Here is a 57671-nt window from a genome sequence, read left to right as displayed (position 1 = left end):
AGTCAGAGGTAAGCAATGAAGTTCGCATTGGCCAGCTACGGCACTCGAGGCGATATCGAGCCTTCTGTTGTCATTGGCCGTGAATTGCAACGCAGAGGACATGACGTATGCATCGCAGTCCCACCCGACCTGGTTGACTTTGCGGAATCGGCTGGGCTTACCGCGGTGTCCTACGGAGCGGAGACGCAGGCCTGGATGGACGCCTTCCGGAACTTCTCTACAACCCTCTTCAGCAAGTTCTGGCGAATTCGGGACATATCGCGCTGGGGGCTCGAAATTAAGAAGGTCACCAACCAGTCTTGGGCGCACATGAACAAGACACTGCAGTCACTTGCGGATGGGGCCGACCTAGTGCTCGCCGGACAGACCTATCAGGAGATCGCCGCCAATGTGGCGGAATACCAAGGTATTCCATTAGTCACCGTGCATCACGTCCCGATGCGTCCCAACGGACAGGTTGTGGCAGTTTTGCCGCCACCGGCTTCTCGCTTCGCGGTGCGGGTGTTTGACTGGCTGACTTGGCGCCTGAGCAAAAAGCTCGAGGACGCGCAGCGCGCCGAACTCGGCCTGCCGAAGACAACGTCGTCGTCACCGCGACGGATCGCCGCATTGGGAGCATTGGAACTTCAGGCCTATGACGAGGTTGCATTTCCGGGGCTGGCAGCTGAGTGGACGAAATTTCGGCATGAACGGCCCTTCGTGGGCGCACTGACGATGAATTTGGCCACGAGCGCCGACGAGGAGGCCGCATCATGGATCTCTGAAGGGACACCGCCGATTTTCTTCGGCTTCGGCAGCATGCCGGTGGAATCTCCGGCCGACACGGTCGAGATGATCGGCGAGGCCTGCGCGCAGCTGGGAGAGCGGGCACTGATTTGCGCCGGCTGGAACGACTTCGACGACGTCCCGCATTTTGATCACGTCAAGGTCGTCGCCGCGGTGAATTACGCGTCCATTTTTCCCACCTGTCGCGCGGCCGTTCACCACGGCGGCTCGGGTACCACGGCCGCAAGTCTGCGCGCCGGAATTCCGACGCTGATTCTTTCGGTGGATGGCAATCAGATCATCTGGGGAGCGCAGGTGAAGCGCCGCCTAAAGGTAGGCACGCACCGCCGTCTGTCACTCACCACCCGGGACTCTCTCGTCGTAGACCTTCAGAAGATTTTGGCGCCCGAGTACGCAATCCGAGCTCGCGCACTTGCCGCCCGGATGACTACGCCGGCCCAAAGCGCCGCTAAGGCCGCAGATCTCGTCGAAAGTGCTGCCAGCAGGGCAGATACGAGCGGATGAGCGGTCTGGTGTCGCGCCAAAATCGAATCAGGCTGTTGCGGTGATGAACGGAATGATCGAGGGCGTGGGACTAACGACGCCGAGGCTCTACGAGCGGGATGATTCATCAGATGGACTGGCGTACCTTACTGGTAGCCCGCCATATTCAGTCTGTGCGTATTCCTACGTTCCAACGGGCGTAAGGCCCAGGGTCATTCGGTGGGTTCATCTGAGGGTTCGATCGTCGACCAGGGCCATTAAGCTCCGCGTGGCATCCGCGGCCTGGCGTATGTCCACCGCACGCCGCAGGACGCGATAGCCGCTTCAACTCGGCGTCACAACGATGTCGGCGTTGCCCTCGGCGGTGCCGGCGATCGCACCGCGAACAAAAGTGGCAAGCGCGCGGGCGGGAAGGCTTGAGGCCAGAGTGCTGTTTGCCGCCCGCTGTAGCGCGAGCCCATGAGACAACGCGATCTGGGAAACGCCGAATTCGTAAGGGGTGAGCTCGGATTCGATTCCCAACCGATCAAAATGAGCTGCGATAAGTCGCCCGAGCCGTTGCCGGTAGGACTCATATATCGCGGCGAACTCGGCAGCCTTGACGCCGCCGCGCATCGCGTACAGCTGAAATTCCGTGCTCAACAAGCACCAGCTGCCATCGTCGCCGAGCACCTGGTAGCGGTGCTCGATCGCCGGAGCGAGGTCGGTGGCGTGTTCGATGCGGTCGAGCGCCCGACTCAGCGTGTCGATTTCGGCGTCGAGGTGATGGCGAAGTAGTTCGACGAACACCTGGTCCTTCGACTCGAAGTTCGAGTAGAACGCCCCACGGGAGAACCCCGCTTCCTCGGCGATGACGTCGATCGGTGCGGCTTCAAATCCCACACGAGAGAAGACGCGACCAGCGGCGTCGATGAGGCGTTGGCGGGTCAAGGCTCGTTGCTCAGCGCGCGTAAGTCGGGCCACGGCTTCCTCCTTTCGCTGGCCGCACACGTTGCAGCGTACGGGAAACTTGACACATGAGTGACACGACCGCATGCTAATACAACACTGTATTTGAATGGACTTGTGCATGTAAGTGCGCTGATTACCAGAAGGGGATCTAGTGGAGATTTCATATGGCGTTGCGGGGGCAGTATCCCGCGCCGTCCACCAGACGGACCTCGCCACCATCCCCGAGGACAGCTCCTTCGCGGGCGGCGCATGACCAACAATGGCGATCCTGCTTTCCCCGGCGTCCCGGGCGCTCGCGAGTGGATTCAGGGATCGGAGACGTTCATCAGCCGCCGCGGGCATCGCATCGCGTTCCGGCGCCACGGGCAGGGTCCCGCAGTGTTGCTATTGCATGGCTTTCCCACCTGGTCTTATGACTACGCGGCGGTGGCAACCGACCTTTGCCGTGATCATGACGTGATCACACTGGACTTCCTTGGATACGGCGCATCTGACAAGCCGAACCCCTATGACTACTCGGTCGCGGAATCCGCCGACCTGATCGAAGACTTGCTCGCGCACCTGATGGTGGACGCGGTTCGTCTGGTCGTTCACGACTATGGAGGCATCGTCGGCCAGGAACTCGTGGACCGCAGCTTGGCCAACGGTCTCGGTTTCTCGATTGAGTCGGTGGTGGTGCTCAACTGCGGCATCGTCTACAGTGCGTACCGGCCGACTCGTTTGCAGAAGCTGTTGATTTTGCCGGTCATCGGAAAATTGCTGGCTGGACGTATTACCCCGGAGCGGGCGCGCTCGGGACTCGACGCCGTGCGGGCCACCAAACTCACCGACACCGAGTTCGACGACCTGTGGACCGGAATGTCCTACCGCGACGGTCACAAACTCGCCCACCTGCACATCAAGTACAACGCCGAACGGGCCCAACATCACCGCAGATGGGAAAGCGCTCTGGCCAATTGGCGCGGCCCCGTACGACTGGTCTGGGGACTGGAGGACCCGGTGTCGGGTCGTCACGTTCTGGAGAAGGCGACCGTCCTGCTGCCGCGGGCCGAAGTGACGGAACTACCCGGCACCGGCCATTTCCCGCAACACGAAGCGCCACAGGCGGTCGCCGCGGCGATACGGGCGCGGTGATCACCGCGGAGACGCACCGGAGCTGCAGCGACCATTCGTCCCGGGTATGGAGGTCGGTTCGGGTGACGTGTAATAGCCGGTAATCCGTGTCAATTCTTATCCTCACGGCACACAGGTTGCGTTGAGAATCAACAAGGTTCGAGATTACTGGCAACCCGCCATGTTAGATCCCGACAAGTAAAGCGAAGCAAATCACCGATTCACTGAGCCGGGGCCATTATTATCTGCACGCGAAAGTTACTCGGGAGCAGTATGATTCGATGCTCATCGCGAGTGGAGACAGGCGCGCACGGTCGTGACATGGCTCGAGGCTAGCGAGCCGAGTTCCGAGGATGTTGCGCGCTGATTGCGCTGTCCCGCAGAGTTATTGCGGCCGATTCATCGCCCGCAGCGGGTTCGCAACCGCAGATAGGCCCCGGGGGTGAGGCCGTAACGCTGGCGGCGCACCGTCGTGAACCGTGCGGTGCTGGCATAACCGCACATCGACGCGACCGCCGACACGGTATGGTGCTTGGACGCCAGGATCTCCCGCGGCGCACTCCAGGACGGCGATGGCCCCGACCCGAGGACAATCAGCAGCAAGGGCACATGACCGCGTACCACCAGCCGATACAGATACATCGCGGCTATCAACGAGCCGCCAACTATCAGCAGTGGGCGGCCGGTGACGAAACCGACCAGCTGATCCAGCTAATGACAGACCATCAACCGCACACCACCGCAACAATCTCACAAACTCAGCCGCGCCACCCGACCATCTCGATCAGCGAATCGTCCCGCTCAGCGCCCGGTGTCCGCCAGCGACGTACTGGTGTATGAAAAGCTCAAGAGAAAGGTCGGCATGACCGTCCGGCAGTGGCGTCCGTTCCGCATCGTCGGCGAGAACGCCCAGGTCTACCTGCTGGCTAATGCGGCGGCGTACGGCTCGTTTATGGTCGGCTTCTGCCTCGGTCTGTTCTTCCCGCAACTGAGCCAAGCCCAGCACACGCGGTTACAGCAAGACGGCACAGCCGATCTGGTCCAATCGCTGATCACACATCCCTGGCTGTTCGCACTGGCGATTCTCGCGGTGAACACTCTGAAGATGGGTGCACTAACCATCGTTATGCCGTCCATGATCGTGCCGTTCGCCGGCATCGTGCTGTTCGCCTACTGGGCGTTTACGACGGGACTGACGCTCGTCCCGCTGAACGACATCGGTTGGGTGGCTCTCATACCGCACTCGTTGACGCTGATCGTCGAGTTCCAGGCCTACGTGCTGCTGCTGTTGGGTGCCTATCTGCTCGGCAAGTCCTGGGTCGTCCCACGGACCGTCGAAGCCGTAAACCGCCGGCAAGGCTACCTACGCGGGCTGCAGGACCTCGGCTGGCTGGCGCTGCCGGCCCTGGCCTTACTCGTCGTCGGCGCGGTCTACGAGGCATTCTCGTTGCGCTACTTCGTGCACCCGCTGGCCGAGAAGCTTTTGTAGCGGTAATACCTTGGCGCTATGGACACGGTGACGATTCGCGATCTGCGAAACAACGGGGAGAAGTCCTGCACCGCGTCGCGCACGCATCAAAGCGATTGGCCCACACGAAAATTTAACCGAACGGGATGGTCGAGGTGCTCAACTGATTCACCATGAGATTACGGCTGAAATACTGCTCGGGCTCGCTGAGCTCGAGCACACCGAGCGGGGCTGGCTGCCGCACAGACTCCCCGCTCGTGCGCGTGCGCAGAGTGACGACCCACAGCTACTCGGAGCCGAATCGCAGCCGTCCGGAGTGCGGGTGGCATTCCGGACGGCTGCATCCGCGATCGAGCTCGACCTGCACCGGACGCGGGTCGTATTGACCGGCGTCCCGGAGCGGCCCGACGGCACCGTTGATCTCGTCATCGACGATCGGCTGACAGTACAGGCGCCAACGTCTGAGGGCGACACGGTGCGTATTGACCCGGCGAACGGCGAGAGCAGACGGGAATCGGGTCGGACCGCGACCATCCGTTTCGACGGGCTGGGTCTTCGCGCGAAAGACATCGAGATCTGGTTGCCGCACTACGAGAGGATCGAGCTGGTCGCGCTGCGCACCGACGCATCGGTCAAACCGTTGTCCAGCTCCCGAAAACGCTGGGTGCACTATGGCAGTTCGATCAGCCAGGGCTCGAATGCCGCGAGCCCGAGTACCACGTGGCCGGCGATCGCTGCAGCGCTGGCCGGTGTGGAGCTGATGAACCTCGGACTCTCCGGTAGCGCGCTACTCGATCCGTTCGTCGCCAGGGCCATTCGCGACCAATCCGCCGACGTCATATCCGTGAAACTGGGCATCAATCTCGTCAATGCTGACCTGATGCGGCAGCGGGCCTTTGGACCTGCCGTGCACGGATTCCTGGACACCATTCGCGACGGCCATCCCCGGACGCCGCTCATCGTCGTTGGCCCGCTCTACTGCCCAATCCACGAAATCACTCCGGGCCCCGGCGCTTTCGATGCCGACGCGCTCGCACATGGCAAGGTTCGGTTCATTGCGACGGGCAATCCCACTGAGGCAACGCGATTGGACGGCTTGGGCCGACTGACCCTCAGCTATATCCGTGACCAACTTACCGACATCGTCGCGCGAAGACGTGACAATGACTCGTTCATCCACTATGTCAACGGTCTGACGCTTTACGGACCGGCCGACGAAGCAACCCATCCACTACCTGATCAGCTCCACCCGGACGCGACCACACATCGGCTGATCGGGGAGCGGTTCGCCGCGTCGACTCTTACCCCGGTGCTACGGCCGGCTTCAACCGACATCCGGGATGGCTGATCAGACTTGATGCCATCATTAGCCAAGGGTGGCTGTCGCCATACCTGTATCCGATGGGGAAGCAAGGGAACGTCAGCTGAGCGCAGCGCTCGAGTGAAACATGGAACGCGGACCTCGGGTCGGGGGAAGCCATGATTCAACAGATGCAAACGGCGTACTTTACTGGTAACCCGCCGTATTCGTTTCGGCCATATTCGTCTCTACGTGCATTTGCGGGATCAAGGCGCGACAGGCGCCTGGAGGGTGCAGGGGAGTGTCTGTGGTCCGCGGATGGCTGGGTTGTCTCGCCACGTGGGGTTCCCGCAGAGTGCGGGTCGCCGTGCTAAGCAGGTGTTGGCCCGCGTAGTGTCCGTCGGGAAAGCGGGCGAGCTGGCGGCGGGGGGCCCGGTGCACAGTCTCGCCGGCAAGCAAACGGACTGGCGAAGTGCAGATCGTTGACTTCACCATCCTGGTACGGGTACCCGGCCATCTCGCCGCAGTGCGCGTTTGCACCGAGGCAGAGTCTGGTGAAGCCGCTCACTATGCGTCCCAGGTCGGGGGAGTGGTTGTGCCGCTTCCGCTTCCACCACCCGACGGCAGCGCCGCCGGCCCGAACTGTGCGCTGGACTCTGCTGTGCCGTCAGAGGTCGTGGTCTGCCATCTCGATGATCCCGATCACGATCGCGATGTTGCGCTATGCCGTAGACGTCGACGGCGGGATGGCCGGTGAACCCGAGGACATCGTTCTGAAAGACCGCGTCCTACAACTACTTGGCATCGTGTGGGTCGCGGCCATTTGCACCGCCATCGCCTTCGCGTGAGTGGCACCGATCGAGACAGCTTAGAGACCTTGGCCGACTTGGTGAGGCGACCAAGCCAGACCCATCACGGACCGCAGGTGATAGAGCCCCCCGTCGCTGACCCGAAGTACATGGCGGACGAGAGATGTTGGTTTACAACGCCGTCGAGGTATGCCCGAACGAACGTTCTTCGCGGCATCCCCGATTCTGGTCTTGTAGTGGTCAGCTCGGCGACGCCAGTCGGCAACCACACGCAAACCATGGCCAGTGCAAGCCCGTAGTCCGCGGGTGAAGTGCGCTTCTCGCGTGCCGACCTGACTGCCCCAAGGCCCAGCTATCAGGCGTGCCGCAGCACCCAGCGGAGGAGAGGGGCCTTGGTCCGCCGGGGGCCACGTCGCCCGCGTGACTGCTTAATCGCGGAGGATAACCGAGTGGCCGGGCCCCGTTCATTGGTCCAAGGCAAAGGAGAGTTATCACCGGGTTACGGCGGTGAGCCTAGCGGGTTCTTGCGTGACTACCTACGGCCCCGCAGGTCATGGCGTGTCGGGTTCCGGAGGGTCTGGGCGGCTCAGATTCTGTTTCACGTGATGCCGGGTGCCTGGCGTCATAGATCCTGCTCTGCCGTGTCCGACACGGGTCTGGTCAGTACGGCGTGGTGGCCAGGGCGGTGATCCCGCCTTCGGCGAAGCGTAGGAGTGCCTGGTGGCGTTCGTCGGTGTCGCTGGTGTGCATGCGGCCGTCGGTGAGGCTGTCTAGGCGCAGGTTGTTGGAGTAGGTATGCAGGGTGGCTGCCAGTAGGTGCAGGTAGGCGTCGTGGATGGCCGCCTCGCCGGTAGCCGGGAACAGGGCCTGTAGCGCGGCGATGAAGTCGGCGGCGATGGCGTTGAAGTCCTCGACGATGAAGCGTCCGATGGGGTGTGCGGAGTTGGCGAGTTGGGCGATGAAGCGGAAGTAGTTGTCCCACCCCGGATCACCGGCTCGTTGGCGCATGGGTTCGGTGAATGCGTCGATGACGGCGCGCAGGCGCTGTGCTCGGGGCCCGCGTGCGGGAAGTGCCGCCAGCCGGGTGCGGCGGTCGTCGTTGAGGGGTTGGATGCGGCGCAGCACAACCGCGCGGAAGAGGGCCTCCTTGCCGCCGAATTGGTCGCTGACGGCGGCGAGCCGGGTGCCGGCGTGGTCGGTGATGTCGCGGACGCTGACACCGAAGTAGCCGCGGTCCGCGAAGAGTTCTTCGGCGCTGTTGAGCAGCCGATCACGTAGCTTCTCGCGGTTGGCTTCACGCGAGGCAGGTGGGGGCGGGTCGGCTGCTGCGGGGCTGGTCATAATTCGATTCCCTGCGACGGCGTGGTGATGGTGTGTTCGATGTCGCCGATGCCGTCGATGGCCAGTTCCAGGGCGTCTCCGGGGCCCAGCCAGTGCCCGGTTTCCATGCCGCTGCCGCCGGGAAGCGTGCCGGTGGCGAACAGTTCACCGGGATAAAGGTGTTCACTGCGGGAGGCGTGCGCCAGGACCTCACCCAGACTGTGCTGCATGCCGGCGCTGGACACCGTCGACACGACAGAACCGTTGATCGACACCGTTCCACGCAACGCGTCGATGCGGGGCAGGATTTCATCGGCGGTGACGGCGACCTCTGACAACGAGCTGGCGAAGTGCTTGGCCTTCTGCGGACCGAACCCGCTGTCCATTTCGGCCCGCTGCACGTCGCGGGCACTCCAGTCGTTGAGAACGACGAACGCGCCGATGGCGTCGAGCGCCTCGGCGGGGGTGGCATTGAACAGGCCCCGCGCCAGAACGAAACCGATCTCCAGTTCGTAATCGAGCGCCTGACTATAGGAGGGTGCCGCGACCGGCGTGCCCGAGGGGATAAACGTCATCGCGTTCGACATGTAGTACATCGGCTGGGCGTAGAACAGCGGCTTCGGTTTCAACAGGGGGAACGGGCGCCGAATGAGCGCTTCGACGGTCTCGACGAGTCGGTACTGGCCCGGATGGAAGCGCCGCAGCAGGCCTTGGCTGGCGTTCAGGACATGCTGCTCGTAGAGCATGAAGTCTCGAAACGACACCGGCTGCAAAGGCAACAACACCGAGCTGTGCTGCAGGTGTTCATCAACACGGGCGACCTCCCAATCACGGTCAAAAACCCGACCACCCAACGGGGTCCAGTCGGTGCTCGCCTGCCAGGAGCCGTCGGCGTCGCAGGTCTGCAGCTGCAGACCTGCGGCGGTGCGCACACGCCTGAGCTTCACCAGGAATCCATCCTCACATCGGGCCGGAACAGTCGTTCCACTGTATCGCAGAACGATGCTATCGTCGGAACAATCGTTCCGCATTGGGTGAGGAGGTCGGCATGCAGGAAGTCGCTGACGACGTGTTCTGCGTGGCGGGCACCGCGGTCAACTGGGTGCTGCTGCGCGACGGCGCGGAACTCACCCTCATCGATGCGGGCTGGTCGGGAGACATCGGGCGGGTAGAGGACTCGATCCGGGCGCTGGGCCGGCATCCGATGGACGTTCAGGCGATCTTGCTGACCCACGCCCATCTGGACCACATGGGCGCGATCAACCACTTCCACCAGCGTTACGGCACCCCGGTGTTCATGAGCAGAGCCGAAGTGGGCCATGCCCGCGACGGGCACCTCGAACAAGCAACGCCTGCTGACATCATCAAACGCTGCTACCGGCCTTCGGCGCTGCGCTGGACCGCACGCATCATGGCTGCCGGCGCGCTGAAACCCGTGCAGCTGCCACATGCGCAGCCTTATCCCGGCGCGGGGGCACTCGATCTACCCGGCGCCCCGGTGCCGGTCGCTTGCGCGGGACATACCTCCGGTCACAGTGCCTTCCACCTGCCCGACAAGGGTGTCCTGGTCACCGGGGACGCGTTGGTCACCGGTCATCCATTGTCACCGGTCAGCGGCCCACAGTTGTTGGCGCCGTTCTTCGCCCACGCCCCCGCCGAGGCTGAGGCCGCTCTGCAGACCCTGGCCGGCGTGGATGCCGATATCCTCGTTCCCGGCCACGGGGCTCCCTGGCGCGGAACCCCGTCCGCCGCCGCCGAACAAGCCCGCCGCAACGCTGGCACGACGAACCGACTCTGACGCGACCGCCCCAGCACCGCACTCTGAAGGGACCCCCGATGACCGAGGCCAGTCTGCCGCAGAAGCTTTTCGTGACGGCGTGCGCGGTCACCCGAACCACCGATGTGGCGGCCCGCTGGACGGGCGCCGCGCCGTTTCTGCCGGCGCTGTTCGTGCTGCGCTACGCCAACATGGGCGGGCTCGACCACACTGTGTTCGCTGCACAGATCCGCGGCGCCCGGTCCTTCCGTGACGACCGCTGGTGTGGTTACTGGAACCGCATCGCCGAGGACCACGCCCGGCGCGCCTCCGACGTGCTGCGCAGCCTGGCCGGCACCGACTCCGCCGCCGTGCCCGACCTCACCGACCCGAGTCCTGCGACCGCCGGAGAGAACGTCGACGGGCTGACCGAATGGATCGCCCCCGCGGCGGTACTCTTCGCCGACCACGGACCACAGCCGGACGTCCGCGCGCTCACCGCCCTCGTCGACGAGCACGCACCTGCTGGTGATCGCGAGCGAATCGTGTTGGCTTTCAGTGCGATTGACGCGTGGGTGAAGGCCATCACTTACTACCAGGTCAGCGCTTTCCCCGGCCACGACCCTCATCGGATGCGGGCGTATTGGCGTTCACGGCACCTCTTCGACGCTCTGATCGGCGCGGTGGTGCCCACATTGGGTCTGACCGTCGAACACGTCGACATCCCGCTCGCCGACGGGGACACCGTCGGCGGGTACCTCGTCCTGCCGCCCGGGTCGGGGCCGCATCCGGTGGTGCTGACGACCAACGGTCTAGAGGGCACCGTCCAGGAACTCGCGATCCCACAGCTGCGCTACCGCGACTCGCGCATGGCGATGTTCCTGATGGAGATGCCCGGCAGCTACGCCTACACCCATCCGATGCAGCCCGAGTCGGAAGCGGTCTACCACCGGGTCATTGAGCACCTCGCCGCTGACGGGCGCCTCGACGCCGATGGCATCGCGATGGTGGGGGTCAGCTTCGGCGGCTACTGGACCGCACGCCTGGCCGCTACCAACCACCGGCTGGCGTGCGCGATCGCGTGCGGGGCCCCGACGCACGGGTCCTTCCACGGTGGCGCACTGGGTACCCCGCAGATCATCCTGCACGCCCTGGCCAAGACTGTCGGCGCGGCCCACCCGATCGACCTGGTGCGCAAGCTCGCAGCGCTATCCATCCGAGATCTCTACTCGCGCATCGTGATTCCGCTGTTGGTGATCAACGGGGATCACGACACCCTGATGAGCACCCAGGACAGCAGCGACCTCGCCCACGCCGCCGCCAACGCCACCCTGCTGCTCTATCCCGACGACGACCACTGCGCGATGGGCCACTACCGCCAATGGCTGGACTACTCCCAACAGTGGCTTCTCGACCACCTCCCGGTCATCGCGAACTAAGGCGAACCGCGTCACCGAGGAAAGGACTCACTCGTGCTGAACTGCCCATATCGTCTCGCATCCCGAGTTTGAAGCTCTGCTCTCGGCGTGACGGTGAGACGGGGCCCTCAGCGGTGGGTGCACCCAGCGGCGTAGCGGGCCGGTGGTTGGTAGCCCAATGATGAGTGTCGTCGGTGGTGGTTGTAGTCGTGTTTCCAGTCGGCGATGACGACGCGGGCCTGGGCCAGCGACCAGAAGCTGTTGATGTTGAGGCATTCGTCGCGCAGCCGGGAGTTGAACGATTCGACGTAGCCGTTGCGCCAGGGCTCGCCGGGCGGGATGAAGTGCATCGCGACCCGATCTGAAGCCCAGTCGGTCATTGCGCTGCAGGCTAATTCGGGTCCGTTGTCGCATCGCAAGACGGTTGGATAGGTGCCGCGTTGAATGGCCACACGGTCCAGTTCCTCGATCAGGTGATCGCCGGTAATACTGCGCTCCACCATGCCGCCGAGGCATTCGCGGGTGTGTTCGTCGATCATCGACACGATCTTGATCGGACGCCCGTCGGTGGTGACGTCGAACTGGAAGTCCACCGCCCACACCCGGTCGGGCGCATCAGCGAGTACGGTCGGCGGGGCGGTGGAAGTGCCGTGACGTTTGCGTTTGCGCCGCTGCGGAACCCGCAGACCCTCCTCACGCCAAAGACGTTGAATCTTTTTGTGATTCACCACCCAGCCCTCTCCGCGGGCTTCGTGGTAGGCCGGCCGGAAACCACGCCGGGGATACTTCTTGGCGTAGGCCCGTAGCCAGTCCCGCAGGGCTGCGTCGGGATCCTCTGGCGTCGCCGCGGCGGGTGGGTGGCGTTGGGTGGCGCGGTGTTGCCCGCTAACGCGGCAGGCGAACCGCTCGCTGACGCCCAGCACGCGCTGGAGGTGACGAACGGCCGCCCGCCGGCGTTCCGGGCCTAGAAGTTTCCCTTGGCGATCTCCCGCAGCGCGTCCTTCTCCAGCTCGGCATCGGCCAACAACCGCTTGAGGGCGGCGTTCTCGCGTTCCAGATCCTTGAGACGTTTGGCGTCCTCGGCCTTCAGGCCACCAAACTGGTTGCGCCAGCGATGATCGGTGGCCTCGGCGACACCCAGCTCGCGGCACACCGCTGCTGTGTCCTTGCCCTTAGCCAACAGCCGATCGGCCGCGGTCAGCTTGCGCACAATCTGCTCGGGATTGTGCCGTTTCCTCGTCGCCATGATCTTCTCGAGCCTTCCTGCCCACAACGTGGGCCGCAAGACTCTCATAAGCCATGGATCAACCGATCGGGGTCACACCACCCGGTGGGATCGCGCGCTGGTAACGCCGTATTAGTCGCTATTGGGTTCATGAGGCACGCGATCGGGCCCGAGTGTTCATGTCCATACGACTGTTACGGAGGGACCTCAAGGCTTTAGCCATCGCCAACCCGCGGACGGATGGCACAGCAGTGTGGGGAGCACGACGAGCGGACCGGCCTGCGCGTGCACTATGCCGCCCGAGTTGGTGCTGACTGATCAGGGCCCACACGATGACGGGGTCAGCGTCGATGCGACAGTCAGCGGGTGTCGCACACAGCAAGTACGTTCCACCAGCCCGGAACGCCTTTGAGTTCGTGACGCCCGCGCTCATTGAATGTGATGCCCGAGCCAAGCACCAGGGGCGGGATGGCTTCGGAAACTAAGATCTCTTCCGGTCGGGCGAGCGCCATAATCCGCGCGGCGATGTGCACAGCGATGCCATGCACATCATGTCCTGCGATCGCCGCCTCGCCGGTATGCAGGCCGGTGCGTATGGTCAAGCCGACTTCTCGCAGCGCTGCTCGAAGTGCTCGGGCACATGAGATTGCCCGAGCCGGCGCGTCGAAGGTTGCGAAAACACCGTCGCCCGTGAACTTGATGATCGATCCTCTGGCGATTTTGACGTAGGTCTCGACGATGCGGTTATGTTCGCGCAGCGCTGCGCTCCATGCTTCGTCACCAAATTTTGCTGCCAGCGTCGTCGAGTCGACGATGTCGGTGAACAGCACTGTTAGGAGTACGCGATCGCTGGTGAAAACCGCCCTTTTCCCAGTGACGAATGCTTCGATCTCTGTGAGCGCAGCATTGGTCTCGCCCGCGAACCATATGTGGTCTTCACCGTCCAGGATCGTCAAATGTGCATTGGCGATTCGCTCAGCAAGATACCGTCCATGATCGATCCGAACGTGGCGATCACCTTTGCGATGCAGCAGAAGCGTTTTGGTTTGAATCTTTTCGAGCGCTGGTCGTATGTCACTTCGCATGTAGAGCTCATAGATTCGGCCGAAGTAGCCGGGCCCACCGGCAAGGCGCTCACTTCGTGACCACCATCGGCGCCTCGGTCCGTCGTCAATCCACGTTGGCGCTAACAGATCTGCGAGGGCGCCAGTCCCAAAAGCCGCGGCAGCGGCCTTGACGTATTCGCCGAGAGTTGACTCGGGCATACCGTACGGATAATCACATGCCCGGCTGAAACGGGCGAATGCGCTCCATAGGATCAAGGAGCGGATTCGGGCCGGATGGTTCGCGGCCATCAGCATTGCGGGAAGGGCAGATTCGGCAGTCGCGAACACGGATGTGCTTCGACTGTGGGCCGCATTGAGCACTGCGATGAGGCCGTCGGTCCAGGAGTGCATCGCGGGCAAATCTGTGGTCGGCATTGCATCGGAACTGCCGACGCCCAGAAGATCGGTGACGATCAACCGGCTGAACGAGGCCAACCGGCGAAGGTAGGCAGCGACCGAAGGCTCGTCCCAGAGCAAGTCTATCGGATACGCAGCCGTTGGGATGAAGAGCAGATCAGGCCCACGATCGCCGATAATCTGGTAAGCGACGTGCAGGTCACCACTTCGCGCGTAGGCGGTCTCGGGCTTTCGTGTCATGGCTGGATCCCACCGCCGGATGGGTGTGGCGAGCTGGGTGGGGTGACGTGTTGATACTTGAGCTGGATCTCAGTGCTCCCTCAGCTCTTTGCGGAGAATCTTTCCGGATGCCGATTTCGGAATGAATGTGGTGAATTCGACCATACGAACCTTCTTGTATGGAGCGACGCGTCCAGCCACGAACTCCATCACCTCGGCGGCGGACAGCGAAGCGAAGGGTTGGGTGACGACGAAGGCCTTGGGGATCTCCTCGCCGGACTCGGGATGTATGGCTGCGACCACCGCGGCATCCGCTATCGCGGGGTGAGTCAGCAACAGTGCCTCGAGTTCAGCGGGCGCAACCTGATAGCCCTTGTATTTAATGAGTTCTTTGAGGCGGTCGACGATATAGACGCAGCCGTCGGCGTCGACGCAAGCCAGGTCCCCGGTATGCAGGAACCCGTCGTCGTCGATTGCGCTGGCTGTCGCCTCATCGTGGCCGAGATAGCCGAGCATTACATTCGGGCCCTTGATCCAGAGTTCGCCGGGCGCACTAACGCCGTGGTCGGGGACCGCAATCTCGACACCGGTTTCGGGCGTGACGAGCTTGCTTACCGTGTTCGGGAGAGTCCACCCGCAGGAATGCACAGGCGCGACAACGCCTACCGAATCCCGGCCTCGGTCGACCGGCATGCCGTGGCCGGCTCCGCTCAGTTCACTCATTCCGAAGCCCTGCAGCACCGCCACATCAAGTCGCGCACCAACCGCGCGCGCGACTTCCGCGTCCAACGGTGCGGCACCACACATGATGACTTCAAGCGAGGACAGGTCGTAGGAATCCACCATTGGGTGCTTAGCCAGCGCGACGGCCACCGGTGGCACGATGAATGCCTTGGTGCACCGGTGATCCTGAATGGCACCCAAGAACGCGGCCAGGTCGAACGAAGGCATAACGATCAGCTTGGCGCGCGGTACCAGCGAAGCCGTGAGCAGCACCGACAAGCCATAGATGTGAAAGAACGGCAGCACTGCCAGAACTACGTCGTTGGGACCGACGATGTTAAGGGGCTGAACTTGGGCGGCATTGGCTACCAGGTTGCGGTGGGTCAGCATGACACCCTTTGGAAGACCGGTGGTGCCGGAGCTGTAGGGGAGCACCGCCACGTGATCGGCCGGACGAAGGTTCCTGGTGCCAGCGCAGCGAACTGCCGGCCGAAACACGATGTCGACGTCGTCGAGCATGAGCACCTCGCCCTGTGCGAGTCCGATTTGCGCGGAGGCCGTTTCGGCTTTCGCGCGGTGCTCAGCGACAGTCAGCACCATCCGAGCATGTGAATCACGCAACTGCCGTGCGATTTCCTCCACGGTCGACAACACGTTGAATGTGGTTGCGGTCGCCCCTGCTCGCAGGATGCCATGAAACGCAACTGCGAACCCTGTGCTGTTGGGTGAGAGTAGCCCGACCACGTCACCGACGCCGACTCCGCGGGCGACTAGATTCGCGCCGAATGCTTCGATTCGATCAATCAGCTCCCCGTAGTGTGTCGTGGCTCCGGTGGTCGCCTCGACGAGCGCGACGAGCTCGCGCTCGTCGTCGGTGATGCCATCGAACAAGTAGTTGAAGACGGGAATGTCGGGAATGCTGACATCTGGGAAGGGACTGGCGAAGCTCACTGTACTCCAATCTGGTTGCAAATAACTGGGTTTTGGCCTTAGAGCCCTTTACTTGTCAGCCAGGACTCGATGAGTTCGGCCACCGCCCTCCATTGAGGTTCGAGCATCAGTTCGTGTCCGACGCCGGGAATGAGGACCGCTTTGCTTCCGTAGGCCGCGGCGGTACGACGCACGTGTCTTGGTCGATATATTTGGTCGCGCTCTCCGCCGAGCACCAGCATCGGGGCACGGACATTCTTGGTTTTGACAAGACTGCCAACCACAGTGTCGAACATCATCGCCCGTGTGCTGTCGGGTTGGATACGCCGCGTAAAGCTCTCGATGACGCTGTCCGGCGCGTCCCGGCCGAAAAACAGCTCCCGCGCGCCGTCGGACGTGCCTACTAGGTCTAGGGGCTTGGCGGTCAGGGCGAATTTTGTTGAGCGCCAGGGGTGGCGACGTATCATTCGCATTATCGAACCCAGCTGGCCGCCGCGGGGTGGGGTCGAAGCCATCAGTACGGCCGCTGCAGCGTCGTGGTTTTCGAGATACTTCTGCACGACAAAGCCGCCGATGGAATGCCCGACGAGGATGGGCGGCTCTGTGAGCGCGCTGACGACCTGGCAAACATCGGTGACGTAGTCGGCAATCGAACACCAGCGCAGCGACTTGACCAGCGGGCTTTCGCCATGGCCGCGCAGGCTGGGCGCCAACACGCGAAACCCCCGTTCGACGAAGAAAGCAACGAAATTGTCCTGCCAGCACCAGCCGGCATGCCAAGCTCCGTGCACGAAAACGATTGGGTGCAGGCGTTTTTGAGTCTGACTTCCGGTGTCAAGCAATTCCATCATCTTCAACCTGACCTGGTCGCTAGTACGGCGGTTATGGAAGGGGCTCGTCACACTCGAACCCAGGCACATATCTGGGGAACGAACTCGAGCTGACAATCAGACGAGTTCGCCTGGCGCCGAAGCCGATCCAACAAGGTGTCGATCGCCAGTTGATCCGCGGTCATCGCGCCTGCGGCCAGCATGTGCGGAAGTACTTCGCGCGCCAGGCTCACCAACCAGGGCAGCATCTGTGAGTCCGCTGCGCTCTCCACGAGTGTCTCCGTGAACATCGATGGCGCAGATAGCCCCGCTTCGTGGAAGACGCGTACGAACCGTCCGCCGACATCAAACGGCGCGCCTCCCCGTGTGAGCGTGTAGTGCACCGCGTCGTAAACCTTATGCAGTACGGCGAGCCGTGGATTGGACCGAATGCCGCGAGTGGCATCCATCTCGTGCAGCGCTATGACGCCGCCGGTCCGGATGAGCCTACGGGCCATTCGCAGGAAGTCGCTCGGGTCTTTTTGATGAATCAAAACGTACCGACACACAGCAGCGTCGAAACCCGCCGGCCCTTCGTAAGATTGGATGTCGGACTGGACGAACTCGGCATTGGTATGGCGGCGAGCGTGAAACCGGTTCCGTGCGACAGCGATTGCCTCTGCACTCGGATCGATACCGAAGACATAGCCGGTTGGGCCCACCAGATCAGCGAGCAGCAGCGAGACGTCGCCAGGTCCACAGCCGATGTCAAGCACGCGCATACCTCGCTCGATACCTGCGCTCACGAGCAGGCGTTGTGTGATGGGTCGCAACATCTCGGCTTGCCTTATTAGACGGTCGATTTCGGGACGGGAATGACCGAGCAGATAGTCCCGCTCAGGTACCGGCTGACCGGCCATCGAAGGTTCCTTTCTGGGCATTCGGAATGCCGCTGCCTCTGTTGTCGGCACGGCTGCTATGCACTCCGTCGAACGAAATATCGATCGTCATTTCAAATTTCTTCGTGGCTACGCCCTGAAGTGAAGCGTCAGGAAACTCATACGGTCCTTAACGATGTGTGACGTGCACATCCGTGGGGCGGCCAGTCGAGTGGTGACTACACGGGATCAGGCGAGCTCCCACCAATGACAGGAGAGTCGCTCTCTCCCTACGCTTTTCGAGCAAGTGCGGATACACAGTCGTTGGGAGCGGTTGGTTGTCAGATTTTGTATTCGGTGCGGATGAAGTGAGCTGCTTGTTCGCCGACGATGATGCAGGGTGCCATGGTGTTGGCGGTGGTGATGCGCGGCATGATGGAGGCGTCGGCGATACGTAGGTTGCTTACGCCGTAGACGTTGAGTTGGCCGTCGACTACCGACACGGGGTCGCGACCCATCTTGGCTGTGCCTGATTGGTGCCAGTAGGTGGTGACGGCGTTGCGCAGGTAAGTTTCCAGTTCGTCCGCAGAGCTGTTGCCGGGCATGACTTCCCGGGTGACGAAGGGGCGCAGTTTGGCGCTGTTGCCGATTTCGCGCAATGTTTCCACGCAGACGATGGCGGTTTTGAGGTCCTCGGGGTCGGCAAGGGCGTTGGCGTGGATTCGGATGGGGTCGGTTGGGCGGGGTCCCGTGAGCCGCAGCTGACCGCGGCTTTTGGGGTGCGTTGGCGCCCCGAACAGTGTCCATGCGTTCTTGGGAAGGCCGTGTTCAGCGGCGTTTTCGGGAGTGGCTTTGGGGAATGGTCCCAGGCAAGCGAACAAGTCGGGTCCGGTTATGTCTGCGGTTAGCCCGGAATCCCAGAACAGGGCGGCTTGCACTTGAGCGCCTCCCGGGATGGCTTCGGGGAGTTCCCATACACAGTCGAATCCGAAGTGGTCTTGGAAGTTTCGACCGATCCCGGGTAGGTGCTGCACGACCGGGATGCCGACGCGACGCAGTTCGGCCATATCGCCGACACCGGATTGCATCAACACCTTCGGCGTGTGAATGGCGCCCAGCGACAGCACTACTTCGGTGCCAGCAGCCACCCGATGTGTCGACCCGGCGTAGTCGATTTCCACACCGGTTGCCCTAGTGCCCTCGAACATCACTCGTGTCACCAGGGCATCGGTCAGCACCGTCAGGTTCGGGTTGTCCAGGTAGGGTCCGACATAGCTGCGAAAGACTGAGACACGCTGTCCGTCGCGGATACGCATGTCAGTGATCGCGGCGCCGCGGAGCTCTTCCATCAGCCGTCCGTTGGGACTCTGGTAGGTCGGAATGCCGAGCAGCTTGGCGGCCTCCAATACCGCCGGGGCGACCGGGTGAACATCGGCCACCGGTTGAACGAAGATCAGACCGTCACGGCCACGGTGAGATGATTCCCCGGTCCCGTGCCAGTCTTCGATACTGCGGTACAGATCGAGCACCCGTTCGTAGCCCCATGACTTCTCACCGGATTCGGCGGCAAAATAATCCCAATCGCTGCGGTGGCCGCGCGACCAAATCATCAGGTTGATGCTCGACCCCCCGCCCAGCCCCTTGCCCATCGAAAACGGCAGCGCCCGCCCATGGACCCGCTCGTCAGGCTCAGCAGCGAATCCCCAATCACGTTCAGTTCCGAGATTGAGCGGCCACTGGTCGGCTTGCCTCACACTGTCAACCTCATCAGTACCGCCGGCCTCCACCAGCAACACCGACACATCCGGAATCTCGGCGAGTCGACGCGCAACCACCGACCCCGACGTCCCGGCACCACACACGACAAAGTCGTACCGCTGCCCCAACACGCCTGCCACCACAACCTCCTCCATTAAATAACGGACGCTATTCCATTAGAACGTGGCGATCACGAAAAGGGTTCAACTGGAACCAAACTCACAGAAAAGCAGCAGGATAACCAGTGGTGGCCGTGGCCGGAGGGTGACGATGACATTCGTGCGGGCCCAACCGGTCGTGAGAACGCCGAGCACCTCGACCGGCTCGTCCAGAGCGTCATTGACGGCGTTGCTCAGGTTCACAACGGCTGAACTCTCGCGTGCTGCGGATCAAAAGGCGGGGGAGGGCGGGCGTTTGCCGAAGTACAACCAGCCTGCACATTCCCAGACCCGCTGATCTCAGCCCCCGCTGGGCAACCATGTTGAGACCACGTAGGTTTCGGCCCAGGGAAGACGATCGCTGCAGTGCACCGGGTGGGTGGACCACGGCCACCGACTAGACAAGGACGCTGCCGCCGTCGACCTTGACTACCGCTCCGGTGGAGTACCTTTGCTCGATGCAGTATAGGTATGCCCGTGCCACCTCGTCGGTCTCGGCGATCCGACTCAACGGGATCCGTTCCGCCGCAGTCGCGAACAGCGCGTCGCGGTCCTCCACACCCATGTTGTCCCACAGCGGTGAGCGCACCACGCCCGGGGCCACAGCATTCACCCGCACGGGCGCCAGCTCGACCGCCAAAGCGGCGGTCAGCGCGTTCATCGCGCCGCACAGACTTACCGGTAACGCGCCGAATTCCGGCTGCTCGGCGGCCGATCCGCTGGTCAACGTGATCGAACCGTCCGCGGGCAGGCGCGGACCGATAACCCGAACCGCGTTGCACGCGCCGATGAAACGAGTTTTGTAAAAGCCGGCGATAACGTCGGGTGTCAATCCGGCGAGCGACACTGGCTCAAGCGGCTCGCCCGCCGTGTAGACGAGGTGGTTGACCGGTCCGACCCGTTCGGCCAGTCGCTCGATGGACGGGGGGGCGGCGAGGTCAACCGTGGCACCGACGGCGCCGGCGGGCAGCGCGCCCAGCGCGCGCTCCACGCTCGACGCCCGGCGCGAGGCGACGACGGGCGTGGCGCCACGCTCGGCGACCGCCGCGGCCACCGCCAGGCCGATGCCCGACGTCCCCCCGATGATTAGGACACGTTGGTTGCACAAACTCATACATACAGGGTCGAGGCAGGGGCTTCGCTCGTCCAACACCCTTTTAGGCCCGCAGCGATACCCTTTAGGTATGGCCACACTAGATTTGGACATGCGCAAGCTACGCTACTTCGTCGCTGTGGCGGAGGAGCTCAACTTCGGCCGCGCCGCGGCACGACTGCACATCGCACAGCCAGTGTTGTCCCGTCAGATTCGCGCGCTCGAGCACGAGTTGGGAACCACGCTGCTCAATCGGGGAAGCCGTGGGACGACGCTGACCCCGGCGGGGTTGCGGTTACTCGACGACGGTCGTTTCTTGCTCGCGGAAGTGCAGGCGATGCGGCAGCGGCTAGCGCGCGCCGAAGCGCCCGCCGTCGTGGTCACGGTCGGGGTGTTACCCGGGCTGTTGGCTACCGCTGCCGCACGGGCGTTCGAGGCGGGTGACCCGACGCGGCGCACGGTGATCGTGCCGGTGAACTGGAACGAGCAAGCCGAAGTGATCCGCCGCGGCGACGTGCAGGTGGTCTACGCCCGCTCGCCATTCGACTTGTCCGGCCTGGCGACAGCGCCGCTCCTTGAGGAGCCGCGCGACGTAGTGCTGCCCGCCGGTGACCCGCTGGCCGAGCGGCCGTCGGTCTCGCTGGACGATCTGGCGCCGCGGCGATTGCTGCAGAACCCGGCGTCGGTGCCCGAGTGGTATGCCATCGCCAGCCCGGAATTGCGCCGCGCGGCAGTGCAATCGTCGGTCACAGGGGTGGAGCAGAAGCTCGAATTAGTTGCCGCCGGTGCCGGTTTCGCAGTGCTGCCCCGGTCGACGGCCAGATCCTACCGGCGGCCTGACCTGCGGGTGGTGCCGGCCGACGGCCTCGCTCCTAGCCGGGTGGTGCTGGCGTGGGACGCCACAGTCACGGATGCGGCGCGCGACGATTTCATCACAGCCGCGCTCGACTGTGCCAGACAGACCATCGATCCGACCTCGCAAGCGTAGAATATCGATGGTTACACTACAAAGGTATATGTCATGAGATATCCGGCAGACCAAAAGGCGAAGGCGCGCGCCGCGTTACTCCGTGCCGGCATGCGCTCGATGAAGGTCGCGGGCTTCAACGGGATCGGGGTGGACGGGCTGGCCGCCGCGGCGGACGTGACCTCAGGGGCATTCTATTCAAACTTTGCTAATAAAGAAGCGATGCTCGAGGCGATCGTCGAGTCCGCCGTCGGTGAGCCTTTGGTGTCTGACACCGAGCGGGGAACGAAAGCCGAGCGCCGGGCCAAGTTGGAAAACTTTGTGGCGCAATATCTTAGTGCTGACCACGTGGTCAACCCGGGTGACGGGTGCGTGATGCCAACCCTCAGCGCCGATGTGGCGCGCTCGGGAGCACCCGCGCGGGAGGCGTACGAACGCAGAATCGCTGCGATGGCGGCCCGGATGGCAGAGCTTCTCGACGGCGCGGACCGGGAGCGCCGGGCGTGGAGCGTCGTCGCGCTGATGGTGGGGGCGGTCTCGATCTCCCGTGCCATGTCGGACCCCGCCACGCAGGCCGAGGTGCTCGACGCCGCAAATAAGACCGCGGAGAAACTCCTGTCGCCGGGCAAACGACGCAAATGACCGGATGCGGCACGCGGCCTTGGATTGCGTGAAGATGGACCCCAGGACAGCGGCTTTCGGCAAGCGATGATTTTCGTTGCGTGCGCAGGTAATGGCGGCTGCACCGTAGATGCAGTGCTTGCACGCGGCGGCAGGGTCCGTCGTCGCCGCATTCACAGCCTCCGACACGCACGACGGAGGATGTCGGAATGGTCGAACGCGCCACCGCCACACCGACCGGGATCAAGTCGGAATCACGACTCATTCAGCCGAATTGGGTTATTTGACAAGCACTTCTCCTCGCCAAGGTGCGTTACGAACCAGTTCCGCGCGGCCCCTGCGGCCACCGCGAACCCGTCGCCGGTGTACGCCGCGAAGTGACCGCCCGATACGAAGACGATCTTTTTTGGTTCGGCTGCGGTCTGGTACGCGGCCGCCGCCAGGGACCCGCCTGTCAAGCCGTCCTCGCACCCGACGATCATGAGCAGCGGGGTCGGGGTGATGTCGGGCAGGTAGCGCGCCGGTTCATACCCGTAGAAGTTGTCGATGCTGCGCAATGACACCTCGTTGGGCCACTGTGGGTCCAACGAGGTGTGCGCCTCGGTGAAGAACGCGTAAGCGTCCGAGTCAGGCAGGCCCACCAGCGTGGCCGGATCCGCCCCGACGACCGGCACCATCTTTGGCGGGGCGCCGCGAGCGCGAGCGCGCCGGTCCGCGGTGAAGCATTCCGGGCCGACTACCTGATTGTTCACCCGGGCAAGGTTGGCATAGGTCGCCCGACCGCTGATGAACGGCGCCTGGCCGCAAACGGCTCGCACCCGCCGGTCGATCGCGGCGACGACGAACGCGTGCGCCGCCGAGAAGCTCGTTCCCCAGACGCCGATACGATCGGGATCGACCTCGGATCGGTTCTGCGCGAAGGTGATCGCATGTTGGTAATCGCGGATTTGCTCCCAGGGGTCAACTTCATGTCGTGGCTTGCCGGGCGCTGTCCCCGACTCGCCCCACCCCCGATGGTCGAAGACCAGCACGCACAGCCCGGCCTCGGCGAATACCTCGGCAAACTTGTCCAAGTGCATCTTCTTCGTTGAGGTCCACCCGTGCGCCATGACCACACAAGGACTTGCCGTGCCTGTTCGGCGGTCTCGCCGCCCGATGTACCACCACGCGTGGAGTGTGGCTCCTTCGGCATCGATTGCGACATCCTCACGCAGCACTCCTGATCACCCCTCGAAATAGTCTGCAATGCACACGTTTTCACAATGTGTCGGATGTCGTCTAATACCAAATCGGATGATCGGCCATACCTTGCGGGTATGGAGATCACAGGTTGGCCATTAGATAGCGATCGTTATATAGTGGCCGTGATCCTATGGTTCGCGACGAAAGGAAATTGAATGGCGGGCAAGCAGGCGGTCGATTTCGCCGAGTTCTTGGGGGAGATCGGGAGGCGATCTTCGAACGCCAACTTCGAGCTTGAAACGATTCGCGATGTCACCGAGAACATCCATGCGGCAACGAAGGAACCCGAAGGGGTGACATACGCCGAGGTGGATGCCGGCGGGGTTGAGGCCTTATGGTGCATCCCCGTGGACGCTGACCCCGAATCGGTGCTGCTGCACTCGCATATGGGTGGCAGCGTACTGATGTCGATGCATTCCGACCGGAAGGCAGCCGGGCACCTCGCGAAGGCGGCAGGCGCGCGCTCGTTAGTACTGAACTACCGACGTTCGCCGGAACACAAGTACCCGGCGCAAGTCGAAGATGTGCAAAGCGCCTACCGCTGGCTGCTCGAACAGGGCTACCGCCCCAACAACATAGCCAGTGTCGGTCACTCGATCGGTGGCTACCTCGCCGTCGAACTCGCCTTGCATCTGCGAGACCGCGGCGAGGCACTGCCAGGCGCCGTTTTATCCATTTCGCCGTGGACAGACGTCACGCTGTCGGGGGCGTCCATCCAAGGCAACTCCGAGCGGGACAAGCTGCTCACGCCGGCATTGCTCGAGTTGTTCCGGTCGTGCTGGCTCGACGGAACCGGCGTCGAATTCACCGACCCGCGGGTACACCTGCTGGGGGCCGACCTGTCCGGATTACCTCCCCTCGCGGTGTACTACGGCGAGTACGAACTGCTCGCCTCGGATGCCGTCGCTTTCTCCCAAAAGGCAAAGGAGGCAGGCAATGACGTCATCGTCCGACGGGTCGAGCAGGGCCAGCATTCGTTCATCATGGGGGCAGGCCGCGTTGACGAGGTCGACCGCGCCATCGCCGAAATGGGCCGCTGGCTGCGCTCGACGCTAGGACCCAAAACGGCGGCAGCCTAACAGCATGCAGCAGCCCGACTGATCATGCCCAAAGGTATTACTGCCGGCGATCGGTGGCGGATTCAGTATCGACCCCATGATCGGGGCGCGTAGGTACCGCAGTGACCGGGACGAGCGCGCTGCTCAATCCGCCGAGCCGGCCGGGGGATACGCGGAAGTCCTTTATTGGCAACGGCGGATCGAGGACCGGCGCGGCGACGCTGAGCCTGATAATTGGAGCAGGGGAGGCCTGGTGTTCCAACCGGCGCACTATGCGCATCCGCTAGCCGCGGCAGTGCCGGCAGCTGCCACGGCAACGCGCCGACAGACAAGCGACCCCCGCGGCGTTGCGCCTCACAACGATGCCTTCGCAACGGTTTGAGCCACACCACGGCAGATTCGGTGTCGCGCCCGGAGGCCTGGTGTTGGTTCAAGAGTTCCTCAACACCGCCCCCATCCAGGGGTACAACACCGACCTGCTGGCCGACGAAGACCTGGCAGCACAATGGTGCGTCGGTGCGGTGTCCAAGTGGGCGGCCCTGCGAGATGCCGATGCTCAACCGCCTTCCCTAAATGCAACGAACCTTGCCCAACTGCGGAACTTGCGCGAAGCGATCGCGAAAGTGGTCAACAACAGGTCACCGGATAGGCGACAGATGCGCTGTGTCAGCTCTGTTTGCGGAACGTTCTCGTTGTCCAACTCTGGTGCACTGTGGATGGAGCCAACCGGGAGCGGCTGGCGTTGGTTGGCATCTGCCGTCTTCAGCGAGATCTGCCGCAGCCAATGGGACGACACGTGGAAACGGATTAAACAATGCCGAAATTCTCTCTGCGGGAGAACGTTTTACGACCGCTCAAAAAACAACAGCGGGACGTGGTGCAACGTGAAGATGTGCGGAAACGCCGCAAACCTGCGAGCATCTCGGGCGCGCCGCCGCGAACGTCAGCGCGCGGCCCCGCAAGACCACCGGACACAATGAGGCGAGGGTCCAGCGAATCGCGGTGACGGCAAGTTAGACGTCCGGCATCACATGCCACCACCGGCGCCTTTGACGGCCGTCGGTCCGTCCGGAGCGGGTCCGATTCATCCGATGCAACCTAGGGTTGGGTTTACTTGTCACTCTGCATATTCGATTTCTGCCTATTCTCAACCTCGGCATCCGACAAGTGATGCCCAGCCGACTTCGCTTGCTCGCCGATGCTTGGTGCACGCAGGAGCCGTTATCTATTTCCGGGTGCCGGTCAGGGCGCGAGCGGACCGGATTCATTGCGGTATCGGTCCTCCACAGCGTCGGATGCGAGTCCCAGTGTGCGCGATGAGCACCACATCTCGCCGAGGAATGATGGGCCTCGTTGATAAGCGGGGAACCCGTTGCGCCGCAGGGCAGTACACAATAGGTTCACCTGACATAATGTCGCTTATCGGCAAAAGCGAATCGCGAGCTCACGCCGAGAATGGCGGTGACCAGCCATTTGGGGCCTTCGACCGCGCCTCCGTGCAGCCTCGCCTACAGCCGCGGCGACAAGCCTCATCGCGGGACGCTCAGTCCGGACACCGCCGATCAATGCCGGACGATCCACCCGAGCAACGACCGCCGGTCGGCAGGTTGCCCGCGCAACGGGTGGTTACTTGCCCCTCCTGCCTCCTACCCGCATACATCAATTCGTCACCCGTGACGAATATCCATATCCCGCAAGCGCTCACCCAGCCGCCGGCCCACGCGACCTCGCGCCGCCCGTCGCTTCACGCGGAGTCTGCCCATCCAATCGCCGGGAGCGGATAACGCAATAGCGCCGGCGGGGATCCGAAGCGATAGATGTCCCCACCGACCCGCGGTATCCCCATCCCCTCCCCACTGCCCGCCGCGACGAATACGTCACTGTGACGAATAGTGGTGGGGCGCATGACTATTCGGCGATCCATCCGAATCGCAAGCCGGACGCCTCTCGCGACGTCGAAGTCAGAGCTGGGTCTGCCCACCGTCGACAGCCAGCTCCGCGCCGGTCATGAAGCTGCTCTGATCAGACGCCAGGAAAAGCACCGCGGCGGCGATCTCCTCCGGGCGTCCTAACCGCTTCATCGGTACCTGATCGGCCATGCTGTCAAGCAGATCCTGCTTCTGGTCCCCAGGTGCCAGCCCGGCGAGTCCAGGGGTTTCGATCGGGCCGGGAACGACGGTGTTCACCCGAATCTTGCGGTCGACGAGTTCCGCGGCCCAGGTCCGGCCAAGGGACCGGATGGCCGCCTTTGAAGCCGCGTAGAGGCCAAATGCCGGGACGCCTTCGGAGGCCGCGGTGGAGCCGGCGAGGATGATCGACGCGCCCTCATTGAGCAGCGGCAGCGTCTTGTGAACGGTGAACACCGTGCCGGCGACGTTGCGATCAAAGTTGTCCCGATAGTGTTCCGGAGTTACATCGGCAAGGGCCGCAAAGTCGCCACCCCCCGCGTTGGCGAAGACTACGTCAAGTCCCTTCCCATGCGCAGAGATTTCGGCGGCCAGGATATCCAGTTCGTCCGGCTTGCTGATATCGCCTTGCACTCCGTGGGCGCCGATCGAGGCGGCTGTTTCGTCGAGGCGGGCGCGGTCGCGGCCGGTGATGAAGACGTATGCGCCTTCGTCGACGAACCGCTTGGCCGTAGCTAGGCCGATCCCTGAGGTTCCACCGGTGACCAGTGTCGTCTTTCCGTCGAGCTGTCCCATGATCGGACTCCGTTCTTTAGCGGGGGTGCGTCGTCGCATACAACGCAGGTGATTTATCACCTATTCCGTCGTGTTCAACACCGTCCACAACCGCACGATCCGTTCATTGGATATCTCGGCCACGTCGAAGCCCGAGGCGACAGTGCTGTCGTCCGGGTGCGAACTTCCCATGCGAGAAGCCCCAGCCCGCGGGTCTGGCGGACCGGACCCGCCTTGACGAAATGGAGGCCGGCGAGATTGGCCTGCAGCGCAGCGGCTTTGGCGTTCAGTCCGTCATGACCGGACGCGGTACCTTCGTTGTCGATCCGCTGCACATCATCCGCATACGTCTCGGTGATCGCCTCGGCACGGCGCTGCGGGTCGCGTTCGTCGAATACGGCCAGCAGGTTGGCTTCCATCAGATGACTGATGACATCGCTCACGGGACAACCCTCTCGATTAGATGATGTTTCACCTAATTCTAGCTCAGCGCGGGTGGTAGCGAGCTGTTGTGGTTGAGGTTGACGTGAATATGCTCCAGGGCAGCGGTGAATGGTGCGAGCAGGTTCTCGGGCAACGGATCGAAGAACAGCCTGCGTACCAGGTCTACGTGACCGGGAGCGGCTTCGTCGATGGCCTGCCGCCCGCGCGGGGTGAGGACGACATTGGTGGTCCGGCCATCACCAACGCTTGACCGCCTTTCGGTCAGGCCGCGTTCCTCCATGCGCCGCAACTGATGCGACAGCCTGCTGCGCTCCCAGCCGATGTCCGCCGCCAGATCGCTGACGCGCATGCCGTCGCCGCGATGACCGCTGAGTGCGACCAGCACGTCGTAGTCAGCCAGCGACAATCCGGATTCCGCCTGCAACTGGCGGTTCATCTCGTAGTTCATTCGCAGCTGTACGCGCATGTAGGTGATCCAGGCGCGCTGCTGTTTCGGCGTTAGCCACATCCGCTTCGGTGATGTGTCCCGCGCTTTGCTTGTCGTCACGCTTTCAGTATGACGGCCTTCACGCCGTTTGAAGCCAACCCCGGTGGTGTTGGTGCGGTCGACCTTGTCGTGAGCCCGATCCCCTCCCCATTACTTGCCGTGGCGAATACGTCACTGTGACGAATAGACCCGCAACTAAGAGCCAGCGTCATTGGCGCTCAATCCGCTACCGCATGGGGCGCGTGCGGCGATGCGTGTCGGTCGACCAAAGGTGACCGCAATCCGAGCACTGCAGGTGCACCAGCGTGCCCCTGTTGCTCAGGAGATACTGCCAGTGCGTATCGCAGTTACGGCTGCTTCGGCAATTGCCACATTTTGCGCGGTGATCGCAGCGCGGGCAGGGCAACCATGCGCGGCGGGCACGGTCGGCGGTCGGATCAATCGGCAGCACGAGCGCCCGTCCGTTCGGGCAGCACGCCGGCGCGGACCAACTTGTCGTAGACCCGTTGCTGCTCGTCGTCCAGATTCGAGTACAACATTTCGTAGGCCTGTTCTTCCTGGGCGAGCACGGCAATAGGGTCCCAGTCGTCAGTCATCGCCTCGACCACTGCGCTGCGTCGGCGCGCCTCGTCGAGGGTCAGGTCATAGGCGAAGTTGAGGTCGGCCATAACGCTCCCAGCCGTTAGATTTGCGAACGAACGGCCAGGATGACCCGATTGATGTCGGCCGGGCTATGACCCCCGTCACTGTTATTGGTTGAGCTTCGTCACACTTGGCCTCGCGCACGACCACCGCACCGGGCGCCTGACCCGGCCTGCAGACCCCGATTCCCCTTCCCCGCCTTCATCGCCGGCAATACGTCGACGCGCTGCTTGATGGTCTCAGTCGGTGTGCGGCGGGAAATACATCTCTTGTTTCACGGTGCACACCAATGTGCCGTTGCGGTTGAACATGGCCCCACTCGCCAACGCCAGCGAACCAGCGCTACTCGGCGCGGACCGGTCGTAGAGGAGCCAATCCGACAACGCCGCGGGGCCGTGAAACCACACCGAATGGTCTCGTTGAGCGGACGCCCCGACACCACCGCGCGCCGCATATGCCGGCTCCGTCAACGTCACCGCCGACAGGTAAGCCACCAGGCTTGCGGTCAACACTGGATCATCGGGAACGTGGCCGTCGGGGCGCCACCACATCGGCGCGCGTGCGGGCGGAGCGACCTCGGTGTCGATGATGCGCCGCTCGAACCAGCGCAGGCTTGCCCACTGCCCTCGGGCGCGCTCGTGGGACTCCGCCAGATGCGGCGCAACCCACGGCAGGGATTCTGGGGCAACAGCCGCCGGCATGGGCGGTTGGTAGACGACCTGCGCGTTTGCAGAATCGGTGACCTTGAACGACGACATCGCTTCCATCAAAATCTTGCCGTCTTGGCGCGCCGTCACCCGGCGCGCCGAGAACGTCCGGCCCTCTTGAAGGTCGACAACCTCGAAGTCCACCGGCCGACGCGAATCGCCGGGCCGCAGGAAGTACGTGTGGACGCTGTGCGGCGCGCGGCCCGGCGAGGTGTGGCTTGCCGCCATCAAAGCCTGAGCGGAGATATGGCCACCCAGAATGTGGTTGGCGGGCGCGGGCAACTGCTGCCCGATGAAGAGCCACTGGTCGACCCTCTCGAGCTCCAAGGTGGCGAGCACGTCGCCCAGCGAAGATGACATCGAGACGTATCTTGCCGGACTTTTCTCAGGCGCTGAGTCGCCGGTACCGCTCCAACCGCCGCAAGGCTTGCGCCGGCGCCGCCCCCGGCGCGGGCTGCAGTGCGTTGTCGAGTCGGGCGCGGACGGCGGGGACGTCGAGATGCATCCCGATGGCCACGAGACAATTGGCCATGGCTCCCTGCGGCGCCTTCGCGATGTGGATTCCGCTGCCCACCAGATTGACGACGTACTCTCGTGCGGTCATGCGGTGCCGCACCGCGACGACGCCTTTCAGCCTGAACACCTGCGGCGGCGGCTCTTCGAGAAGGTCGACCAGGGCATCGGGGTCCACGCAACCGGAGCTGCTGACCGTGACGGCATCGGCGTGCACGTGCACGTGCTCGGGGTCGTGCTCGGGCGCCAGGTCCAGAAACGAGAGTTGCCCGGCCTGTCCGGACGCGGCCGAGGCGTCGAACAGCAGTTCCGGGTCTATTTGGCCACCCGTGGTGCCGACGACATGTACGCGCGGATTCCGTTGTGCCGCCCGTTGCGTGACGAGGTGCAGCACCGTCGACCGCTCATCTTCCGAAACCTGGTCGAGCTTGTTCACCACGATGAGCGACGCTGCGCCGTAGCGCACCGGCGGCAGGGCGCCTCGGTCGACGGTGTCGAAGTGATTCACGGCATCGACGACGTCGACAAGCCCACCCGGCCGGACCCCGCGTATCTCACTGAAGCCGATGAGCCGCGCGATCGCCACCGGGTCGGCCAGGCCGCTGGCCTCGATGACAATGGCATCGAGGCGCCGAGCGGGGTCGGCGAGCTTGATCAGTGCCTCATCGAGCCCGCCGCCGTCTGGCAGGCAGCAGATACAGCCCCCGGCGATCGAGGCTGGTTCGTCGACCTGACCGGCCACCAGACCGGCGTCGACGTTGATATCGCCGAAGTCGTTGACCACCACTCCGATTCGCGTGCCGGGGTGGCGCAGTAGGTGGTTGAGCAGCGTTGTCTTGCCCGCTCCGAGGTGACCGGTGAGCGCGATGACGGGTATCGCAGCCAAACGTCTCACCCTCCACATCGAGTCCGGACAGTCGATGCTAACCGGCGCAACATTCACCGGCTGCGTCCGGTTGTGATGTCGCGCAGCGCAATCTATCGATCGCGCTAGAAAAGCCTGCCGGCGACCACGGGTTCCGGCTCTTCGAGCTCCAGCAGGAACCGCTTGCGCTTCAGCCCACCCGCATAGCCGGTGAGGGATCCGTCCTTTCCGACGATCCGATGGCACGGCACCACGATGCTGAGCGGGTTGCGCCCGACCACCTGGCCGACTTCGTACGCGGTGGTGCCATCCCCTAATTCCGCGGCCAGCTCGCCGTAGGTTTTCGTCTGCCCGTAGGCGACGCCCGACAGCACATCCCACACGCGTTGCCGCCGGAGGTCACCCACCACCGCCAGCGGAAGATCGAACTGCGTGCGCTCGCCAGCCAGGTATTCGCCCAGCTGGTCGGCCGCGCGGGCGAAAAGTTCGTCAGCCGCCGCCTCCACCCGTAAACCCAGTGTGTCGGCGGTGGGCGGATGCCAGTGATGCCGGAAATATACGCCCGCCAGAGCGTCGCCGCTGGCGACGAGCGTCAGCTCACCCAGCGCGCTGTCGATCACCGCGTGTCGTATCGGCATCCACTCAACCTCCTCAGAGCGCGAACTAATCACCTTGTCGCCGAACGCTGCTCGTAGTCGACCAGCCGTGACTGCAGCTCGGCGTAGGGCGTGGACGGCGGTAAGACGCCCCCATCACGGACGGCTCGGGCCGCCGAGGCGGCGGCAAACAGCCCGGCGCTGTAGGGCATCGACCCGGTGGACACGCGCGCCACCCCGAGCGCGCCGAGCTCGCCGAGGGACATCGCGGGAACCGGCAGCGTGTTGATGGGACGCGGAATATTACGAACGATTTCGGCAAGCTCGGCGCGGTCGTTGGCCAGTGGCACGAAAACGCCGTCGGCGCCGGCCTCGACGTAGAGAAGCGCCCGCTCGATGGTGCTTGCCGTGTTGGCCTGCTGGCCTAGCCAGTACGTGTCGACGCGGGCATTGACGAACACCGCGGGGCTGCGGCGTTTGATGGCCGCCACTTTCGCGGCCGCGAGGGCGGGGTCGATCAGCCGTCCCTCGGTGCTGTCTTCGATGTTGAGTCCATCGACCGGCAGTCGCGCGACGTAGTCGGCGACCGCATCCGGGTCATCGCTGTAGCCGTCTTCGATGTCGACGCTGACGTAACAGCCCAGCGACGCCATCTCGGCGGCCAGAGCGACGTTGGCCTCGCGGGTGGCGCGCCCCCCGTCGGCGTGACCGCTACTGGAAGACAACCCGAAACTGGTGGTTCCGATAGCGGTGAAGCCGTCCGCCAGGTAGGCCAATGCCGACGGAACGTCCCAGGCGTTCGGCAGCACAAAAGGTGCGCCGCGGCGATGGAGATCGTGAAAACTCATGGCTTGCCTCCGGATGCTGTCCCCACTTCGGCCAGGTACCGACTCACCGGTCATTGAGTAGACGCTCCACAGCCGACGGATGTGAGGTCCGAATGAATTATCTCGGGAGCCGCTAATCGGCGCGATCATTTTTCGCTTACGAGCCGGGTCAGCTGCGCGGCGCCGACCAATGCACCACCTTCACGGCGGTCATCTCGTCGAGAAGTTCATTGCGCCCGGCGGCCGGGAGCGCCCCGGCGCGAATAACAGAGCGCTTGCTCTGTTATTGTGGGCGAATGCCACGCCCGCGCATGCATGATCCCGACGGGGTGCTCGACGCCGTCGAGGAGCTGGTGGCGCGGTCAGGCCCGACCGCGGTGACCATCCGAGCCATCAGCGACGCGGTGGGCGTGTCCAATGGCGCTGTGTACCATACGTTTACGTCGCGCGGCGGATTGATGGGCCACGCTTGGCTGCGGGCGGGTCGGCGTTTCTTGGCGGTGCAGACGTCGCTCGTCGACGAAGCGATGGCCGGTGCCGGCCCCGGCGGCCCCATCGATGCCGTGGTGGCCGCCGCCGAAGCGGCGGTGGTGTTCGCAGAGCAGTATCCCGGCTCGTCGACGCTCGTGTTGCGGGTGCGCCGCGAGGATGTGCTCGCCGACGATGTTCCCGACGATGTTGCCGGTGAGCTGCGGCATCTCGACAAGCTGCTCGTGGCGTTGCTGGTGCGCCTTGCCATCGCGGTGTGGGACCGCAAGGACGCGGCGGCGCTGGACACGATAACCAGTTGCGTCGTCGATCTGCCCACCGCGCTGCTGCTGCGCCGCGACCGGCTTGGGAGCACCACGACCCGGGCGCAGCTACAAGCAGCCGTACGCGCGGTGCTCGCGGTGGGACCTTCTCCGCCGCGACACCGGCGCGCATGACCGAGATTCGGAGATATCAACGCAACCCAAGAGGAAACACATGCCCGTGACATTGGACTACGCCGACGAAATCGCCATCGTTCGCCTCGGCGAGAACGAAAACCGTTTCTCGCCAACATTTCTGGATGAGATCGATCGAGCGCTCGACCAGGCCGTCGCCGACGGCGCCCAGGGACTGGTCACCACGGCCGGCGCAAAGTTCTACTCCAACGGTCTGGATCTGGACTGGCTGAGCGCCCACACCGACCAGGGACAGTGGTACATCGGCCGGGTGCACCGGCTGCTGGCACGCATGCTCACCCTGCCCCTGCCGACCGCGGCCGCCGTCGTGGGTCACGCGTTCGGGGCCGGCGCAATGCTGGCCATCGCGCATGACTTTCGCGTGATGCGCGCCGACCGCGGATACTTCTGTTTTCCCGAGGTCGACATCCGCATCCCGTTCAACCCCGGCATGGCCGCGCTCATCCAGGCCAAACTCACTCCTCGCGCCGCGGTCGCCTCGATGACCACCGGCCGACGCTTCAGTGGCCCCGATGCGGAGGAATTCGGCATCGTCGACGCCAGCTGCGCCGACGGCGCGGTCACCGACGCGGCCCTCGACCTGCTGCGACCGCTGCAGGGCAAGGACCCCGGCACGCTGGGGGCGATAAAGCAGACCATGTTCGACCGCGCGGTGCGCTCACTCACCACTGACCAAGACGGTTCGCACTAACTGCTGCTGGACACCGCGCGCGTTCCTGTATGGTCAGCGATGTCTGCCGGCGCAAGGGAACAGGGGGCCTCGGATGGCAAACCGGCTCCCGGACAACGACTTCACGTCCCCTCACGTCCTGGATCCCGGCCTTCGCAAGGTGGCGCGGTTCGTGCCCCGCGGCTACGCCCTGCACCGCGGGCTGAGGGTTCAGCGCGCCCTCATGAACCTGATGGGCACTGCGGGGCGCCTGCGCACCGTGCCCGTCGCGGCGGTCAACCAGCACGTCAGCGTTCGTCTGCATCGTCCGGCCGGCCTTCCCGACCGTGCGCCCGCACTGCTGTGGATCCACGGCGGCGGCACCATCATGGGTCACGCGGCCCAGGACGATAAGTACCTGCGCAAGCTGTCTGAGCGCACCGGATTTGCGATTGCCGCGGTGGACCACCGGTTGGCCCCCGAACACCCCTACCCGATCCCGGTGGAAGACTGCTATGCGGCCCTGCTGTGGCTGGGACGCCAGCCCTGGGTGGACCCCGATCGAGTCGCCATCGGTGGGGCCAGCGCCGGTGGGAATTTCGCGGCCGCGGTGGCCCAGCGGGCGCACGACCGCAACGATGCCCAGATCGCCTTCCAGATGCTGGTCTATCCGATGCTCGACGATCGCACCGGCGCCAAGCGCGACGGGTCCCGGCGCATCGTGTGGACCGAATCCGACAATCAGCTGGCCTGGCAGTGGTACCTCAACGGGGCCGATCCCGAAGAGGCCGCACCGGCTCGTCGCAAGGATCTGTCAGGGCTGCCGCCCGCGTGGATCGGCGTGGGCACGCTGGACCTCTTCTATCAGGAGAGCCTGGAATACGCGCGGCGCCTGCGCGAGGCGGGAGTGCCGGTGCAGGAGGAAATCGCTCCGGGCGCCTTCCATGCGTTCGATCAGATTGCAGAGAAGGCACCCATCTCGACGAGGTTCTTCGAAAGCCAATGCGACTATTTGCGGGGCGCGCTCACGCCAAGCGGGTGACCGCCGTGGTGCAACGCAGCGTGCGCATCGCCTAGTCGAATTACGTTGGGCTGCACCGGTTTACCAACCGGTGCCCCATCGGCCCGGTTGCCTGGGTTAGGTCGGCCGGACTTTGCTGCCAGTCACAACGCACTGGGCGGCGGACCCTCGATGCGACACCTTTTGACTGCAAAGTGTGCACAAGGTGCAACTATATGAGTATGGCCAATCCCGTAGGGCTGCGAGAGCGCCGTCGTCGCCAGACGAGCGCCGACATCCGCGACGCCGCGGTGCGCCTGACGCTGGAACGCGGATTCGACAAGGTCACCGTCGACGAGATCTGCGCGGAAGCCGGAATCGCCACCCGCACCTTTTTCAACTACTTCCCCAACAAAGAATCCGCCCTGGCCTACGGCCCGTCGGACATACCGCCGGAACTGGTGGCGGATTTCGTCGCCGCCGGGCCGGCTCCCTACTCGGTGGTGTTGGCGGAGTTGATCACCTTGGCCGCCCACCACCTGCGCGACGTGCCCCCGCGACGCGAGCACGCGGCCCACATGCTGGAACTCGCCAAGACCTCGCCCGCCGTGTTGGCGGCGTTCCTCGCCGACCTGGAGCGTTTCCAAAACCAGTTGACCGACATCATCGTGCGTCGCCAGGCGATGCAGCCCGACGACGAGATGGCTGCGCTGATTTCGGCGCTGGCGTTAACGGCGGTGCGGTCTGGCATCGAGAGGTGGGCCAGCGGCGAGGCGAATGAAACCGCCGACACGCCGATGCCCTATGTTGAGCGGGCCGCCGCGCTGGTGAACAGCATCTTCACAAAGTGACCTGAAACACCAGTAGCAAATGTTGCATGCAGTGCAAGATATGCACATCATGTACTATGCGCTGGCGGCGGTACGCGGGGAGGCTTCAGCAACAAGGCGAACCGGGTATCGGCGCCGGGGACGTCAACCGGTGTGGGTGGGCAGCATTCACCGCGCTTGACGCTCCAGCGCGCGCGAACCGTAGCAATCGACGCAATTCGTTGTTGAGCAATGCGACTTGTGGGCACTCACCTGCCCACGACTTCCGGTCGCGCAAACGCTGATCCACGTCACCACCGCGTGCCGGGGAAGGGGCACCTAGGTGCAGATATCGAGACTCGTGCGCAACGCCTGGTTGCCGCTGTTGATCGTGGCGGTCGTGCTGGTTGGCGGGTTTGCCGTCGTTCGCGTCAAGTCGTTCTTCGGCGCGCACGACACGGGCATCATGACCAGCCCGCGACTCGATGACTCCAAGCCGTTCAAACCCAAGGTGGTCAAGTACGAGGTATTCGGCTCGGCCAGCCAGGCCAATGTGAACTACTTGGACCTGTCCGCCGACCCCAGGCGCGTCGACGGCGCGCCGCTGCCATGGACGCTGGTCTTGAGCACCACCGCGCCCTCGGTCTTTCCAAACCTGTCAGCGCAAAGCGACGGCAACTCCCTCGGGTGCCGCATCACCATCGATGACGAAGTCAAGGACGAGAACCTCACCCACGGCGTGCACGCCCTGACCTTTTGCATGGTGAAATCCGCATGAGCACAACGCTAAACGACGCCCGTACCGACACCATTCCCGTCGTCGACGAACCGGTGCGAGACAAGATTCCCCGGCTCATCCGGGCGCTCGCCGTGCCGATCATCTTGGGCTGGATCGCGATCATCGCGGTGCTCAACGTCTCCGTCCCCCAGCTGGAGGAGGTCGGCAAGGAGCGCTCGGTGTCGATGGCCCCCGACGACGCGCAGTCGGTGGTCGCGACCAAGCGTATGGGCGCGGTGTTCAACGAGTACAAGTCCAACAGCTCGGTGATGATCGTCCTCGAGGGCCAGAATCCCTTGGGGGCGGATGCGCACGCGTACTACGACTTGATCGTCAAGAAGCTCGACGCTGACACGAAACACGTTGAACACGTGCAGGATATGTGGAGCGATCCACTGACCGGAGCGGGTGCGCAGAGCAACGACGGCAAGGCCGCCTACGTCCAGGTGTACCTCGCCGGTAACCAAGGCGAGGCCTTGGCCAACGAGTCGGTGGAATCCGTCCAGAACATCGTCAAGAGCGTGCCTCCGCCCAAAGGGGTGAAGGCCTACGTAACGGGTCCCGCAGCCCTGTCAGCGGACCAGCACGAGGCCGGCGACCGCAGCATGCAGCTGATCACGGCCGCCACGTTCACCGTGATCATCGGCATGTTGCTGTTGGTCTATCGATCGGTCGTCACCGTGTTGCTCACGCTGGTGATGGTGGTGCTCGAGCTGTCGGCCGCGCGCGGAATGGTCGCGTTCCTGGGCCATTTCAAGCTCATCGGACTCTCCACGTTCGCCACTAACTTGTTGGTCACCTTGGGGATCGCGGCCGCCACCGACTACGCGATCTTCTTGATAGGCCGATATCAGGAAGCCCGCGCCATCGGTGAGACCCGCGAAGAGGCGTATTACACCATGTATAAGGGCACCGCCCACGTGGTGCTCGGGTCTGGCTTGACCATCGCCGGCGCTACATTCTGCCTGCACTTCACCAACCTGCCGTATTTCCAGACGCTGGGCATTCCGCTAGCCATCGGCATGGTGGTCGTGGTCGCAGCGGCCCTGACGCTCGGTGCGGCCGTCATCGCAGTGGCCACGCGTTTCGGCAAGACCCTCGAACCCAAACGCACGCAACGGATTCGCGGGTGGCGCAAGATCGGCGCGCTGGTCGTCCGCTGGCCCGGTCCGATCCTGGTCATGACGATCGGGGTCGCGCTGGTGGGCTTGCTGACCCTGCCGGGCTACCGCACCAACTACAACGACCGCAAATACTTACCGACGGACCTGCCAGCCAACGAGGGCTATGCGGCCGCGGACCGGCACTTCTCACAGGCGCGGATGAATCCCGAGGTGCTGATGATCGAAAGTGACCACGACCTACGCAACTCGGCGGATTTCCTGGTGATCGACAAGATCGCCAAGACCGTCTTCCGGGTCCCGGGCATCGGGCGCGTGCAGGCGATCACCCGTCCGCAGGGCACGCCGATCGAGCACACCTCGATTCCTTTTCAGATCAGCATGCAGGGCGTCAGCCAGCAGATGAACCAGAAGTATCAAGAAGATCAGATGGCTGACATGCTGCACCAGGCCGACATGATGCAGACGACCATCGACAGCATGGAGAAGATGTCGAGCATCACCGCGCAGATGGCCAACGACATGCATGTGATGGTGAGAAAAATGCATGACATGACCATCGACATCAATGAATTGCGCGACCACATGGCCGATTTCGAGGACTTCTTTCGTCCGATCCGCAGCTACCTCTACTGGGAAAAGCACTGCTATGACATCCCCGTGTGCTGGTCGCTTCGCTCGGTCTTCGACGGCCTGGACGGCATCGACACCATGACCGACGACATCGAAAGCCTGCTGCCGATCATGGATCATCTCGACACCCTGATGCCTCAGATGGTGGCGCTGATGCCTTCCATGCTCGAGAACATGAAGGCGATGAAAACGACGATGCTGACCATGTATTCGACCCAGAAGGGGCTACAGGACCAGCAGAAAGAGGCGCAGAAGAACTCCAGTGCCATGGGCAAGGCGTTCGACGCTTCGAAGAACGACGACTCGTTCTACCTGCCCCCGGAGACCTTCAATAACAAAGAGTTCAAAAAGGGCATGAAGAACTTCATCTCCCCCGACGGGCACGCCGTGCGGTTCATCATCAGCCATGACGGCGATCCGATGTCGCCGGAAGGCATTTCGCACATCGGGGCGATCAAGAAGGCCGCGTACGAAGCGCTGAAGGGCACTCCGCTGGAGGGCTCCAAGATCTACCTCGCGGGCACCGCGTCGATCTATAAGGATCTCAGCGACGGCAACACCTACGACCTGTTGATCGCCGGGATCGCTTCGCTGTGCCTGATCTTCATCATCATGTTGCTCATCACACGGGGGGTGGTGGCGTCGGCGGTCATCGTGGGAACCGTCTTGCTCTCGCTCGGCGCGTCCTTCGGGCTTTCAGTGCTCATCTGGCAGCACCTCGTCGGCATCGAGCTGCACTGGATGGTGCTGGCGATGTCGGTAATCATCCTGCTGGCCGTGGGCGCCGACTACAACCTGCTGCTGGTGGCGAGGTTCAAGGAAGAGATTCACGCAGGCCTGAACACCGGCATCATCCGGTCGATGGGCGGCACCGGTTCGGTGGTGACGTCGGCGGGGCTGGTGTTCGCCTTCACGATGATGACGATGGCGGTCAGCGAGCTGACGGTCATCGGTCAGGTCGGCACCACGATCGGACTGGGTCTGCTATTCGACACCTTGATCGTGCGGTCGTTGATGACACCGTCCATCGCCGCGCTGCTGGGCAAGTGGTTCTGGTGGCCGCAACGGGTGCGTCAACGCCCGGTTCCGTCGCCGTGGCCCAAGCCGGCCAAGGACGCCGAACCGGTTACCGCCGCTAGGTGACCCAGTCCGGCTGAGCGTCGGTCTCGACGTTGGAGAAGTCCTTATGCCCCAGCCCGGCGGTGGTCCCGCCGTCCACGACGAACTCCGAGCCGGTGGAGTAGCTGGACTCGTCGCTGGCCAAATAGACCACGAGGTTGGAGACCTCGACGGGCTGGGCCGCCCGCCCTAGCGCGGTCTGGAAGATGTCGTCGGGAACCCAATCGGTCATCGGGGTCTTGATGAGTCCGGGATGGATTGAGTTGACCCGGATTCCGCTCGGACCCAACTCGAGTGCCGCCGACTTCGTCAGGCCCCGCACGGCGAATTTGGTTGCGGTGTAACCGTGGCAGGCGATGGTGCCGGCCATGCCTTCGATCGAGGAGATGTTGATGATCGATCCGCGGCCCGCTTCCTTCATGGGTTTGACCACGGCGCGGATGCCGAGGAACACGCCCGTCAGATTGATGTCGAGGATCCGCTGCCACTCCGAGAGCGCGTAATCCTCCAGGGTGCCGATGTTGATGATGCCGGCGTTGTTGACCAGCACGTCGAGGCGGCCGAACTCGCTCAGCGCGGTGGCCACCGCCGCATCCCAATCCTCGGGCTTGGTCACGTCGAGGTGCAGGTAGCGGGCGGCGTCACCGACCTCGGACGCGACCGCCTTGCCCTCGTCGTCGAGGATGTCCCCGAAGACGACCTTGGCTCCCTCGGCGACCAGCGACCGCACGTGCGATGCGCCCATCCCCCGGGCCCCGCCGCTGATCAGGGCGACCTTTCCCGCCAACCGTTCTGCCACTGCGTTTCTCCTCCTCGTGTGGGTTCGCCTAAGCACCATACGTACCGGCGGCTCTGTATGGCCATATCCGCAACGGCGCGGACACACCAGAACTAGGCCGGATGAACCCGTCGTGTCAGGAGTCGTAGGCCAGCAGCAGCGCCCGGGTGCGAGCCCGGCCGTCCGGCGACGGATCGAATGCCGCCGCGACGTACTCGTCGACGCCCGCGGCACGTAGTTCGTCGAGCCGGCCGCGGACCGTGTCCTCGTCGCCGATGATGGCGGCGTCCTGCGGCCCCGCATAGCCCTCACGGTCGAGCATCGCGCGGTAGGACGGCAGCTGGCCGTAGATGGCGAACTGTTCGGCCGCCTGCTTGCGGGCGGTGTCGACATCGTCGGTGACGCTGACGGGCAACGACGCCGCGACCCGCACCTCCCCCTCACGCCCCGCATCGGCGGCCGCCTGCCGCAGCGTCGGGCCGACATGCTCGGCCAACGTCTTGGGCCCCGTCATCCAGGTGCAGGTGCCCGACGTGCGCCGCCCGGCGATCTTGAGCAGTTGCGGGCCCAGGGCCGCGATGTACACGTCGGGTCGCGGTGCGCCCGAGATCATCAGCGCGCCGCGGGTGGTCACCGTTTCTCCGGCCGCGGCGGCGGGTTCACCGGCCAGCAGGGGCAGCAGCCCGTCGAGGTATTCGTTCAGCCTGCGCACCGGCTTGTCCCACGGAATTCCCCACATCCCCTCGGTGACCGCCTGATGGGTCATGCCGAGCCCCAGCGTGAACCGGCCACCCGAGGCCAGGCTCAGCGTGAGGGCGCGCTGCGCCATGAGCATCGGATGCAGATTCTGGATCGGCACCACACCGCTGGCCACCTCGATCGTGTCGACCTCGTGCAGTGCGATGGCCAGGATGGTGAGAAGGTCTGGCTCATAAGGCAATTGGCTCATCCACACGCGTTTGAAGCCCTCGTCGCGCAGCATCGCGAGGTTCGCGATCGTCGCGTCGATCGGCGATTGGTCGCCCGATCCGCTCAGTTGGCCGAACATAGAAACCTGCATGATCAACACGCTCCTTCGCGTCTCCGGGAAGGTTATCGCCATCCGCCCGGGCGTTCGCAACCAGCTCTGGGGCCAGGGGCGCCGAACCCGGCTCAGCCGACGATGTCGAAGACCGCCGCGGCGGAGGTAACAGCCTTGTCGGCGTTGCCCTCGTCGTGCAGCAGCATGCGCACGCCGACGCGTCCGGAGCCGCCCGGGTGTGCGGTGCCCTCGACCCGGAAGGGCCCCACCTTGCCGCGGGACATGAACATCACGTGCCAGCTGACCGCCTGCAGCTTTGTCGTTCCCGCCACCTCCGCGGCGAGGTCGATCGCCGCGGTTTCGAGAACGACGTGCTGGGGCCCGATGTGCAGCGCGGCGTCCGGCGACGCGAGTTCGGTGCTCAGCTCGGGCAGTATCCAGTGGCCGTCTTGTCGACGGCTGGCGCCGAAGGCCTGCCACAGCGGCGGTAGGTCGGGTGAGTCCTCGACCACCAGCTCGGTGCCCGAAACATCCATCCGGTCCAGGCCTTCCGGCGGGATGCCGATGATCGCTCCCTGCCCCTCGTTGAAGGCGATGACACGGCTGGGGTTGTCGGCGTCGACGATCGTGCAGCGCCCGTAGCCCATGGTGCGACCCTGGTGCACGATGCCCGAGCCGACGATCTCGATCCTGGTGACGTCGTATCCGGGGTCGACGATCTGTACCGACGCGATCACCGGATTGGGAACCGCGACCATGTCGGTCTGGCAGCCCTCCGGGGACGATATGGCCAACGGCGCCACCATGATTCCGCCGGCGTCGTTGCGCATGTCGCGGCGGATGGCGACGGTGTCATCGGTCTCGCCCAAATTCATCGACGAGTGTTTGCGACCGATGTAGCGGTAGCTCAACAGGCCCGTCCAACGCCGGTACAGTTCCTCGCGGTAGGCGTCGGAATCCCCCATCAACTCCCGGATGTCACGAAGTTGGCCGCTCAATTCCGTTCTCCTCCTAGCTTTTGCCGCGCCGCACCTGATTGAACGGCACACCACGGTCGTCGGCGCGCTCGCGCGGGAAGTTCAGCACGCGCTCGCCGATCACGTTGCGCGCCATCTCGGTGGTACCGCCGCCGATGCTGGCGGTCTGACGGCCCAGATAGCGCGTCCCGATATCGAGCAGCCCGGCGTCGTCGACCACGGCCGCTGGACCGGCGACGGCCAAGGCGGTATCGGTCTCGACGTCATGCACCTCGGCCATGTAGAGCCGGATGATCGATCCCGCGGCGGGCGGCAGGGATCCCCCGGCGACGGCGTGAAAGACGTGCTCGCTGAGTTGGCCGTGTACGGCCCGGTGCACCAGCGCCCGGCCGACCATCTCCTGAAGTCGTTGATTGCCGGCCTGGTTCGTCTTTTCGATCAGGGACAACAGGTCGACGGAGACGTCGTGGGCCTCGGCGATTCCCGGCCCACTGGTGTACTCCGAGCCATCACCCATCGTGCGCCGTTCGTGGTAGAGCTGGCGCGACGCGACGTCCCACCCTTTGCCCGGTTCTCCGACCACAGCGTCGTCGCCCACGTCGACGTCGTCGAAGAACTCCTCGCAGAATTCGATGGAGCCGTTGACCTGCTGGATGCGGTTGATGGTGACTCCGGGATGCTGCAGCGGCACCAGGAACATCGTCAGCCCGTCGTGTTTGGGAACCTCCCAATCGGTCCGCGCCAGGCACAGGCCGTAGTCGGCCGCGAAGGCCCACGTGCTCCAGGTCTTGGCGCCGTTGATGATCCACCGGCCGTCGCGGCGCTCGGCACGGGTGATGACGCCCGCCAGGTCGGATCCCCCGCTCGGCTCGGACAGCAGCTGCACCAGCACCTCGTCGCCGCGCAGGGCGGCCGAAATGTGCTGGCGCTTCTGCTCTTCGCTGCCCATATCGAGAATCGTTGCGCAGCAGATGGCGAATGACGGCACGTTGAGCAGCAGCGGAGTCTCGTAGGCCTGGGATTCGGCGTCGAATGCCTTCTTGTACTTGTAGCTCAGCCCGAGCCCGCCATATTCAAGCGGGAAACAGATCCCGGCGAATCCGCCCTCCCACAGCAGCTTTTGCAGTTCTCGGGCCCGGCGCCACGACGGCAGCTCATCTCGCTCCAGCTGTGCCGCCTTGGCCGGATCGAGTCGAGGCATGTTCGCGGCCAGCCAGGCCCTGGCCCGGCTCCGGAATTCCTCGACCGATTCGGACGTCACCGGATCGCCTCTCATTCGAGCGTCGACCTTGTGCTGGGCGACTGTACAGCAACCGTCACACGGCTGTATAGGTCGGCGCCCTACGAGCCGTTCAGCTTCACCGCGGCGCGAATGAGCGCCGTCAACGCCTTCTCGTCGAGCTCGTCGCCCTCGTGGAAATCGATGGCGCGTCTGGTGTTGCCGTCGAGGCTGGAATTGAACAGACCCGCGGGATCCGGCAGCGACGCGCCCTTGGCGAAGGTCATCTTGACGACGTTCTTGTACGTCTCGCCCGTGCAGATCATCCCGTCGTGATACCAGACCGGAACGCCCCGCCACTTGAACTCCTCGACCACTTGCGGGTCGGCTTTCTTGATCAGTTTCCTGATGCGCGCGAGCATTTCGCCGCGCCAATCCCCCAATTCCTTGATCCTGGCGTCGATCAGCTCGGCGGGAGACGCGGCTGCGGCGCCGTCCTTAGGGTTCGCCACCCTGGCCCCCTTTCGATGAGGTTGTCGCTCGCCGGACCGTACCTCAACGGATGGTGCTCGCCCGGCCCACCCGGCACGACCCCGTAGCCAGCACCAGCGTTGTCCACAAGTAATCTGCGGTCGATCACCATGACCGACACACACCCCTTCGACGAAGCCCTCCAGCTCGACCGGACCGGGACCGACCTCCGGCGGGGTCGCACGCACCCGGAGTGGGCCAACATGGTCGGGCCGTTCGGCGGGATCACGGCCGCCGCCATGCTGCACGCGGTCGAAACACACCCCGACCGCATCGGGGTACCGCTGGCCCTGACCGTCAACTACGCCGCTCCCATCGCCGACGGCGACTTCGACCTCGCGCTGCGGGCCCCGCGCACCAACCGCACCAATCAGCACTGGATCGTCGAGCTGAGCCAGGACGGCGTGGTCAAGACGACGGCCACCGCGATCTTCGCGATCCGGCGAGAGAGTTGGGCCGACACCGAGAGCCGCCGGCCGAGCGCGCCGCCACCCGAACAGTTGCCCGCCGTCGATCCGGGCCTGGTCCGATGGACCGGCCTCTACGACATGCGCTACGTGGAAGGCGCGATGCCCGGCAAAGGCGGGGACGCCAGCCCTTCGTCGACCTCGACCCTGTGGGTGCGCGACGGCGCGGGACGCCCGGTCGACTACCCGGCGCTCGCCGCGCTGTGCGACGTCTTCTACCCGCGGGTGTTCTTGCGCCGCGGCGGCTTCGTCCCGTCCGGGACCATCTCGCTGACCACGTATTTCCACGCCGATCAGCCTCAACTCGACGCCGTCGCGGGCGACTTCGTGTTGGCCACCGCTCATGCCAACCGGTTTTCACGCGGTTATTTCGACCAGAGCGCGCAAGTGTGGACCGCCGACGGCGAGCTGCTGGCGACCACCCATCAGATCGTCTACTTCAAGGGCTGACGGGTTTACACTTCGCCAGGGAAACGTCACGCGTCGGCACTGGCGGAGGGGATCGAGCGGCTATGACAGAGCGCGCGCAGGGCCTAATCGCCGAGACGCTGCCGGCGATCGAGTCCATCAAGCAGCTCAAGGCGCGCTACTGCCGCTACCTGGACACCAAGGACTGGGCGGCGTGGCGGACGATTTTCGCCGACGACTTCGTCAGCGACACCTCCGAAGCCGGTGGCAAGCTGATCGCGGGCGCCGACGAGTTCGTGGCGTTCACCCGCCGGGCCCTCGGGCGCCCGGCACAGCCCACGGCTCACCAGGTGCACACCCCCGAAATCGAGCTCACCTCGGCCACGACCGCGCGTGGAATCTGGGCGCTGCAGGATGTCGTCCGATTCGGGCCCGGGGTAACCTTGGTCGGCTACGGCCACTACCACGAAACCTACGAGAACATCGCCGGCCAATGGCTTATCAAGAGCTCCAAGCTAACTCGACTCCGCGAGGACATCGTGACGCCGTTCTTCTCGATCTACGTCTCCCCCCGGCTCCGCACGGCGATCGGCAAGATCGCCGAACGGCTGATGGATCGGTGACGCGGCCATGACCGTCGACACCGTTTTGGTCACCGGCGCCTTTGGGCAAGTCGGTAAGCGTTGCACGCAGATTCTGCTAGATCGCGGCCGAACCGTCGTCGCGATGGACCTGCGCAACGACAACACGGTCGCCGTCGAAAAAGAACTCGCGGCCGGCGCGCAGCCGGGGACGTTGATACCCGCCTACACCGACCTGCTGGACGCCGAGGCGGTCAACGCCCTCATCGCCACCCATGAACCCGGAGCCATCGTTCACCTGGCCGCCATCGTGTCCCCGCCGTCCTACCGCAATCCCGAACTGGCCCGGCGGGTCAATGTCGGTGGCACCGAGAACCTGTTGACCGCCTGCGCCGCGCTCCCCCGCCCGCCGCTGTTCCTCATGGCGTCCAGCGCCGCGGTGTATGGATCTCGCAACCCCTACCGTCAGCCCGAGCGGATCACCCCGGACACGCCCGTGAACCCCATCGACCAGTACGGGCAGGACAAAGTCCTTGCCGAGGCGGCGATCCGCGGCAGCGGCCTGCCGTATGCGCTCTACCGACTCGCGGGCGTCATCTCGCCGGACACGCAGGCCGGCATCAACGGTGACTACCTCACGCTGATGCGTTCGATGCCCAGCGACAACCGCATTCATGCGGTGGACGCTCGTGACGTGGCGCTGGCCTTCGCCAACGGCGTCGACCGCGAGGACTCCATTTCCGGCAAGGTTCTGCTCATCGGGGGCAACGAAACGTACGTGCTGCTCCAGCACGGCCTGCAAGACGACCTGATGGAAGCGGCCGGCCTGGGTCCGCTCGGCCCGTCGGCTGGTCTGCCCGGCGACCCGGCCGACGACCGCGGCTGGAGTTTCACCGGCTGGTACGACACCACCGAAGCGCAAGCGCTGCTGGACTTCCAAGAGCACGACTGGAGCCAGACGTTGGCGTGGGTGACCGAATCGCAGGGCCGCCTGCGGATGGTGCTGCGACTGTTTGGCCCGGTGTTACGCCCGGTGCTGCTGGCCGTTTTGACGGTGCAGCGCCGACTGGAGGGACGCGGCCCGTACGCCGACCCGTGGTCACTGATCGAAAAGACCTACGGCACAGCGGCATTGGCGAGCGTCGACTAGTGCGATGCACACCAGGCGGCGGCTTTGGGGGCGCTAGCGATCGATCCACGCCATTTGCGCCTCGGCGTGATGTCCCCCCACGGGCGGGGTGAGCCGATCCAACCTGGCCAGTTGGTCCGCGGACAGTTCTATCGCGTCGGCCCCGACATTTTCTTCCAGGCGGGTAACCCGCTTGGTCCCCGGGATGGGCACAATGTCAGGGCCTTTCGCCAACAGCCACGCCAAGGCGACCTGAGCCGGCGTGGCGCCGACGTCCGCGCTGATATCGCGCACCTCGTCGGCGCACCGCAGGTTGTGTTGGAAGTTCTCGTCGAAGAACCGCGGGTTGGTCTTGCGGTAGTCGGTCTCGGGTAGCTCGTGCGTGGAACGGATTGCGCCGGTGAGAAAGCCACGGCCCAGCGGCGAGTAGGCGACGAACCCGATGCCCAACTCGCGCAGCGCCGGCAAGATCTCGTCCTCTTGATCGCGGGTCCACAGCGAGTACTCCGATTGCACCGCCGTGATCGGGTGCACCGCGTGGGCGCGGCGAATCGTATCCACGCCGACTTCCGACAGGCCGATGTGCCGGACCTTCCCGGCGGCGACCAGCTCGCCCAGCGCGCCGACGGTCTCTTCGATCGGGGTCTGGCGGTCGAGGCGGTGCTGGTAGTACAGGTCGATGCGATCGGTCGCCAACCGTTGCAGCGAACCGTCCACGGCGATACGGATATTGGCGGGGCTACTATCCAGGCCCTCGCGACCGGTGTGCGAGATCAGACCGAATTTGGTTGCCAGAACGACTTGATCGCGCCGTCCTCGCAGCGCGCGGGCCAGCAGTTCCTCGTTGGCATAGGGGCCGTAGACCTCGGCCGTGTCGATCAGCGTCACACCAAGGTCGATGGCGCGATGGACGGTGCGGACCGATTCGGCATCGTCGCTGCCGGCGCCTGCATAGGCCACCGACATGCCCATCGCACCCAGGCCGAGGCGACCGACCTGCAACCCGCCGAGTTGAGCCTGTTTCATGGGATGTCTCCTGTTCGACGGTTACACGAGACCCCGCTGGGGGCCGGACGGTACCGTGGCGCTGTGTACCGCGTCGAGCTTCCCCCGATCTGATGGGCCACGCAAACACGACGCGGCCGCCGCGCAATCTGGCTGTCGACTACTACCGGGTGTCCGGCGTGGTGCTCATCGTGCTGGGACACTGGCTGGCCGGGTCGGTCACCTATCACGACGGCCAGTTCGGCCGGCAGAACCCGCTCGTCGACCTGCCCTGGACCCAGTGGCTGACCTGGCCCTTCCAGGCCGTTCCGGCATTCTTCCTGGTTGCCGGTTATGCCGGCGCCGTGTCCTGGACGCACCGCCACGACGCTGAGGGGCTTTCGCGGCGGACCTGGATACAGCATCGGCTGGCGCGGGTCCTCGGACCGACCGCGGTGTACATCGCGCTGGTGTCGGTGGTGGTGGTTGTCCTGGGTGCCTGCGGCGTGGCGGGCTCGGTGCTCGAGTACGCCGGTTGGGCGGTGGCGATGCACCTGTGGTTCCTGGCCGTGTATCTGGCTGTCGTGTCGATGACGCCGATTGCCATTGCCGCACAACGTCGTTGGGGGCCGCTGGTACCGGCCGCTCTCGCCTTGACGGTCGCGGCGGTGGATGTCGCCCGGCTCGCCGGCCATGTGCCCGCTCTGAACTGGGTGAACTACCTGTTGGGCTGGGGCACCCTGTATCAGCTTGGGATCGCTTGGCACGGCGGATCGTTGGCCGGCCGCAGACCCGCTCTGCTGGCCAGCATCTCGTCGGTGGCGCTGGCGTTGCTGGTGTGGCGCAAGATTTATCCGGTCAGCATGATCGGTGTCCCCGGACAGACCATCGACAACACGACACCTCCGACCGTCGCGCTGTTGGCGTTCGGCTGCGCCCAAACGGGGCTTGCGATGGCACTGGCCCCCGCGCTGAACCGTGCGCTGCGCGCGATGCGTGTCGAGCGCGCCCTGTCCATCGCCAACAACAACATCATGGCGCTTTACCTGTGGCACATGATCCCCGTCGTGATCGTGGCGATCGTCGGCTATCCGGCCGGACTCTTGCCGCAGCCGCCCGAGGGTAGCGCGCACTGGTGGCTGGCCCGGCTGGAATGGGTGGTCATCTTGATCGTCGTGACGGTGGTCGAGATGATGCTGTTGTGGTGGGCCCGAAAGCTTTTCGCGGCTCCCTTACCGCTGCTCGGGGTACCGCTCACCGAACGCTGGACCGAACCGGTGATGCTGGCCGGTGCCGCGGCGGCGGCCTACGCCCTGTCCCTGATCGCCGCCGCGGGCTTCGCCCCCGACGGACGCTTTGCGTGGCTGACCGCGGCGATCTTCGGCGCCGGAGCGCTGCTGGCGGCATTGCGACCCGCGACCCGGTCAGCGCCCCATGCGCGGGGCGTGGAGCAGGACCGAAGGACCTGACCGAGGGCGCCCGTACCGCCAGGAAGCTTTGCGCCGGTGACGTTGTTACGACGAATATGGCCGCGACGGGATTCCACGAGGGCGAACTCGCGACGCAGCGCCGAGCGGGTGTCGAAGCCGAGGCCGGGCGGCTCGAGGGCATGCTTGACTCGTCGGATCTGTCCGACGGCGCCGCACGCTTCCTGGCGTCGCAGCGGTTCGCCGCGCTGACCGGACGCGACCACGACGGCGTCCTCTGGGTCTCACCGCTGGCCGCGCCGCAGGGTTTTCTCCGCGGGCTTGCAGGTGTCTTGCACGTGTCGTCCGCTCCCCGGGACGGCGATCCCTTGCACGGGATCCGGGCCGGCCAGCAAGTCGGCCTGATCGCCATCGACTTCCCCACCCGCCGCAGGTTACGGATCAACGGCGAACTGGTCGGTGCCGACCACGCGGGCTTGACCATCCGCGTCGACCAGTCGTACGGCAACTGCCCCAAGTACATTCACCGCCGCACGATCGACGTGGCCGGTCTGGCTACCCCTTCGAAACACCCTCGTCGCGCAACGCTTCTCGACCCCGCCGATCAAGCAATGATTGCTGCGTCCAACACGTTCTTCCTGGGCACGACTCATCCCACCCGCGGCAGCGATGCGTCACACCGAGGCGGCCCACCCGGATTCGTCCGAGTCGACTCACCGAACCGGCTGTGGTGGCCGGATTTCCCGGGAAACAACATGTTCAACAGCTATGGCAATCTGGCCGTCGACGACGAAGCCGCCCTGCTGTTCCTCGATTTCGACACCGGCGCAGCTCTGCACGTCAGCGGTACCGCACGGGTGCGGTGGACCAGTCCCGGCGCCGCCGGTGATGACGGCGCCGTGGGACGCAATGTTGCCTTCTCGGTCGGCGCCGTGACAACGCTGGCCGGTCTGGTGAATCAGTGAATGACGCCCGTGACATGGTTTGAGCCACAACTTGAACGGTCGTCGGATAGCAACATTTAGGCACCGCCAGATGCGCTGTCGGGCGACGGAGGCGACGGTTTATGCGGCGGACGGTCGGGCAACGATGATCGGCACCCGGACCGCGTGCAGGACGGCGTTGCTGACCGAACCCAACAGCATCCTGCTCAGGCTGCCCCGACCGTGGCTGCCGACGACCACAAGCTGTGCGGTCTCAGACTTGTCAATGAGGTGCCGCGCGGCCCGGTCTTGAGCGATGAGTCGGTGAACCGTCACATCGGGATAGCGTTCTTGCCAGCCCGCCAGGCTCTCGGCAAGGGTGCGTCCCGCTTCGCCTTCGACAGCCGGCCAATCGATTTCGAAGACGTCGACCACCGCGGCGTCGCTCCATGCGTGAATGGCCACCAGATCCACACCGCGACGAGACGCCTCGTCGAACGCGATTTCCGTCGCGAGTTCGGAAGCCGGTGAGCCGTCGGTGCCCAGCAGGACGGGGGCATTCCGCGGACCAGGCAGTTCTTCGTCCCGCACGACCGCGACTGGACAGTTCGCGTGCCGCACCACGGTCGAGCTCACCGACCCCAGCAGGCCACGGGTCAGTAAGCCTCGGCCCGAGCTGCCCATGACGATCATCTCCGCCGTATCGGACATCTTCAGCAGGGCCGGCGCCGGGGCGGCGTAGACCAGTTTCCTGCCGATGGGCACCACGCGGTCGGTCGGCATCGCGTCTTCGGCGACTTTTGTCGCGTGGATGATCGCCTTCTTGCCTTCGTCTTCGAGGCTCGTGACGAGGGACTCGGGGTACGGAACCGGCGGGAAGGTCGCGGCGGGAGTCGACACGGCGTGCACGACGGTCAACGGGATGCTATGCATCGCCGCCTCCCGGGCCGCCCAGCCCGCGGCGACGGTTGAGGCCGGCGAGCCGTCGACCGCGACGACGATACCGAGTTCTTTGACGGGTACGGACATCACGTTCTCCCTCCATCTGCACAAACGCTATCCGAGGAGGGGCGTCATAATCGTGAGGCTTTAGTCCTCAACCGTCGGGCCGGAGGTCTCTCGTCACCGGCTAGACCTTGCGCCGCTGCAGCTGCGCGATGATCCAGAACGGCAACGCCACGAATACCGTGCCGCCGATGAGATTACCCACGGTGGTGATCCCGATGTTGGTGAGCAGCCCGTGCGGGCCGAAGCCCCAGCTGATCGCGCCGCGCGGCGCGACCGGGTGAAAGAGGTTGAGCAGCAAGGGAAGACCCAGGAATCCGACATTGGCGATCACGTGCTGGGTGCCGCCGATGACGAACGCGAACGGGCCGTAAAACGCGAAAGCCATTCGTGCTACGTCGCTGCGGGCTTTGAAGAACATGCACATCGAGGTTTGCAGGAACCACGTGCACACCACGGCGAGCAACAGGGCCGTCCAGAAGGGCTGGCCCGCCTTCAGCGTGCCGACGGTGGCCGCTCGCTCGGCGAACGCGCCGAGGTAAGGCCCGCCCGCCGCGGCGCACACCGTGACGAACACCAGCGCGCCGACGATGTTGCCGATGAGCCCGACGGTCACCAACGCGACATAGCCGCGCAGGCTCAGCGTGCGCTTGAGCACGGCGAGAAAGCCCGCGGCCATGTCGGCGGTGATCAGCGACATGCCCGACACCAGGATCAAGACGAAGGACATGCCGAAGGCCAGGCCCATCAAAAGGCTTGCCACACCGGGTGTTTTGACGCCGGTGCTCACCACCAGGGCTAGCAACGCCCCGAAGGCCACCATCACGCCGCCCACCAGAGAGCGCATCAGGAATGCCCAGGGATGCGCGGCTTTTTCCACTGCCATGGCCGCCACCCGATCCACCATGGCGCCCACCGACAGTGGCTCGAACGGATCCTCGGGCACGGCGTCGGCCCTGACGCCAGAGGGCAACACGGTCACGTTGTCCGCAACCACAGCATCGCCTCGAAGCTGCGGCGCTTCAGCGTTGATCGTCATCAGGGTTCGCCTTTCCTGAAGGTGTTGATCGCGTTGATGACACCGGCAATGTGGTCCTCGCTCAGCTGCTCGCCGTCGAAGACGTGGCTGAGCAGGATCTTGAGGTCGAGCATCTGTTGCAGATAGACCAGACACGGCGGGCATTCGTCGAGGTGCTTGGCCACGATCGGTCCCCACTGCTGCGGGTCGGAGTCGACGAGATCGTCGACGAGACGGACGAAGTCCACGCAATCGATGGCGGGGACTGCGTTGTCATGAACGGTCATCGGTGATACCGCTTTTCCAATTCGGCTCTGAGATTTCCCCGGGCGCGGTAGAGCAGTGCCCGCTGCGCCTCGGCGGACAGTTCGAGAAGCGCGGCCGCCTCGTCGGCCGACGTCCCGACGATGTCGCGCAGGATGACCAGCTGCCGTTGGCGTTCGGGCAACGCATCCAGTGCCGACCGCACGTAGCCGAGCAGTTCGCTTTCGACGGTTCGGTCTTCGGGGAGAAAGCGACGCGACGGCGGGACACTCCAGTGGCCGGCGTCGGGGTGACCGGCGGGGTGCATGCGACCCGACAACGGGTCGTCGAATTCGCCGTCGGCGGCCAGCACCTCGTGGTGGCGGATCCGCGATTCCCGGCGCCGGTGCCGGGAAGCGGTGTGTTTGACGATCCCGAACAACCAGGTGCTCACCGACGAACGCCCCTGAAACGAGTCCGAGGACTGCAGCACCTGCACCCACGCCTCCTGCACGGCTTCTTCGGCGACCGTTGCCGAATCCACCATGGTGCGGGCGAAATTCACCATCGGCCGGTGAAAGTCGCGCACCAAGCTGGCCAGCGGAACCCCGCCGACCAGGTATTCGGACTCGGTGCCCTCCGGCGGCACCGCCACCGGAGTCACCATCGACCCACGCTCAGACGCATCTGGCCAGTTCCCAGCGCAGCTGCCCTTCGGACGGTGACTGGACGGGGATGAACGCCGCCTCGCGATAGCGCCGGCTTGCCGGTGTTCGGCTCGCGTAGCCTTTGCCGCCGGCGGTCCGCACCTCCAAGTCGGCGCTGGCGCTGGACAATTCGGCGGCGGCGAGGCGCAGCGACAGCAACTCCTTCTTGGTGGGCGGCTCGGCCCCCCCGACGGCCGCGGCCAGCTTCGCCAGGGTGGCCTCGGCGGCCACCAGCCGGTCATCGACGCGGTCGACGTCGTCGCTGAACACGGCGTTGACACCGCCGAGTCCCAGGCGAGCCTGGTCCAGGGCGGTCCGGGTCAGCCCCAGGCACATCGCCGACTGCAGGACAAGGAATGTCGGGCGCACCGACTGCAGGAAGCCCTCGAAGTCGCGCGACAGCACCTGCCCGGCAGGAACTTGCGCGCCGTCCAGGTTCAGGTACGACGAGGCGGTGCTGCCCATGGCCAGCAGATCGAAATGCTCACCCACGTTCACCCCGGGTGTGCTCAGCGGCAGCGCAACGATGAGCTTCTCTCCGGCATCGGTGCGCACCGCGGTCACCATCGTGGAGTCGGGGTACAGATTGCTGGCCCACCTGATCGGACCGGATACCCGGTAACCGCCGGCCACGGATGTGGCCGTCAACTCCACGCTGCCGCAGCCCGCCGCCTCCTTGAACGCCGCGGCCATGCCGGTGACACCCGGCACCGCTCCCGCTAGGAGCGGCTCAACCGCCGCGCTGCTGAATTCGGTTGCGGCGGTGAGCAGATACTCGATCGTCATGCGATGCGCCCACAACGAGAACCCCGTGCTCATGCAGGTCCCGGAAACCGATCTGATCACCTCGGCCATCACCGGAAGCCGGCCGTCGACGTTGCCCGGGGCGCCAACGCCCAGCAGGCCCGCCTCTCCCAGCGCGGCGAAGCTGCGACGGGAGTGGCCCTCGCCGCGGTCCAACGCCGCGGCGTGCCCCCGAATGTCTTCCAGCAGAGCGACATCCACCTGGCCGGCCGCTGTGTCCGTGGTCGTTGTCATTTCGCGTGCTTATCCGGTGATCAGGGTCGAGTCGACGGTCACCGGGTTGCGAAACGTATTCACCACCGGTGACCAGGCGATGGCGTTGTCGTGGATCTCCTTCAGCGTGGCTTCGTCGGCGTCACCGGCCAGGCTCACCGTGCAGCGGACGGCGCTGAACCCCAAATACTTCCCCTCCGGGGTGTCCCCTACGCCCCACACCGCGGAAATGTCGATGTCGCCTTGCATCTCGACCTCGATCTTGGTCAGCGTCACCCCGCGATGCGTCGCGTTGGCCAACAGGCCCACCGAGACGCACGAACCCAGCGCGGCCAACGCGGTCTCCGAGGGATTGGGCGCCGAGTCGTCGCCGAGCAGCGCGGGCGGCTCGCCCACCAGCATCGGCGCCAGGTCCCGGACGTAGGTCATGTTGCGGAAGCCCGCTTCGCACACGGTCTTGGCTTTGAGCGTCTTCCTGCCTGTCTCGGGATTGCTTTTGGCGTTACACGACAGCCGGTCCAGGCCTTCGGCGTCGATCACGAGCGCGTCGGTCATGTGACTTCTCCGTTTCTCGCTGATTGTGCGGGTTCACGGAGTTAGTGCGCGCCGAGCCCCGATGCGTGACGGCGGGTGCGATTGATTTACCGGTCCGACACGAAACGTCACGGGGGTGAAACGTGACGACCGGGCCGGGCCGTCGACCGCCGACAAGATTTGCTCAGCTGAACAGGTTTTGCCCGATGTAGTGGCCTTCAGCGGGCGCTGGCGGCACCGCGAAAATTGCTGATCCGATGTGGCGGATGTATTCGTTGAGCAGGTCGTGGGCACCCAGGCGGTTCTGCAGACGAATAAAATCTCGGGGATCTTTTTGATACGAGACGAACAGCAGACCGGCGTTGAGTTGGCCGTTGGCGTCCAGGCCGTCGGTGTAGTTGTACGACCGCCGGCGGATCATGATGCCATCGTTGTTTTCCCGGGCGGCAAGGCCGACGTGAGACATCGGATCGATGAGCGGGTTGCCGTCGGCGCCCTTGGCGGCGAAGTCCGGTGTATCGAACTCGTGCTTGCCGCTCAGCGGCGCTCCTTCTTCTTTCGTGCGCCCGAAGATCCTCTGCTGATTGCCGATTCGGTCAACATCCCACGTCTCCATCAACATCCGGATCTTGCGGACGACTTGGTAGGTCCCCCCGTTCATCCAGGGCTGGTCACTGTTGTTGACCCAGACAAACTTGGCGTATTCGGCGTCGGTGGCGATGTTGCGGGTTCCGTCCTTGAATCCCAACAGGTTTCGTGGCGTGTGCTGGCCGGGTCCGGCGGAGGCCCGACCGAACCCGAGCACCGCCCAGAACGGAGAGACGATGTTGCGGCCGAGGCGGGCCAGGTTGCGCACCGCGTGGTAGCAGACCTGAGGATCGTCGGCGCACGCCTGCACGGACAGGTCGCCGCCGTGCAGACGCGGATCCAGGTTGTCGCCGTTCAGCGGCGGCAGGTCGGTGAACACGGCAGGTCGCCGGGCGGCCAGTCCGAATCGATCGCCGAACAGCGACGGGCCCAGCCCGATCGTGACGGTGAGGCTGGCCGGGCTCAGCCCGTAGGCCTCCCCGGTGTCCACGGGAGGCTGCACGTCGACCTGGGGCTGCACCGTCCCGACCGGCTTGCCCTGCTGCAGGATCGCGGCGGCGGCCGACCAGCGCGCCAGAAGGGTCTGCAGGTCGGTCCGGCCCGCGCCGTCGGCCAGCGAGAACGACATGAACATGGCGTAACGCTGTGGGGGCGTATCGATTCCACCCTGGTGCGGCTGGCCGTAGTAAGGGTAGCTGCGGCGCAGATCGACGGTGTCATCGTCGTCACCACGCTGTCCCGCCGCCATGGCGTGACCGGCGAAGCCGCCACCCATGGCACCGATGGCGGCACCGCCGAGCCCGGCCAGCATGGCGCCGCCGAGCGCGCGCCGGCGCGACACCGTGGCGGAGTCCGCCGGTGCCCCAGCGTCGTTCGTGGCGCCGTCGGAGCGTGGGGTGATGTCGTCGGTCACGATCAACCTGCCGTAACGACTTTTTGGGCGACGGTGGACAGGCTCTGGTGCAGCGGCTGGATCACCGCGGTCAGCTTCGGCGCGTCGCTGGCCTTCAGCGCCGCCGTGTAGGTCTTGTAGCCGCCGAGCGCGGCCGGGTCGCGATACCCGTCCAGGGTGGTCAGCACGCTGTGGAACTGCTCATCGATCTGGCGGACCAGGTTGGCATCGATCTTTTCCAGGCCCGGCCGTAGTGAGGCGTAGGCCTGCTGGGCACCTTCGACGTTGCCCGAAAAGTCCACCAGGTCAATGTGACTGAAAGCCTCTTCCTCGCCGGTGATCTTGGTGTTTTGGATCTCTTCGATCAGGTCGCTGGCGCCGTTGGCCAGGTCCTCGGGCTTGTACTGCAGGGTCGCGACGATGCCGTTCAATTTGCCGACATTGCCTACCAGTTCGGTGCTGAGCGCCTTGGTCCCGGGGGTGATCGCGCCGCCCTGCCACAGATCGCGCTCGATGGCGTGGAAGCCCTTCCAGCCGACCTTGGCATCGACCGGTGTCGACTCACGCATGTCGATCAGGTAGTCCAGGTTGCCGGCATTGTCGCCGACGGCGAACCCCGGCAGGACGAAGCCCTCCACGGTGGACTCCGAACGCTCCCAGAACAAGCGGGCTTTGGCGTAGGCCGCCTTCGCGGCCTCGACGTTGCCCGACTGCACGGCGACATCGAGTGCCTTCACGCCGTCGTTGAGCTGTCCGATCTGGTTGACGATGTAGGTGGCGTAGTCCTTGGTGCCCTGGCCGAGGATGCTCGCCACGGTGCCCGTAGGTGTCGCGGGCGCATTGCCGGTCACCGTCAGGGTCTGGTATTCGGTGCTGGCGCCCGGACAGTAGAGCTGGTAGGCGCCCCCGTCCAGCGAAACCGTGAACGACACCGGGTCCAGGCCCGGCGCAAGGTTCTCCTTCTCGCCGACAATCCGCTGGTCTCTGAGCAATTCGACCTCGTTGATGCCGGGCGCATTGGTGTTGGCGACCGTGAAGGTCACCGGCCCGGCGGGTACGTTGGTGGTGTCCAGGGCGCAGCCGTCCTTGCCGCCGTCGTTGGCCATGGTGACCTTCACCGCGTTGGTACCGCCCGGTTTCGTCGACTGGGCGTGAGTCGCGGTGTCACCGGAGTGGCTGCATGCGGTCGCGGACAACGCCGTCGTCGTGACGAGAACCGTTGCAGCCAACAAGAATTCACGAGACCGGCACGCTGCCAGGGCGATGCGACTCACCTTCAATGGATTTCCTCTCATCGGTCTGCCTGCGGTCCACGCGCACCGAGGCTATCGCTGACAGCGCGCAAGCTAACGCAAAACCCGCTATTACCAACGGCAACCAGACATTCCACAGCTGCCGCTCCCCGCGATTGCGGTCGCTCGCGACGATCTCGGCCGCCGTCGAGTGGTCATCGGCAGCGGAGGTGGACCAGTCCGTCGTCAGCCCGCCGAGGCTGACGGTCTTAGCCCCCGTCAGCCCACCGCCGGTCAAGATCGCGGTGCGGTTGCTCGTCGCGTGCGCGCTCACCACGCAATCACCTCGCGCGAGCACGGTGTACTCGGTGATCGTCGACCATTGACCCTGAAACGGCCCCGGAGTGCGGCCGGCCGCGAGGCCGACCGGCAGCCGGCCTCCCGTCATGCTCAGCAACTGATTCAGCGAGACCTCCGGCGCACCGTCGGCCCCGGCCGCCTCGGAAGCCTGCCACACCTGCACGGGCAAGCCGTCCACCGTTTGATCGTCGCCCGGGATCAGCACGATGCTGTGGGCGGTCGAGCCGCCCTGGGGGACGACGGTCAGCTCGCGCCCATGCGGCC

Annotated in this window: 56 protein-coding genes and 2 pseudogenes; 22 read left to right on the top strand and 36 right to left on the bottom strand. The window is 64.6% G+C overall.

Annotation, left to right across the window (positions count from 1 at the left end):
• Window positions 1-15 precede the first annotated feature (15 nt).
• On the top strand, window positions 16-1290 hold the full coding sequence (locus DQP58_RS08065; RefSeq protein WP_112707911.1) for a glycosyltransferase: 1275 nt from the start codon (window positions 16-18) through the stop codon (window positions 1288-1290).
• Window positions 1291-1593: 303 nt separating this feature from the next.
• Here DQP58_RS08065 and DQP58_RS08060 read toward each other — a convergent pair whose 3' ends face one another.
• A complete protein-coding gene (locus tag DQP58_RS08060) occupies window positions 1594-2232 on the bottom strand; it encodes a TetR/AcrR family transcriptional regulator (protein WP_165827826.1) in 639 nt (212 codons plus the stop codon).
• A gap of 237 nt (window positions 2233-2469) precedes the next feature.
• Between DQP58_RS08060 and DQP58_RS08055 the strand changes: the two genes are divergently transcribed.
• Complete coding sequence (locus DQP58_RS08055; RefSeq protein WP_112707910.1) at window positions 2470-3354, top strand: alpha/beta fold hydrolase; 885 nt, start codon at window positions 2470-2472, stop codon at window positions 3352-3354.
• A gap of 378 nt (window positions 3355-3732) precedes the next feature.
• Here the strand turns inward: DQP58_RS08055 and DQP58_RS08050 are convergent, their stop codons facing one another.
• Window positions 3733-3975: an AraC family transcriptional regulator gene (locus tag DQP58_RS08050; protein ID WP_112707909.1), complete on the bottom strand. Its 243-nt coding sequence runs from the start codon at window positions 3973-3975 to the stop codon at window positions 3733-3735.
• Between the two features lie 169 nt (window positions 3976-4144).
• On the opposite strand from DQP58_RS08050, the gene DQP58_RS08045 reads away from it, so the two are divergent.
• The 3 genes and pseudogenes from DQP58_RS08045 to DQP58_RS08030 all read left to right on the top strand — a co-directional run.
• Complete coding sequence (locus tag DQP58_RS08045) at window positions 4145-4822, top strand: stage II sporulation protein M (protein WP_240629632.1); 678 nt, start codon at window positions 4145-4147, stop codon at window positions 4820-4822.
• A 295-nt stretch (window positions 4823-5117) separates the two neighbouring features.
• Window positions 5118-6149, top strand: a complete 1032-nt coding sequence (locus DQP58_RS08040; protein WP_240629630.1) for an SGNH/GDSL hydrolase family protein — start codon at window positions 5118-5120, stop codon at window positions 6147-6149.
• Window positions 6150-6775: 626 nt separating this feature from the next.
• Window positions 6776-6949 (top strand): annotated as a pseudogene (locus DQP58_RS08030) (decaprenyl-phosphate phosphoribosyltransferase); the annotation flags it as partial.
• A 621-nt stretch (window positions 6950-7570) separates the two neighbouring features.
• Here DQP58_RS08030 and DQP58_RS08025 read toward each other — a convergent pair.
• Both DQP58_RS08025 and DQP58_RS08020 read right to left on the bottom strand, forming a co-directional pair.
• Window positions 7571-8251, bottom strand: a complete 681-nt coding sequence (locus DQP58_RS08025) for a TetR/AcrR family transcriptional regulator (protein ID WP_112707907.1) — start codon at window positions 8249-8251, stop codon at window positions 7571-7573.
• Window positions 8248-9177 carry a fumarylacetoacetate hydrolase family protein gene (locus DQP58_RS08020; protein ID WP_112707906.1) on the bottom strand — a complete coding sequence of 310 codons (930 nt, stop codon included), beginning with the start codon at window positions 9175-9177 and terminating at the stop codon, window positions 8248-8250. Before DQP58_RS08020 ends, DQP58_RS08025 begins: the two co-directional genes overlap by 4 nt.
• Window positions 9178-9278: 101 nt before the next feature.
• On the opposite strand from DQP58_RS08020, the gene DQP58_RS08015 reads away from it, so the two are divergent.
• Window positions 9279-10028: an MBL fold metallo-hydrolase gene (locus tag DQP58_RS08015; RefSeq protein ID WP_112707936.1), complete on the top strand. Its 750-nt coding sequence runs from the start codon at window positions 9279-9281 to the stop codon at window positions 10026-10028.
• Window positions 10029-10066: 38 nt separating this feature from the next.
• Window positions 10067-11425, top strand: a complete 1359-nt coding sequence (locus DQP58_RS08010; RefSeq protein WP_112707905.1) for an alpha/beta hydrolase family protein — start codon at window positions 10067-10069, stop codon at window positions 11423-11425.
• A 107-nt stretch (window positions 11426-11532) separates the two neighbouring features.
• On the opposite strand, the gene DQP58_RS08005 is transcribed toward DQP58_RS08010, so the two are convergent.
• From DQP58_RS08005 to DQP58_RS07975, 8 genes are all read right to left on the bottom strand, one after another.
• A protein-coding gene (locus tag DQP58_RS08005) for an IS3 family transposase (protein WP_112707935.1) occupies window positions 11533-12650 on the bottom strand; the annotation gives its coding sequence in 2 pieces (ribosomal slippage) (window positions 11533-12383 and window positions 12383-12650; 1119 coding nt in all).
• 338 nt (window positions 12651-12988) lie between these two features.
• A complete protein-coding gene (locus DQP58_RS08000; RefSeq protein ID WP_112707904.1) occupies window positions 12989-14332 on the bottom strand; it encodes an adenylate/guanylate cyclase domain-containing protein in 1344 nt (447 codons plus the stop codon).
• Window positions 14333-14401: 69 nt separating this feature from the next.
• Window positions 14402-15985, bottom strand: coding sequence for an AMP-binding protein (locus DQP58_RS07995; RefSeq protein WP_112707903.1), 1584 nt, complete (start codon window positions 15983-15985; stop codon window positions 14402-14404).
• Between the two features lie 38 nt (window positions 15986-16023).
• Complete coding sequence (locus DQP58_RS07990; RefSeq protein WP_240629628.1) at window positions 16024-16812, bottom strand: alpha/beta hydrolase; 789 nt, start codon at window positions 16810-16812, stop codon at window positions 16024-16026.
• Between the two features lie 50 nt (window positions 16813-16862).
• Window positions 16863-17693 (bottom strand): methyltransferase domain-containing protein, encoded by an 831-nt coding sequence (locus tag DQP58_RS07985; RefSeq protein ID WP_165827824.1) that lies wholly within the window; start codon window positions 17691-17693, stop codon window positions 16863-16865.
• Window positions 17694-17992: 299 nt separating this feature from the next.
• Window positions 17993-19564: a GMC family oxidoreductase gene (locus DQP58_RS07980; protein WP_205869369.1), complete on the bottom strand. Its 1572-nt coding sequence runs from the start codon at window positions 19562-19564 to the stop codon at window positions 17993-17995.
• A 48-nt stretch (window positions 19565-19612) separates the two neighbouring features.
• The gene (locus DQP58_RS26755) at window positions 19613-19771 is read right to left on the bottom strand and encodes a hypothetical protein (RefSeq protein WP_165827823.1); all 159 of its coding nucleotides are present in this window, start codon (window positions 19769-19771) and stop codon (window positions 19613-19615) included.
• Between the two features lie 193 nt (window positions 19772-19964).
• Window positions 19965-20621, bottom strand: coding sequence for an SDR family oxidoreductase (locus tag DQP58_RS07975; RefSeq protein ID WP_240629626.1), 657 nt, complete (start codon window positions 20619-20621; stop codon window positions 19965-19967).
• Window positions 20622-20751: 130 nt separating this feature from the next.
• On the opposite strand from DQP58_RS07975, the gene DQP58_RS07970 reads away from it, so the two are divergent.
• Window positions 20752-21648, top strand: a complete 897-nt coding sequence (locus tag DQP58_RS07970; RefSeq protein ID WP_112707900.1) for a LysR family transcriptional regulator — start codon at window positions 20752-20754, stop codon at window positions 21646-21648.
• A 33-nt stretch (window positions 21649-21681) separates the two neighbouring features.
• Window positions 21682-22269, top strand: coding sequence for a TetR/AcrR family transcriptional regulator (locus tag DQP58_RS07965; protein WP_112707899.1), 588 nt, complete (start codon window positions 21682-21684; stop codon window positions 22267-22269).
• A gap of 233 nt (window positions 22270-22502) precedes the next feature.
• Here DQP58_RS07965 and DQP58_RS07960 read toward each other — a convergent pair whose 3' ends face one another.
• Window positions 22503-23465: an alpha/beta hydrolase gene (locus DQP58_RS07960; RefSeq protein ID WP_240629624.1), complete on the bottom strand. Its 963-nt coding sequence runs from the start codon at window positions 23463-23465 to the stop codon at window positions 22503-22505.
• A 180-nt stretch (window positions 23466-23645) separates the two neighbouring features.
• On the opposite strand from DQP58_RS07960, the gene DQP58_RS07955 reads away from it, so the two are divergent.
• Window positions 23646-24569, top strand: a complete 924-nt coding sequence (locus tag DQP58_RS07955) for an alpha/beta hydrolase (RefSeq protein WP_112707898.1) — start codon at window positions 23646-23648, stop codon at window positions 24567-24569.
• A 401-nt stretch (window positions 24570-24970) separates the two neighbouring features.
• Window positions 24971-25528: a CGNR zinc finger domain-containing protein gene (locus DQP58_RS07950; protein ID WP_240629622.1), complete on the top strand. Its 558-nt coding sequence runs from the start codon at window positions 24971-24973 to the stop codon at window positions 25526-25528.
• Between the two features lie 981 nt (window positions 25529-26509).
• On the opposite strand, the gene DQP58_RS07945 is transcribed toward DQP58_RS07950, so the two are convergent.
• The 8 genes from DQP58_RS07945 to DQP58_RS07905 form a co-directional block, all read right to left on the bottom strand.
• The gene (locus tag DQP58_RS07945) at window positions 26510-27250 is read right to left on the bottom strand and encodes an SDR family NAD(P)-dependent oxidoreductase (protein ID WP_112707897.1); all 741 of its coding nucleotides are present in this window, start codon (window positions 27248-27250) and stop codon (window positions 26510-26512) included.
• Window positions 27251-27324: 74 nt separating this feature from the next.
• Complete coding sequence (locus tag DQP58_RS07940) at window positions 27325-27672, bottom strand: nuclear transport factor 2 family protein (protein WP_240629620.1); 348 nt, start codon at window positions 27670-27672, stop codon at window positions 27325-27327.
• Between the two features lie 38 nt (window positions 27673-27710).
• On the bottom strand, window positions 27711-28139 hold the full coding sequence (locus DQP58_RS07935; RefSeq protein ID WP_165827828.1) for a MarR family winged helix-turn-helix transcriptional regulator: 429 nt from the start codon (window positions 28137-28139) through the stop codon (window positions 27711-27713).
• 458 nt (window positions 28140-28597) lie between these two features.
• Window positions 28598-28828, bottom strand: a complete 231-nt coding sequence (locus DQP58_RS07925; RefSeq protein ID WP_112707895.1) for a DUF6400 family protein — start codon at window positions 28826-28828, stop codon at window positions 28598-28600.
• Window positions 28829-29041: 213 nt separating this feature from the next.
• Window positions 29042-29869: an acyl-CoA thioesterase gene (locus tag DQP58_RS07920; protein WP_112707894.1), complete on the bottom strand. Its 828-nt coding sequence runs from the start codon at window positions 29867-29869 to the stop codon at window positions 29042-29044.
• 25 nt (window positions 29870-29894) lie between these two features.
• Window positions 29895-30908 carry a CobW family GTP-binding protein gene (locus DQP58_RS07915; RefSeq protein ID WP_112707893.1) on the bottom strand — a complete coding sequence of 338 codons (1014 nt, stop codon included), beginning with the start codon at window positions 30906-30908 and terminating at the stop codon, window positions 29895-29897.
• Between the two features lie 104 nt (window positions 30909-31012).
• On the bottom strand, window positions 31013-31525 hold the full coding sequence (locus DQP58_RS07910) for a methylated-DNA--[protein]-cysteine S-methyltransferase (RefSeq protein ID WP_112707892.1): 513 nt from the start codon (window positions 31523-31525) through the stop codon (window positions 31013-31015).
• A gap of 29 nt (window positions 31526-31554) precedes the next feature.
• A complete protein-coding gene (locus DQP58_RS07905; protein ID WP_112707891.1) occupies window positions 31555-32331 on the bottom strand; it encodes an isocitrate lyase/PEP mutase family protein in 777 nt (258 codons plus the stop codon).
• Window positions 32332-32606: 275 nt separating this feature from the next.
• On the opposite strand from DQP58_RS07905, the gene DQP58_RS07900 reads away from it, so the two are divergent.
• From DQP58_RS07900 to DQP58_RS07875, 6 genes are all read left to right on the top strand, one after another.
• Complete coding sequence (locus DQP58_RS07900; protein WP_112707890.1) at window positions 32607-33236, top strand: TetR/AcrR family transcriptional regulator; 630 nt, start codon at window positions 32607-32609, stop codon at window positions 33234-33236.
• Between the two features lie 40 nt (window positions 33237-33276).
• Window positions 33277-33948, top strand: a complete 672-nt coding sequence (locus tag DQP58_RS07895) for an enoyl-CoA hydratase-related protein (RefSeq protein ID WP_112707889.1) — start codon at window positions 33277-33279, stop codon at window positions 33946-33948.
• Between the two features lie 73 nt (window positions 33949-34021).
• Window positions 34022-34948, top strand: coding sequence for an alpha/beta hydrolase (locus tag DQP58_RS07890; RefSeq protein WP_112707888.1), 927 nt, complete (start codon window positions 34022-34024; stop codon window positions 34946-34948).
• Window positions 34949-35148: 200 nt separating this feature from the next.
• Window positions 35149-35757, top strand: coding sequence for a TetR family transcriptional regulator (locus DQP58_RS07885; protein ID WP_112631346.1), 609 nt, complete (start codon window positions 35149-35151; stop codon window positions 35755-35757).
• A gap of 301 nt (window positions 35758-36058) precedes the next feature.
• Window positions 36059-36493, top strand: a complete 435-nt coding sequence (locus DQP58_RS07880; protein WP_276310495.1) for an MmpS family transport accessory protein — start codon at window positions 36059-36061, stop codon at window positions 36491-36493.
• The gene (locus DQP58_RS07875; protein WP_112707887.1) at window positions 36490-39390 is read left to right on the top strand and encodes an RND family transporter; all 2901 of its coding nucleotides are present in this window, start codon (window positions 36490-36492) and stop codon (window positions 39388-39390) included. Before DQP58_RS07880 ends, DQP58_RS07875 begins: the two co-directional genes overlap by 4 nt.
• On the opposite strand, the gene DQP58_RS07870 is transcribed toward DQP58_RS07875, so the two are convergent.
• From DQP58_RS07870 to DQP58_RS07850, 5 genes are all read right to left on the bottom strand, one after another.
• A complete protein-coding gene (locus tag DQP58_RS07870) occupies window positions 39383-40165 on the bottom strand; it encodes an SDR family oxidoreductase (protein ID WP_112707886.1) in 783 nt (260 codons plus the stop codon). The genes DQP58_RS07875 and DQP58_RS07870 overlap by 8 nt on opposite strands.
• Window positions 40166-40280: 115 nt before the next feature.
• Window positions 40281-41204 carry a TIGR03564 family F420-dependent LLM class oxidoreductase gene (locus DQP58_RS07865; protein WP_112707929.1) on the bottom strand — a complete coding sequence of 308 codons (924 nt, stop codon included), beginning with the start codon at window positions 41202-41204 and terminating at the stop codon, window positions 40281-40283.
• A gap of 92 nt (window positions 41205-41296) precedes the next feature.
• Complete coding sequence (locus tag DQP58_RS07860; protein WP_112707885.1) at window positions 41297-42163, bottom strand: hypothetical protein; 867 nt, start codon at window positions 42161-42163, stop codon at window positions 41297-41299.
• A 13-nt stretch (window positions 42164-42176) separates the two neighbouring features.
• Window positions 42177-43403 (bottom strand): acyl-CoA dehydrogenase family protein, encoded by a 1227-nt coding sequence (locus DQP58_RS07855; protein WP_112707884.1) that lies wholly within the window; start codon window positions 43401-43403, stop codon window positions 42177-42179.
• An 80-nt stretch (window positions 43404-43483) separates the two neighbouring features.
• Window positions 43484-43873 carry a DUF1801 domain-containing protein gene (locus DQP58_RS07850; RefSeq protein WP_112707883.1) on the bottom strand — a complete coding sequence of 130 codons (390 nt, stop codon included), beginning with the start codon at window positions 43871-43873 and terminating at the stop codon, window positions 43484-43486.
• A gap of 129 nt (window positions 43874-44002) precedes the next feature.
• On the opposite strand from DQP58_RS07850, the gene DQP58_RS07845 reads away from it, so the two are divergent.
• The 3 genes from DQP58_RS07845 (at window position 44003) to DQP58_RS07835 (ending at window position 46498) form a co-directional block, all read left to right on the top strand.
• Window positions 44003-44809 carry an acyl-CoA thioesterase gene (locus DQP58_RS07845; RefSeq protein WP_112707882.1) on the top strand — a complete coding sequence of 269 codons (807 nt, stop codon included), beginning with the start codon at window positions 44003-44005 and terminating at the stop codon, window positions 44807-44809.
• 62 nt (window positions 44810-44871) lie between these two features.
• Entirely contained in the window at window positions 44872-45390 is a 519-nt protein-coding gene (locus DQP58_RS07840; RefSeq protein WP_112707881.1) for a nuclear transport factor 2 family protein, read from the top strand.
• Window positions 45391-45397: 7 nt separating this feature from the next.
• Window positions 45398-46498: an NAD-dependent epimerase/dehydratase family protein gene (locus DQP58_RS07835; protein ID WP_112707880.1), complete on the top strand. Its 1101-nt coding sequence runs from the start codon at window positions 45398-45400 to the stop codon at window positions 46496-46498.
• Window positions 46499-46531: 33 nt separating this feature from the next.
• Here the strand turns inward: DQP58_RS07835 and DQP58_RS07830 are convergent, their stop codons facing one another.
• Window positions 46532-47503 (bottom strand): aldo/keto reductase, encoded by a 972-nt coding sequence (locus DQP58_RS07830; protein ID WP_112707879.1) that lies wholly within the window; start codon window positions 47501-47503, stop codon window positions 46532-46534.
• Between the two features lie 92 nt (window positions 47504-47595).
• On the opposite strand from DQP58_RS07830, the gene DQP58_RS07825 reads away from it, so the two are divergent.
• Both DQP58_RS07825 and DQP58_RS07820 read left to right on the top strand, forming a co-directional pair.
• Window positions 47596-48930 (top strand): acyltransferase family protein, encoded by a 1335-nt coding sequence (locus DQP58_RS07825; protein WP_112707878.1) that lies wholly within the window; start codon window positions 47596-47598, stop codon window positions 48928-48930.
• Between the two features lie 56 nt (window positions 48931-48986).
• Entirely contained in the window at window positions 48987-49853 is an 867-nt protein-coding gene (locus DQP58_RS07820) for a pyridoxamine 5'-phosphate oxidase family protein (RefSeq protein WP_112707877.1), read from the top strand.
• 99 nt (window positions 49854-49952) lie between these two features.
• On the opposite strand, the gene DQP58_RS07815 is transcribed toward DQP58_RS07820, so the two are convergent.
• The 9 genes and pseudogenes from DQP58_RS07815 to DQP58_RS07775 all read right to left on the bottom strand — a co-directional run.
• On the bottom strand, window positions 49953-50840 hold the full coding sequence (locus DQP58_RS07815) for a universal stress protein (protein WP_112707876.1): 888 nt from the start codon (window positions 50838-50840) through the stop codon (window positions 49953-49955).
• A gap of 100 nt (window positions 50841-50940) precedes the next feature.
• Window positions 50941-51855 (bottom strand): formate/nitrite transporter family protein, encoded by a 915-nt coding sequence (locus DQP58_RS07810; protein ID WP_112707875.1) that lies wholly within the window; start codon window positions 51853-51855, stop codon window positions 50941-50943.
• Entirely contained in the window at window positions 51855-52121 is a 267-nt protein-coding gene (locus tag DQP58_RS07805; protein ID WP_112707874.1) for a hypothetical protein, read from the bottom strand. The genes DQP58_RS07810 and DQP58_RS07805 overlap by 1 nt, the downstream gene beginning before the upstream one ends.
• Complete coding sequence (locus DQP58_RS07800; RefSeq protein ID WP_112707873.1) at window positions 52118-52744, bottom strand: RNA polymerase sigma factor; 627 nt, start codon at window positions 52742-52744, stop codon at window positions 52118-52120. Before DQP58_RS07800 ends, DQP58_RS07805 begins: the two co-directional genes overlap by 4 nt.
• 10 nt (window positions 52745-52754) lie before the next feature.
• The gene (locus tag DQP58_RS07795; protein ID WP_112707872.1) at window positions 52755-53822 is read right to left on the bottom strand and encodes an acyl-CoA dehydrogenase family protein; all 1068 of its coding nucleotides are present in this window, start codon (window positions 53820-53822) and stop codon (window positions 52755-52757) included.
• Window positions 53823-53831: 9 nt separating this feature from the next.
• Window positions 53832-54356, bottom strand: a complete 525-nt coding sequence (locus DQP58_RS07790; protein WP_066862873.1) for an OsmC family protein — start codon at window positions 54354-54356, stop codon at window positions 53832-53834.
• Between the two features lie 163 nt (window positions 54357-54519).
• Entirely contained in the window at window positions 54520-55836 is a 1317-nt protein-coding gene (gene efeB / locus DQP58_RS07785; protein ID WP_112707871.1) for an iron uptake transporter deferrochelatase/peroxidase subunit, read from the bottom strand.
• Window positions 55837-55838: 2 nt separating this feature from the next.
• On the bottom strand, window positions 55839-57110 hold the full coding sequence (gene efeO / locus DQP58_RS07780) for an iron uptake system protein EfeO (RefSeq protein WP_346427267.1): 1272 nt from the start codon (window positions 57108-57110) through the stop codon (window positions 55839-55841).
• Window positions 57052-57671 (bottom strand): annotated as a pseudogene (locus tag DQP58_RS07775) (iron uptake transporter permease EfeU); the annotation flags it as partial. The gene efeO and the pseudogene DQP58_RS07775, both read right to left, overlap by 59 nt.

Origin of the sequence: Mycobacterium colombiense (assembly GCF_003284975.1) — a bacterium.
Taxonomy (GTDB): domain Bacteria; phylum Actinomycetota; class Actinomycetes; order Mycobacteriales; family Mycobacteriaceae; genus Mycobacterium; species Mycobacterium europaeum_A.
Note: the sequence above shows the minus strand (reverse complement) of the source record. Positions and strands in the feature narration are given on the sequence as shown.

Coding starts and splice junctions, on each gene's coding strand:
- DQP58_RS07965 (WP_112707899.1), top strand. CDS start 21,682: ATGAGATATCCGGCAGACCAAAAGGCGAAGGCGCGCGCCGCGTTACTC.
- DQP58_RS07805 (WP_112707874.1), bottom strand. CDS start 52,121: ATGACCGTTCATGACAACGCAGTCCCCGCCATCGATTGCGTGGACTTC.
- DQP58_RS07945 (WP_112707897.1), bottom strand. CDS start 27,250: ATGGGACAGCTCGACGGAAAGACGACACTGGTCACCGGTGGAACCTCA.
- DQP58_RS07875 (WP_112707887.1), top strand. CDS start 36,490: ATGAGCACAACGCTAAACGACGCCCGTACCGACACCATTCCCGTCGTC.
- DQP58_RS07955 (WP_112707898.1), top strand. CDS start 23,646: ATGGCGGGCAAGCAGGCGGTCGATTTCGCCGAGTTCTTGGGGGAGATC.
- DQP58_RS07835 (WP_112707880.1), top strand. CDS start 45,398: ATGACCGTCGACACCGTTTTGGTCACCGGCGCCTTTGGGCAAGTCGGT.
- DQP58_RS07840 (WP_112707881.1), top strand. CDS start 44,872: ATGACAGAGCGCGCGCAGGGCCTAATCGCCGAGACGCTGCCGGCGATC.
- DQP58_RS07925 (WP_112707895.1), bottom strand. CDS start 28,828: ATGGCCGACCTCAACTTCGCCTATGACCTGACCCTCGACGAGGCGCGC.
- DQP58_RS07990 (WP_240629628.1), bottom strand. CDS start 16,812: ATGGAATTGCTTGACACCGGAAGTCAGACTCAAAAACGCCTGCACCCA.
- DQP58_RS07830 (WP_112707879.1), bottom strand. CDS start 47,503: ATGAAACAGGCTCAACTCGGCGGGTTGCAGGTCGGTCGCCTCGGCCTG.
- efeO (WP_346427267.1), bottom strand. CDS start 57,110: ATGAGAGGAAATCCATTGAAGGTGAGTCGCATCGCCCTGGCAGCGTGC.
- DQP58_RS07985 (WP_165827824.1), bottom strand. CDS start 17,693: ATGGCCGGTCAGCCGGTACCTGAGCGGGACTATCTGCTCGGTCATTCC.
- DQP58_RS07920 (WP_112707894.1), bottom strand. CDS start 29,869: ATGTCATCTTCGCTGGGCGACGTGCTCGCCACCTTGGAGCTCGAGAGG.
- DQP58_RS07865 (WP_112707929.1), bottom strand. CDS start 41,204: ATGCAGGTTTCTATGTTCGGCCAACTGAGCGGATCGGGCGACCAATCG.
- DQP58_RS07900 (WP_112707890.1), top strand. CDS start 32,607: ATGCCACGCCCGCGCATGCATGATCCCGACGGGGTGCTCGACGCCGTC.
- DQP58_RS07890 (WP_112707888.1), top strand. CDS start 34,022: ATGGCAAACCGGCTCCCGGACAACGACTTCACGTCCCCTCACGTCCTG.
- DQP58_RS07970 (WP_112707900.1), top strand. CDS start 20,752: ATGGCCACACTAGATTTGGACATGCGCAAGCTACGCTACTTCGTCGCT.
- DQP58_RS08010 (WP_112707905.1), top strand. CDS start 10,067: ATGACCGAGGCCAGTCTGCCGCAGAAGCTTTTCGTGACGGCGTGCGCG.
- DQP58_RS08055 (WP_112707910.1), top strand. CDS start 2,470: ATGACCAACAATGGCGATCCTGCTTTCCCCGGCGTCCCGGGCGCTCGC.
- DQP58_RS07810 (WP_112707875.1), bottom strand. CDS start 51,855: ATGACGATCAACGCTGAAGCGCCGCAGCTTCGAGGCGATGCTGTGGTT.
- DQP58_RS08015 (WP_112707936.1), top strand. CDS start 9,279: ATGCAGGAAGTCGCTGACGACGTGTTCTGCGTGGCGGGCACCGCGGTC.
- DQP58_RS07845 (WP_112707882.1), top strand. CDS start 44,003: ATGACCGACACACACCCCTTCGACGAAGCCCTCCAGCTCGACCGGACC.
- DQP58_RS07885 (WP_112631346.1), top strand. CDS start 35,149: ATGGCCAATCCCGTAGGGCTGCGAGAGCGCCGTCGTCGCCAGACGAGC.
- DQP58_RS07815 (WP_112707876.1), bottom strand. CDS start 50,840: ATGTCCGTACCCGTCAAAGAACTCGGTATCGTCGTCGCGGTCGACGGC.
- DQP58_RS07980 (WP_205869369.1), bottom strand. CDS start 19,564: ATGGAGGAGGTTGTGGTGGCAGGCGTGTTGGGGCAGCGGTACGACTTT.
- DQP58_RS07825 (WP_112707878.1), top strand. CDS start 47,596: ATGGGCCACGCAAACACGACGCGGCCGCCGCGCAATCTGGCTGTCGAC.
- DQP58_RS07895 (WP_112707889.1), top strand. CDS start 33,277: ATGCCCGTGACATTGGACTACGCCGACGAAATCGCCATCGTTCGCCTC.
- DQP58_RS07800 (WP_112707873.1), bottom strand. CDS start 52,744: ATGGTGACTCCGGTGGCGGTGCCGCCGGAGGGCACCGAGTCCGAATAC.
- DQP58_RS08065 (WP_112707911.1), top strand. CDS start 16: ATGAAGTTCGCATTGGCCAGCTACGGCACTCGAGGCGATATCGAGCCT.
- DQP58_RS07820 (WP_112707877.1), top strand. CDS start 48,987: ATGGCCGCGACGGGATTCCACGAGGGCGAACTCGCGACGCAGCGCCGA.
- DQP58_RS07795 (WP_112707872.1), bottom strand. CDS start 53,822: ATGACAACGACCACGGACACAGCGGCCGGCCAGGTGGATGTCGCTCTG.
- DQP58_RS08025 (WP_112707907.1), bottom strand. CDS start 8,251: ATGACCAGCCCCGCAGCAGCCGACCCGCCCCCACCTGCCTCGCGTGAA.
- DQP58_RS07790 (WP_066862873.1), bottom strand. CDS start 54,356: ATGACCGACGCGCTCGTGATCGACGCCGAAGGCCTGGACCGGCTGTCG.
- DQP58_RS08000 (WP_112707904.1), bottom strand. CDS start 14,332: ATGACACGAAAGCCCGAGACCGCCTACGCGCGAAGTGGTGACCTGCAC.
- DQP58_RS07910 (WP_112707892.1), bottom strand. CDS start 31,525: ATGCCGATACGACACGCGGTGATCGACAGCGCGCTGGGTGAGCTGACG.
- DQP58_RS07935 (WP_165827828.1), bottom strand. CDS start 28,139: ATGCGCGTACAGCTGCGAATGAACTACGAGATGAACCGCCAGTTGCAG.
- DQP58_RS07905 (WP_112707891.1), bottom strand. CDS start 32,331: ATGAGTTTTCACGATCTCCATCGCCGCGGCGCACCTTTTGTGCTGCCG.
- DQP58_RS08050 (WP_112707909.1), bottom strand. CDS start 3,975: ATGTATCTGTATCGGCTGGTGGTACGCGGTCATGTGCCCTTGCTGCTG.